Below are 54,266 nucleotides of genomic sequence, written 5' to 3' on the forward strand. Positions count from 1 at the left end.
CCGTCCATACCCCACTGCCGCACCTTAAATTGGCGGCGCGCGGTTGATCATTGGCGGCCTTATGGAAAAAGTTGCCGTTCCATAGAGATATTTGGCGAGCGGGTCAAGCACCCAGCGCCCCTGTTCGGACAATCTCCATGGCCCTTTTCCAAAGAAATGCCTTAATATTCCTCTTCACGCAAGGGGAAGGGACGCTGCCGGTTCGCCGGCCTGGCTGGAGGAGACCGCTCGTGATGCGGCCTGCTGGATATTGTCTTGTTGTTGCGATTGGCTTTTGCGCCGCTTCAGGAACCGCTCTGGCGGAGACCGAGACGCACCGCCTTCGCTATGATGCGTTTCTCTATGGCATCCCCATTGGAAAGGCCGATTTCACGAGCCGTCTGGACGAAAGCCGCTTCGAGGTTTCGGGGCGGTTCGCCAGCGCCGGCATTGCGCGCCTGTTCGACAAGACGGATGGCACGGTGATTTCGAAAGGCCGGCTCTCCGGCGATGCCGTGACGCCATCTTCCTATGAGCTTGCCTATCTGAGCGGCAAAAAGCGTGAGACGACCACGATCCGTTTTTCCAAGGGGCAGATCACGGAGACGGTGATAACGCCGAAGCCCAAGAAACGGGGCAAGGACTGGGTGGCCGTGTCGAAGAAGGATCTCGCCGGGGCGCTTGATCCGCTGTCGGCCCTGCTGTCGCCGGCGGCAAGTGCAGCCGACGTCTGCAACCGCCGCTTCAAGGTGTTCGATGGCGAAATGCGCGCAGACATCGTTTTCTCGCCGGCAGCCAGAGGAGAGTGGATCGGCACGGACCTGATCACCTGCAGGGCGAAGTTCATCCCGGTCTCGGGTTATCGCAAGGGACGCTCGACCATCGCTTTCCTGCGCGACAAGGCTCGTCTATTGGTAGCTTTCAGACCGCTTGGGGCGCGTGGCCATCACACGCCTGTCGAAGCGCGGATTGGAACCAAGGTCGGCACGGTGCACATTCGCGGCCGTCCGGTTGATTGAGGGGCGCATCTGCGCCGGGAGGGGATTTTGGCGCGCGCCACGCTGATCGGATTTACCGCTGTTGCCATGTGGGCGCTTCTGGCGCTTTTCACAGCCGGGTCGGGCGCTGTCCCGCCATTTCTTCTGTCGGCGCTGGCCTTTTCGGTGGCCGCGCTGATCGGTCTCGTCATGCGGGTGGCCGCGCCGTCCTCTGCGCCTGCCGCGCCCATTCCGCCCGTGGTCTGGCTGATCGGCATTGCCGGCCTGTTCGGCTACCACTTTTTCTATTTCACTGCCCTGCGCAATGCGCCGGCGGTGGAGGCGAGCCTGATCGCCTATCTCTGGCCGTTGCTCATCGTGCTCGGCTCCGCGCTCATGCCGGGCGAGCGGCTCGGCTGGCATCACATTGCCGGCGCGCTTCTGGGGCTTGTGGGCACCGCGCTCATCATCACCAAGGGCGGCGGCTTCACCTTCGAGAGCCGCTATGCGCTGGGCTATGCGGCGGCGGGGGCCTGCGCGTTTTTCTGGTCCGGTTATTCGCTCCTGTCGCGCCGTTTTCAGGCCGTGCCGACGAGCGTCGTGACCTGGTTCTGTGCGGCGACGGCGATCCTTTCCGCACTCTGCCATGTGTTGCTTGAAGAAACCGTCTGGCCGGTCTCCACGAGCGAGTGGCTGAACGTGCTCGGTCTCGGGCTGATGCCGGTGGGCGCTGCGTTCTACGCCTGGGATTACGGGGTCAAGCGCGGCAACATTCAGGTTCTGGGCGCGGCGAGCTATGCCGCGCCGCTTCTTTCGACGCTGATCCTGATTGGAGCCGGCGCGGCGGAACCCTCCACCAGCATCATCGCCGCCTGTTTGCTGATCACCTTCGGCGCGGTGCTCGCGGCAAAGAACATGATCCTGAAACCGTCGCGGAAGAAGGCCGGTGAGCCGGCCTGATCCCGTGACGTGAGGTCAGGGCCAGCGGCGTGAGGTCATGACCAATGATGTTAGGTCAGGAAATGTCCTTGCGCTTCCTGATTTCGGCGAAGACTTCCTCTTCGCTCGCGCCTTCCATGCCGAGATTGCGGCGGATCACCGGATCATGCGCGCGCAGGAACGGATTGGTGGCCATCTCTGCGCCGATGGTGGTTGGCAGGGTAGGCCTGCCCTCGCTGCGCAGACGCGCAATCTCTTTTGCACGCTCCTTGAGCACCGGGTTGGTGGGGTCCACCGTCAGGGCGAAGCGCGCATTGGTTTCCGTGTATTCGTGGCCGCAATAAACGATTGTCTCAAGCGGCAGGGCGGCGAGCTTCTGGAGCGAGGCGAGCATCACCGGCGGCTTGCACTCGAACAGCCGCCCGCAGCCAAGCGCAAACAGCGTGTCGGCGGTGAACACGACGCCGGAATCGGCGAAGTAATAGCTTACGTGCCCCGCCGTGTGCCCAGGCGTTTCGATCACCCGAACCGCCTGCTTGCCGACGCGTACCGTGTCGCCTTCCTTCACCGTGCTGTCGATGCCGGGAATGCGCCCGGCTTCTGCCGCCGGGCCGATGATGGTCAGGCCGAAACGCTCCTTGAGCGCGAGATTGGCTTCCACATGGTCGGGGTGATGGTGGGTTGTCAGGATCATCGTCGGACGCCAGCCGGTGCGTTCCACGGCTGACAGGATGGCGCGCTCTTCCGGCGCGTCGATCAGCGCCGTTTCGCCGGTTTCGCTGTCATGGGCCAGAATGCCGAAATTGTCGCTGCGACAGATGAATTGTTCGATTTCCAGGGCCATGAATCTCTCCGTTGTCGGCTGGACGATAGGGCGGGGGCGGCGGCTTGTCACGCCGGGTGCGACAATTCTTGCCGGTGTCGTGGAAGGGGGGTACCGTCCCTGCCATGATTTCGGACATTGTCGCGCTTCGCGCCTTCTATTCCTCCCTGCTCGGTCATCTGGCCGAGCGCTCCATCGCCATGGCGCTTTCCGCCATCTGGTCGAAAAGCACCAGCGAGCGGTTTGTCGGGCTTGGCTACACGCTGCCCTGGCTCGACCGTTTCGGCGCGGATGCGGAGCGCACCTTCGCCTTCATGCCGGCCATGCAGGGCGCGGTGCCGTGGCCCTCGGGCAAACCCTCGGCCACCGCTCTGGTGTTCGAGGAGGAACTGCCGCTGCCCGACGCCTCCGTCGACCGTGTGCTGATGGTGCATGCGCTGGAGCATGTGGAGAACCCGCAGCAGGCGCTTCTGGAAATCTGGCGTGTGCTGGCCCCGGGCGGGCGGCTGATCATTGCCGTGCCGAATCGGCGTGGCATGTGGGCGCGTTTCGAGCACACGCCGTTTGGCACCGGGCGGCCCTATTCGCGCGCCCAGCTTGCCGAGGCGCTGCGCGAGGCGAATTTCACCGCCACGGCCTGGGGGGACGCGCTGCACTTCCCGCCATCGGAGCGGCGCTTCGTGCTGCGGCTGCATCAGCTTCTGGAGCAGGCCGGGCGGCGTTTCTGGCCGATTTTCTCGGGCGTTCTGGTGGTCGAGGCGGAGAAGCGCCTTTATCAGGGGTTGCCGGTGGCGGCGCGGGCCTCGCGGCGCGTTTTCGTGCCGGTGCTTTCGCCGCAGGGCGCAACACGGGTTGGCGGCCTTCGTCGCGCTGGGGGGCGCAATGGGAGCCGAAACGGGGGAAAGGGATAACCATCATGGCAATGAGCACATCCGTTACGGAACTCTTCGGCATCGAACTGCCGATCCTTCTGGCGCCCATGGCGGGATCTGCCGGATCGGCGCTTGCGATTGCCGTGAGCAGCGCCGGCGGTCTCGGCTCGCTGCCCTGCGCCATGCTGACGCCGGAGAAGATACGCGCCGAGATGGAGGCGATCCGAAAAGGGACGGACGGACCGGTCAATCTGAACTTCTTCTGCCATGTGCCGCCTGAACCCGATCCCGCGCGCGAGGCGGCATGGCGCGAGCGTCTGCGGCCTTTTTATTCCGAATTCGGCATCGATCCCGATGCGGCCCCGCCCGGTGGCGGGCGCAATCCTTTCAACGAGGAAAGCTGCGTCATCGTCGAGGAGACGCGCCCGGAAGTGGTGAGCTTTCACTTCGGCCTGCCGGATGAGGCGCTGATGGCGCGCGTGCGCGAAGCGGGGGCGAAGATCATCGCTTCGGCGACCACCGTGGCCGAGGCGCGCTATCTGGAAGAAAACGGCTGCGACGCCATCATCGCGCAGGGCGCGGAAGCCGGCGGACATCGCGGCGTCTTTCTGGAGCCGGAGATTGCGACGCAGCCCGGCACGCTGGCGCTGGTGCCGCAGGTGGTGGACGCGGTTTCCGTTCCGGTCATTGCAGCCGGTGGCATCTGCGACGGGCGCGCCGTGGCGGCCTGTTTCATGCTTGGCGCTTCCGCCGTTCAGGTGGGGACGGCCTATCTGCAATCGCCCGAGGCGCTGACCGGCGCGGGCCATCGCGATGCGCTGGCGCTGGCGCGGGACGACCGCACGGTTCTGACCAATGTGTTCACCGGCAGGCCAGCCCGCGGGCTTTTGAACCGCTTCGTCAGCGAAGTGGGACCGATGAGCGATGATGCGCCGGAGTTTCCGCTGGCGACGGCTGCCATTGGCCCGCTGCGCGCTGCGGCGGAAAAGGCCGGGGTGAGCGATTTTTCGCCCTTATGGGCAGGGCAGGCGGCGGCTTTGGCCGCGCCCATGCCGGCGGGCGAACGCACGGTGAAGCTCGCCCGCGACGCTGCCGCGCTTCTACGCGGCTAGCAATTTCATTTCGTAGCCTGATGCCCTGCGCCGATCTCCGCCAGATCGTAGGGCGTCGACTGGTAGACCTGGTTGATCCAGTTGCCGAACAGAAGATGCGCGTGCGAGCGCCAGCGGTTTAAGGGCGGGCGGCTCGGATCATCATCGGGGTAATAGCCGTGCGGCACGGCGACCTCGGTTCCCGAAGCCACATCGCGATCATATTCCTCCTTCAGCGAGGTGGAATCATATTCGATGTGGTTGAACATGTAGAGCCGGTTGCCCGTCTCCTCCGTCAGCAGGCACGGCCCCGTGACATCCGATTCCATCAGCACCTGCAGGCCCGTTTCCGGCTTAATGTCGGCGGAACGCACTTCGGTCCAGCGCGACACCGGAATGGCGAAATCGTCGGAGAAACCGGCGAGGAAGGGTGAGGCGGGTGCGTTGTTGCGATGGCGGAAGACGCCGAACGCCTTCTTCTCCAGCGTGTATTTGGGAACGCGGTGAAAGTGCCATGCGGCGGCCATTGCGCCCCAGCAGATGAAGAAGGAGGAGTGGACGTTGGTCAGCGTCCAGTCGAAAATCTTCTCCAGTTCCTTCCAGTAGGTGACGTCTTCGAACGACAGAAGCTCGATGGGCGCACCCGTGATGATGAAGCCGTCGAACTTGCGGTCACGCACTTCTTCCCAGGTCTGGTAGAAGGAGATGAGGTGGTCTTCCGACGTGTTCTTGGCGCGGTGGTTGCCGATGCGCACAAGCGTCAGCTCCACCTGAAGCGGCGAAGCGCCGATGAGGCGGGCGAACTGCGTTTCGGTGCGGATCTTGTTCGGCATGAGGTTGAGCAGTCCGATCTGCAGCGGGCGGACGTCCTGCCGCAGCGCTGTTTCCTCGTCCATCACGGACACACCTTCACGCACGAGCACGTCGCGGGCGGGAAGCTGGTCGGGGATCTTGATCGGCATTGTTTTGCTCCAAACAAAAAGGACCGGGCTCCAAACAAAAAGACCGGCAGCGAAATCGCGGCCGGTCTCAGCAATATTCTTGCATCGCACGGCCTTTTAGCGAGTTGTTTTACGTGGCTGCAAGCCGACCGGCCAAATCACCACGAATGGAGATCATTATTTAAGGTGGCGTTTTCTTTGCGTCAATCGCCGTCATGGTCTAAAGCATCTGACGGATTTTCGCCTGAGACAGGCGTTCCCATCAACCGTTTCCCTAGAGCAGGACCATTCAATGAGCACGTCCGACCGTCCCGAACCGAAGCCCGGTGTCATGGATATCGCCGCTTATGTACCCGGTCGCGAAAGCGCGCCCGGCGCCATGAAGGTGTGGAAGCTCTCCTCCAACGAGTCCCCGCTTGGCCCTTCGCCAGCGGCCGTTGAGGCGATTTCCAAAACCATGGGACATCTGGAGCTCTATCCGGACGGTTCGGCGACGGCGTTGCGCGAGGCGATTGCCGAGACCTATGGCCTGAACCCGGCCAACATTCTCTGCTCCAATGGTTCTGACGAATTGCTCGGCCTGCTGGCCCAGACCTACATCAAGCCCGGTGATGAAGGCATCTTCACCGAGCATGGCTTCCTCGTTTACCGCATCCAGATCCTGGCCGCCGGCGGCAAGCCGGTGGTGGTGAAGGAAGACAATGAGCGCACCGACGTGGATGCGATCCTTGCGGCGGTGACGCCGAAGACGCGCATCGTTTTCCTGGCCAACCCGAACAATCCGACCGGCACCTATATTCCGGTTGAAGAGGTGCGCCGCCTGCAGGCCGGCCTGCCGAAGGATGTGCTTCTGGTGCTGGACGCCGCCTATGCGGAATATGTGCGCCGCAACGACTATGAAGCCGGCATCGAGCTGGTGTCGTCGAGCGAGAATGTCGTCATGACGCGCACCTTCTCGAAGATCCACGGCATGGCGGCGCTGCGCATCGGCTGGATGTATGCGCCGGCTCACGTGGTGGACGCGGTGAACCGCGTGCGCGGCCCCTTCAACGTCAATGCGCTGGCCATTGAGGCCGGTGCTGCGGCGATCCGCGACAAGGCGCATCTGCAGCGCGCGCTTGAGCACAATGAGACCTGGAGCGCCTGGCTGGTTGAAGAGCTTGGCAAGCTTGGTCTGCGTGTGACGCCCAGTGTCTGCAACTTCCTGCTGATCCACTTCCCGGAGAATGGCGGCAAGACGGCTGCGGAGGCCGATGCCTTCCTTGGTTCGCGCGGTTATGTGCTGCGGCGTGTGGTGCCTTATGGTTTCCCCAACGCCCTGCGCCTGACCGTCGGCCCGGAAGAGGCCAACCGCGGCGTCGTCGCCGCTCTCAAGGAATTCATGGAAGGCTGAATCGTGCCTGACCCTCTTTTTAACAAGGTCGCGCTGATCGGCATCGGCCTGATTGGCTCGTCGCTTGCACGCGCCATCAGGCATGCCGGTCTGGCGTCGACCGTCGCCATCTCGACGCGCAGTGAACAGACGCTGGAAAAGGCCCGCGAGCTGGAACTGGGCGATGTCTACGAGCAGGACGCGGCTGCGGCGGTGCGCGATGCCGATCTGGTGATCATTTCGGTGCCCGTTGGCGCTTCGGGTGCGGTGGCGCAGGCGATTGCGCCGGCGCTGAAGCCGGGCGCGATCGTGACCGACGTTGGCTCCACCAAGGCATCTGTTGTCGCGCAGATGCAGCCGCATCTGCCGGACACTGTGCATTTCATCCCCGGCCACCCAATTGCCGGTACGGAGGATTCCGGACCTGCCGCCGGTTTTGCCGATCTGTTCGAGGGGCGCTGGTGCATTCTGACGCCGCTGCCGGACACGGATGCGGATGCGCTTGCGCGTCTGTCAGCCTTCTGGGAAGGCTGTGGCGCGATGGTCGACAGCATGGACCCGGAGCACCACGACATGGTGCTGGCCATCGTTTCGCACCTGCCGCACATCATCGCTTACAACATTGTCGGTACGGCGGACGATCTGGAAGCGGTGACCAAATCCGAGGTCATCAAATACTCGGCCTCAGGTTTCCGCGATTTCACGCGTCTGGCAGCGTCAGACCCGACCATGTGGCGTGATGTGTGCCTGCACAACAGTGATGCCATTCTGGAGATGCTGGCGCGTTTTTCAGAAGACCTTTCCGCGCTTCAGCGCGCGATCCGCTGGGGCGATGGCGACAAGCTGTTCGAGATGTTCACGCGCACCCGCGCCATCCGTCGCTCCATCATCGAGGCGGGCCAGGACATCGACGTTCCGGACTTCGGACGTCACGCGCTGGCCCATCCTGAAAAGCCGTAAGGCTTATCTGACGGGCGGTACGCGCCCGAGCGGAATGAAACCGACAAAGACACGGCCCTGGCGGATATTGACCGGCAGGGTCGGCGCCTTGCCGAGATTGGCAAGCCCCGATGTGATGCTTTGGATCTGATCGCGCTGTGCGGGGAAAAGATCGCCGGCAAGACGCGCAATGGTCTGCGGCTCGTTGACCGTGACGCGCAGCTCGGCGTCAATCAGACCGTTCTCCGCAATACGTATCGGCCCCTGAAGGCTGAGCCCGGCCTCGGTGCCGGCCACGCTGAGGCGCAGGTTCTGCACATTGCCGGAGCGTCCACGCAGCCCGTTTCGTGCATTGGCCAACAGCGCCACGCCATCATCCAGCGACAAAAGCACTTCACCATCAAGCGCCGGAATGGTCGCGCCGCTGGTGAGAGCCGGGTCGAGCGAGAGCTTCTGCGCGATGAAGGCGAAATCCACATTCGCGCCGTTCTGGCGCGTGTGGGTCTGAATGCTGTCTGCGCGCGCGATGGGCTGACGCGTATCGTCGTCCAGCGTCAGGACCACATTGGTGGCCTCGCTCGAAACGCGCTCCGGCAGGCGGGTGGTGAGACGCGCGCTGAGGCGCATATTGTCCCAATTCGCTTCAACCGGCGGGAAATGGGGGGCGGTAATTTTCGCGGGCGAATCCAGTTCACCCACGGTGCGCATCGGCTGATAGACCTGCGCTGCGGAACGGAACGCGCCAGCATTCACGGAGACGCCGGTCTCGGCGTTTTCGAAGGAAACGCTGCGGCAGAACAGGCCGATGCGGAAGGGATAACCCCGGGCCGTCGGTTCCTCGCAATTGACGTTCTGCTGGCCGAGATTGATGTCCTCGATGGCCGTGATGGTGCGGCGCTCCAGCGTGTCGGCAGCATAGAACCAGCCGCCGGTGTAAACGAGAATGGCCAGCACAATGAACAGCGCGAACAGCAGGAAGCGGCGGCTGGTATTGCGTTTGGTGCGTTTTCTTGACGGCATGAAGTCCTCCGGTTAACCCGTTCGCCACCAGTGATGACGACACAGCAACACCCTTTCAAGCATTGGGCAGGCGATATGGACGATTTTTGGGTCTTTGGCTACGGATCGCTGATGTGGCGGCCGGGTTTCGCCCACACGGAGACCCGCAAGGCCAGACTGCACGGCTATCGCCGGGCGCTCTGCATCCATTCGCATGTGCATCGCGGCACGCCGGACCGGCCGGGGCTGGTGCTCGGGCTGGACCGTGGCGGTTCATGCCTTGGGCTCGCTTTTCGCGTGCCGGGAGAATTGCAGCGCGAAGTGGTGGACTATCTGCGCGAGCGCGAACTGGTCACCAATGTCTATCTGGAGCGCCGGGTGGGCATTCGGCTTGAGGATGGTTCGGCGGTCGAGGCTTTGACCTATGTGGTCGACCGCGCCCACGGGCAATATGCCGGCAGCATGGACATCGACCACGCGGCGCAGCAGGTGAGCGCATCCGTCGGGCAATCCGGGCCCAATGTCGATTATGTGCGCAACACGGTCGAGCACTTGCAGGCGCTGGGCATTCGCGATCACTGGCTTGAAGCGGTGGCTGCCCGCACCGGCAATGCGGGCAAGGGCGTTATCTAGGGTCCTGACCCTGGGGTCGGGTCTGGCTTCAGGAGGCGGCGGTGACGCCCAGCTGCTGAAGGCGTTTGCGGGCTGTCTCCGGCAGCGGCGGCGGATTGGCCGAAGTGGCTGCTTCAACCAGCATTTCATCGCAGGCCGCTTCCGTTTCGCCGACAAGGCGCTTCTGAAACTCCTCGCGCGACAGGCCGGGCTCGATGGGCGGCAGGAAGCGCGCGCGAATGACGCCCGGATGGCGCAGGAACTTGCGCCGGGGCCAGAACAGGCCGGCCGCATGGGCAACCGGCACCACCGGGACGCCAAGCTGTGAGTAGAGCTCGACAATGCCGTATTTATAGGCCGGTTCCGCGCCCGGCGGACGGCGCGTGCCTTCGGGATAGATGATGAGCTGGCGATTTTCCTTCATCAGCTCATGGGCCTGCTTCACCGCCTGCTTGAGCGCCTTGGTGCGGCTGCCGCGATTGATCGGGATCATGCGCATCTTGGCCACGTACCAGCCGAAGAAGGGGATCCACATCAGTTCGCGCTTCAGGATGTAGAGCGCATCGGGAATGTGCGGCAGAAAGGCAATCGTGTCCCAGAAAGACTGATGCTTGGGCGCGATGATGCAGGGACCGTCCGGGAGGTTCTCCAGCCCCGAAATCTCCGAGCGCCCGCCGGTCATCGCCTGTTGCAGCCACAGGCTCGAGGAAGCCCAGAACTTCGGCACGAACCACGCCTTCTTGCGTGGCAGCAGGAAGAAGATGGGCGTCCAGAACAGCATCTGCACGATGAGGTTCAGGTAGAAGACGGCATTGAAGGTGGCTGATCGGATGAGGAGCATGATAGGGCCCGTTAGAGCAATTCCAGGAAAAACGGGAGCCGGTTTTCCGTCCGGAATTGCACGAAAACATTGAATTGGAGCGTTTTCACGATTCAGCGAAAAGCGGAAACGCTCCAGGTTCTTGTGAGGCTCTTACAGCAACCGGGGAGCGAGGCAAAGCGCCCATGCCGGAGCGTCGTGCGGGGAGTGCGGCTGGATTTCAGTTCCCCTGCAGATCGGCCTGGGTGGTTTCTGCCGTCTTTTTCAGGAATGTCATGCGGGGAAGGGGGACGACCTCGCGCACCAATGCGCCGACATATTTCGTGTATTCCGTGGCGAGCACGCGCAGCGCGTTGGGTTTCGCCAGCCATGCGCCATTGTCGAGCGGCGTGTTGACCACGGGATAGGGGTGCACCTGCGCATCGGGCAGCAGGCGGCGCATTTCCAGAAGGCTGCGCGGCATGTGGTAGTTGTTGGTCACCAGAATGATGCTGTCATAGGCGTTGGCCTGCACCCATTTGGCGCTTTCCTCGGCATTGCCGATCGTGTCGAGCGCGGCATGGTCGATGTCGACGCAGCATTCGAAGAGTTCTGTTTCGCTGCCGGTGGCGATCCGCAGATCGTCTGCCCGGGCGATCGGGTTGACGCCGCTGATGAGAAGGCGTTTTCCCTTGCCGTTTTTCAGGAGTTCGACAGCGGCGTCGATGCGCGACTGGCCGCCGGTGAGGACGACGATGCCGTCTGCATCGTCAATGTCGCGGGGGACGGAGAGATGGCCGATGTGGTCGGCAAATAAACCGAAGCCTGCGATGAAAATGAACACACCGATGGTGCACACCAGCAAAAGCACCCTGAACACGCGACGCGCGCCGGATCGCCGGCTGCGGCGTGATGCGTGACCCTGGCCTTTCAGGCCATGCTGGGGCTCCTGTGTCATGCGGTGATCGTTAACTGCAAATTGCGGCGATGGATAGTCGACACGCATCCGGTGAACAGGTCAATTGGGACATCATCGCGGCTACATCGTGTCGGGATGGGCGGTGTCGACATTCTTCAGATAGGAGAGCACCGTCACATGGGTGGTTGCCGCCGTGAGGACGGCAATGACGATCACGATTGCGCCGACGCCGATATAGCCGGATGGGCCGATGGCGAAATTGCCGAACAGGGCCGTGGCCTGATCTGCCTCGGGCGTGGCCATGTTGCGCGATGACCACCAGTAGAAGCCGATGAAAACGAGGATGGCGGCAAGGCCGCCGGCGGCAGCCCCCTTCATGCCGGCGAACAGGAAGTGCCGGCGGAACTGCGAGGCGATGAAGGGTGCTTCCGCTCCCACGAAATGCAGCACCTCGATGATGTGTCCATTGCCGGCCATCGCGCCGCGCGTGGCGAAGATGACGGTGAGCGCCGTGGCCGAAAGCATCAGCGCCAGCGCGGACATGCCGATGGTGACCGTGGTGCGCGCCATGGCGACGAGCCGGTCGACCCAGGTGCGGTGATCGTCCAGCGTCGCATTGGCGACGTTTTGCGACAGTTCTGCGCGCATGGCCGCGAAATCGGGCCGTGCTGTCGGGTCGATGGTGACGATCACGAGCCGGGGGACGGGCAGGCTCTCAATGTCGAGACCGGTTCCGAGCCACGGTTCGAGCAGGCGTGCGGTGGCTTCGGCGTCGACGATGTTTGCGTTGAGAACGCCATTGTAACCGGCGGCGATGTCGCGGGCCTGGGCGAGGGCGGCGTCCATGTCCAGCCCCTCATCGGGTTTGATCTGGATGGTCGCTTCGCGGGATATCTGCGTCTGCCAGGTGGAGGCGGTGTCGCGCACCAGCGTCACCGCGCCCAGGGTGAGGCACGAAAGAAAGGTCATGATCGCGATCACGAGCACCATGGCGCGGCCGGCAATGTTGTCCGACGGCACGATGGGCGTCTGCTTGCGCGACACCGCGCCGCGCGCGCCCGAACTCAGGCGTGCGCCGACATTCTTCAGGAGGCGGGTCGTCTCAGTCATAGATTTCCAGCCTTCCGCCCGAAAGCACCATGCGGCGCGCATCCACCTGATCCATCAGGCCGAGGTCGTGGGTGGCGATGACGACGGCGGTGCCGAGCCGGTTGAGCTCCAAAAGAAGCCGCAGCAGGCGGCGGGCGAGCTGCGGGTCCACATTGCCGGTCGGTTCGTCGGCGAGCAGGATGCGGGGCTGCTCGATGAGGGCGCGGGCGATGGCGGCGCGCTGCTTTTCACCGCCGGACAGGATGGGCGGCAGCACATGCATGCGCTCACCTAAACCCACCCATTTCAGGAGTTCGATCACGTCGCTGCGATAGGTGGATTCATCGCGCCCGCGAACGCGCAGCGGCAATGCTACATTCTCATAGGTGGTGAGATGATCCAGCAGACGGAAATCCTGAAAGACCACGCCGATATTGCGGCGCAGGAGCGGCAGCTCCGTGCGGGTGATCTTGGAGCGGTCCTTGCCGAAAATCGTGATCAGGCCGCGCGTCGGCTTCAGCGACATGAAAAGCAGGCGCAGGAGCGTTGTCTTGCCGGCGCCGGAAGGGCCGCTCAGAAACTGGAAGGATCGCTCCGGCAAATGAAACGAGACATCGCGGAGGATCTCCGGACCCATCCCGTATCTATGGCCGACATTTTCAAATCGAATCACGAGGAACCTGCGTTCGTTGGGTGGCGGGTGTTGCCGGGACGCATTCTGTCAGACCATCAATGCGCATGGTTAATAGCAAGTTAACTCCTGCTTGATATGCGGGAGGTCGAAGCATTAACCATTTCCATTTAGCCCGGAAAGGCGGATCACGAAAGGATAGTCTGCCGGCTATGAGGCACTCCGACAGCGCACGCCCTCTTTCGGGCGAAATCATGATGCCCGACCGGGCGCGCGGATCGCAGCGTCAAAGCGTTGCCGGGCGCGATGCCGGGCGCGATGTGGTCGATGTGGGCTTCGAAACGCTTGCGCCCGGCGAGAACACCGAAGCGCGCAAGCCGCGCGCGGCGCTGCCGTCGGGTGAAACCGTCTCCGGCCTCGATATGCTGAAACCGGGTGCAGCACACCGGCGCGTGAAGCGCGGGCCGGCAGGCCCGCTGTTCTGGGCGGTGGGCGCGCTGCTCATCGCCGGCGCGTTCTGGGTGTCGGGCGGGCACAGCCTGGTGCAGGCGATGGATTTCGGTCAGCGGGAGACGCCGTCGCAGGCCCTGCGTCTGGTGGAGGTGACATCCCGCGTCGAGCGGCAGGGATCGCAGGCGCTTCTCATCGTTGATGGCGCAGCCTTTAACGGCGGCAGCAAGATTGTCGCCATTCCATCAATCTCCATCAACGTTACCTCCGAAAACGGCTCGACAACGCGTTATTTTTTGGGGACAAACGAACAACACCTCGGACCGGGCGCGCGCTTTCCCTTCTCCAGTCGGCTGGTCGCGCCTAGTGAAGGTGTAAAGTCCGTTTCTGTGACGTTTCGTTCGTCGTAGATCATCTGCTGAATACCCGGTTCCGGACCAGATCGTTTCGGGACCGCCCTTACAGGAGTTCGCCGCCCCATGCCTGTTGTACGCGGCAAGGAAATCGAGGTTTTGTTCTCGGCCTCGACCATCGCAAGGCGCAATCTGGAACTCGCCAAGGACATCGCTTCGCGCGAGTATGACGACCTTCTGGTGATTTCCGTTCTCAAGGGATCGTTTATTTTCGCAGCCGATCTGATCCGCGCGATGCACGATGTGGGCATCTCGCCGGAAGTGGAGTTCATCATGATCTCCAGCTACGGGGCGGGCACGGAAAGCGGCAAGATCAAGGTGTTGCGCGACATCGACAACGATGTGAAAGGGCGCGACATCCTTCTGGTCGATGACATTCTGGAATCCGGCAAGACACTGAAGCACACGAGCGAACTGATGATGTCGCGCGGCGCAAAATCGGTGTCCGTTGCGGTGCTGCTCGACAAGCATTCGCGGCGGCAGACGGAAATCAACGCCGATTTTGTCGGTTTTGAATGCCCCGACTATTTTGTCGTGGGCTATGGAATGGACGTGGCGCACGCGTTTCGCGAGCTGCCTTTCGTCGGCATCGTCAAGGGCGATGCCTGAACGGAGTGATTTTTAGAAAAGTGGGGGCTGGCGTATTTACCGAAGGGTAATCGGATCGGGTGAAAACAGGTCATGGCTAAGCTTCTTATTGTCGAAGACGACGACTCCGTACGTAATTTTACCGCCCGCGCGCTGAGCGCTGCCGGTCACACCGTGGAAACCGCGGGTGACGGGCTGGAAGGGCTTGAGCGAATCAATGAAACGGCCGGCGATTACGATCTGGTCCTGTCGGACATTCGTATGCCGGCCATGGACGGCATCGAGATGGCGCGGGCCGTGGCAAACGCCTTTCCGGGCCTGCGTCTTCTCCTGATGACCGGCTATGCGGATCAGCGCGAACGTGCCGTGGAGCTTGAAGGCACCGTCAAGGGCGTCGTGAACAAGCCCTTCACGCTGAGCGAACTGCGCCAGCGGGTTGGCGAGGTTCTCGCCGCCTGACCGGCGCTTCTGCAATGGTTCAGATTGCCCGCCATGCCTCCGGATGGGGCGGGGGCGGGCGATCAGATGACCGTGCGTTTCGCAGCCGTGGCTGCGTCGCCGGTGTTCGGTGTGCCCGTTGGCTCGATCAAGAGGAGATGCGCTTCCTTGTGGGCCACCGGGCAATGCTCGACATCTTTCGGCACGACGAACATTTCACCCGGTTTCAGCGTGACGGTGCGGTCGCGCAGTTGAATGTCGATTTCGCCCTTTAGCACGAGAAAGAAGTCGTCGGTGTCGGGGTGAGAATGCCATTTGAATTCGCCCTCGACCTTTACGACCATCACGTCATGGCCGTTGAAGGTGGCCACGGTTCGCGGTGACCATTTCTCGTCAAAGGCAGACAGTTTTTCCGCCAGATTTATCGCATCACTCATCGCACCCCTCCGCTTCATGAAATGAAAATACGCAAAATGCCGAAACGTGACGGGGCCGGGTTGTTCTGTGGGCGAAGGCCCCGGCAGTCGGTTACTGCATGTTGAGTAGCCGTTCGAGATATTCCTTTTCGAGGGCAGGGCTCAGCGCATCGCCGAGGCGCTTGCGGATGGCGTCCAGAATGCGGCGTGCGCGCTGAGTGTCGATCTCGTCGGGAACGTCGACCGAATCGCCGAAATCCGGCCCCGTGGTCGCCTGCGGACGCCCAAGCGGATCGCGGCCATTATTGCCCTGCCGATAGCCCTGTTCGCCGCCGCCCTGCTCACCCTGCATGGCCTGCTGCATCTGGTTCATCATGTCCTGCGCGCCGCGCCGCAGCGCTTCGAGCGCACGGCCCTGTTCGCCAACGGCCTGCTCGCCTTCGCCCTCGCCAAGCGCGCCTTCGGCTTCGCCCATGGCCTCGCCGGCTTCGCCGAAACCTTCGCCGGGCTTGATGCCCAGCCCCTCAAGGCCCTCCATCAGGCTTTCCAGATCCTGCCGCAGCATGCCCTGACCCTGTTGCAGGCCGCGCATGGCGTCGGCGAATTCTTCAGGCGTCATGCCCTGACCCTGTCCGGGCTGCTGGCCCTGACCGGGCTGGTTCTGCCCTTCATGCCCCTGTTGACCGCGCTCGCCCTGCTGGCCTTCCTGACCGGGCTGCCCGCGCTGCCCGCGTTCCATCTGGTCCATGCGGAAGGTCTCGTTCATCAGCTCCTGCTGCTTGCGCATCAGATTGCCGAGCTCGTCCATCTGCTGGCGCATTTCTGATTGCTGGCCACCCTGCTGCCCCTGCTGGGAGCGGCCGGCCTGCAGATTGTTCATCATGTTCTCAAGCTGGGAGAGCAGTTCCTGCGCCTGATCGCGCGCGCCGGATTTGGCCAGTTCCTCGATCTGGTCGAGCATGCGCTCCAGATCGCTCTGGTTCAGCATCTGGCTGTTCTCCGGCATCTGCTGGGCCAGATCGGGGTTCTGCTGCGCGCGCTCGGCGAGTTCGCGCATGAACTCCTGCATGGCGCTGCGCAATTCGTCCATCAGCTGGGCGATTTCCTCGTCGCTCGCGCCGTCTTCAAGCGCCTGCCTCAGGGCTTCCTGGGCCTGCCGCAGACGCTTCTCGGCAGCGGTGAGGTCGCCATCCTCGATGATGAGTGCGATCTCCCAGAGATAATCGACCACGCTGCGCAACTGGTCGTCCGACTGCGCCGTTGCAAGCCGCGAGCGGGCCGCCGAAACACCGAGGAAATGGGCGAGATCGCTCAGCGTTCTTTCCGGCCATGTCATGACCGCGTCCATCAGGTCGAGAACGCGCTGCTTGCCATTGGCGTCCAGCGCCAGAATGCGTCGCTGCTCCACCAGCGCCTTGGCCAGCGGATTGGTGAAGATGCGCTCCGGCAGGGTAACGACTTTCGCTTCGCTCAGCGCTTCCTGCCCTGCATCGTCGACCGCGCGCAGCGTAATCACCACCGAACTGCCGGCCCACGGGTGCTCGGTGAGGTCGCGTGAGGTCTTCGCGGCGATGCTCTTGCCATCGCGGCGCGGCAGGGTGAGCGCCAGGTCGGGCGCTTCATAGAGTGGCCGTGCATCGATCGCCTGCCAGGCCTGCCTGAACAGCGCCTGGGCTTCGGCAGCCCCGTAATCATCCTCGATTTCGTAGACGAGTTCCAGCGCGCCATTGACGGCGCGTCTGGGGTCTTCGGCAAAGCGGATTGCCGGGGGATTGTCCGGCGTCACCGAAAAGAGCCAGCTTTCGATCTCCTGACCGTCGCGCTTCAGGATGAGCTTGCCATCGCCGGCAAGCGTGCTGGCGAAACGGCGGGCGGTGGCGGCAGAGGAGAGCGTTTCGCTCTGCGACGCGCCTTCCGGCTCGATCAGGGTTTCCGCGTCATCGACGCCAAGGAAGGAAAGCGTCTCCGTGCCCGATCCGCCAGTGACCCGCAGCGCGAGCATGCTGCCCTGCGGCACGGTGAAGTGGTCGGTTTCGCGATTGGCCTCTGCAGTCAGATAGAGCGGTGCGCGGCGGGTGTAGTTGGGCGGCGTCACCCAGGCGTCGATGCGCGGGGGAACCACTTCCGCCCCGCCATTGGCCCGAAAACCGTCCAGAATGCTGCCGCCATAGGGGCCGGTGGAGAAGGCTGCCGCAATGACCAGAAGCAATGCAGCGGCTGCGCGCAGGCCCCAGGGATCTTTTTCCGGCACGCCGGTTTCCGGCAGGTCGCCGCGCAGATTGTTCAGCCTTCCGGCCATGCGCTTCTGGTGTTCGCGCCATAAGGCGTCGGCAAATTCGTTCTGGCTACCGGCGAGCCGGTCCGATTGCGTTGCGACGGGCTCATGCTCAAGCTGATTGACCCGCTCGATGCGCCGGTCGATTTCAGCCGGTTGCGGGCGGCGGAAGCCGCGCAGACGCCAGAGTGCGGCGAGGCTTGCGAGGCCGAGCAGGCCGAGAACGGCGGTCCGCACCATGTCGGGCATGAGCCTGAAGAGGCCAAGCCAGGAAATGCTCAGGAAAAGGCTGACAAGGACAATGAGCGGCAGGACAAGCGGCCAGAGACGTTCCACCACCATGACGGAACGGATGGCAAACCGGGTGCGCGCGAGGCGCGCGAACCGGCTCCTGTGCGTTTGCCCTGTCGGTGTTTCAGCCATAGGCGCTCTCTGCACATTGCCGCAGCGCGCGTGAATCGCACGCCCTGTCATCATGAAGGATAGCAGTAAACGCGGCGAAGGCGAGGCGGCGCGCGAAATTGTGATCCGCGCGCTGCAGGTGGTTTTACTCGGCGAGCCAGTCCGGCATCGAATCGAGCGCGATCAGCTCTTCAAGGCTCAGCCGGGGCCGAATCACGTGGAAACGGTCGCCATTCACCAGAACTTCCGGTACAAGCGGGCGCGAATTGTAGGTGCAGGCCTGCACCGCGCCATAGGCGCCGGCAGAGCCGACGGCGATCAGGTCACCGGCCTTGAGCGCAGGCAGCTCGCGGTCGAGCGCCAGATAGTCGCCCGTCTCGCAGACCGGACCGACAACATCGGCGACGAGCGTGCCGGCATTCTCGTCCGGTTCGGCGACCGGGCGAATGGCGTGGAACGCCTCGTAAAGCGTGGGGCGGATGAGGTCGTTCATCGCTGCGTCCACGATGACGAAGTTCTTCGCTTCGCCTTCCTTCACATAAACCACTTCCGACACGAGGATGCCGGCATTGGCGGCGATCAGGCGACCGGGTTCGAGCATGACCTTCAGACCGAGCTTCTTCATGTGCTTGCGCACGACTTCGGCATAGGCGTCGGGCAGGGGCGGCTGATCGCCATCCTCCGCGTAGGGAACGCCAAGCCCGCCGCCGAGATCCACATGCTCGATGGCGTGGCCGTCGGCGCGCAGGGTTTCGGTCAGCTCCGTCAGCAATGCGAAAGCATCGTCAAAGGGCTGCAGTTCGGTGATCTGGCTGCCGATATGCATGTCGATGCCGGACACTTTCAGGCCCGGAAGCCCGGCGGCGCGCGCATAGGCGGCGCGGGCGTCCTTCCAGCTGATGCCGAACTTGTTCTCCGCCTTGCCGGTGGAGATTTTCTTGTGCGTTTTCGCGTCGACATCGGGATTGATGCGCAGCGACACATTGGCCGTCAGCCCCAGCGCGGTGGCGCGGGCGGAGAGCTGTTCAAGCTCGGGCATCGATTCGACGTTGAAGCAGAGAATGCCGGCCTGGAGCGCGAAGTCCATTTCGCGTGCGGTCTTGCCGACACCGGAAAACAGGATCTTGTTCGCAGGCACGCCGGCGGCCAGCGCACGGCGCAGCTCGCCTTCCGAGACCACATCCATGCCGGCGCCGAGGCGGGCAAGCGTGGTCAGAACGGCCTGGTTGGAGTTTGCCTTCATGGCGTAGCAGACGAGCGCGTCCAGCCCCTCGAAAGCTTCCGAGAAGACACGGTAATGGCGCGTCAGCGTTGCCGTGGAATAGCAGTAGAACGGGGTGCCGACGGCTTCCGCAATGGCGGGCACCGGCACGTCTTCGGCGTGCAGCACGCCGTCACGATATTCGAAATGATTCACGGCAGCAGGCTTTCGGCTGAGCGTTTGGTTGTCTGGCTCGCGCCGTCATGCGGCGCAAGCCTTTTCGGTCCGATGCTCTAGAGCAGACCGTCGAGGATGAACGGACGATCTTCGACCGGTTTTTCCGGCGCCGGCGGGACGGGCTGGTCGTTGCGTTCAGCTTCCTTGCGCGCATCCACTGCCGCCTCATAGGGCGAATCAAGTGGCGCCTTGCGCCCGCAGGCGGCAAGGCCGAGCGCGAGGCCGAGCATGACAAGGGTGAGCGTGCGGCGGGCCGTCATGAGCGTTCCATTCCTCGAAAGTGCGTGGGCTGCGTTTTAGCGCTTTTTGGCGGGCGTTGCATCCCGTTTCAGGCGTTTCTTCCATGCGCTGATCTGGCGGGTCACTTCGGAGGGCGCGGTGCCGCCATAGGAGGTGCGGCTTTTCACGGAATTGCTGACCGACAGCACCGAGAAAACGCCATCGTGAATGGCCGGGTTGATCGCCTGGAGGTCTTCCAGCGCAAGCTTTTCAAGCCCGCACTTCTTTTCCTCGGCAAGCGCCACGGCGCGGCCCGTCACGTGATGCGCCTCGCGGAACGGCAGGCCCGCTTCACGCACCAGCCAGTCGGCCAGGTCGGTTGCGGTGGAGAAACCGGCTCCGGCGGCCTCCTTCATGGCGGTCGTGTTGACCTCCATGTCGCCGACCATGCCGGTCATCGCGGCAAGCATCAGGTCGAGCGTCTCGGCAGCGTCGAAGACGGCTTCCTTGTCTTCCTGCATGTCCTTTGAATAGGCGAGCGGCAGGCCTTTCATCACCGTCAGCAGCGCGATCAGGTCGCCATTGATGCGGCCGGTCTTGGCGCGGATCAGTTCAGCGGCGTCCGGGTTCTTCTTCTGCGGCATGATCGAGGAGCCGGTGGAGAAGGAATCGGACAGGCGCACAAAGCCGAACTGCGGCGTCGACCAGATGACGATTTCCTCGGCCAGACGCGAAAGGTGAATGGCGCAGATGGCCGAAAGCGACAGGAACTCCAGCGCGAAATCGCGGTCCGACACGGTGTCGATGGAGTTGCGGGTGGGCTCACGGAAACCGAGCGCCTCTGCCGTCATGTGACGGTCGACGGGGAAACCCGTGCCGGCAAGGGCGGCCACGCCGATCGGGCTTTCGTCCAGCCGCTCGATGGCGTCGCGGACGCGCGAACGGTCGCGGCCGAACATTTCGACATAGGCCATCAGATGGTGGCCGAACGTGACCGGCTGCGCCGACTGCAGATGCGTGAAGCCCGGCATGACGCTCGCAGCGTGTTCCTCGGCGCGGGTGAGAAAGGCTTCGATGAGGCCGCCAAGCGCGGCATCGACGCGCTGCAGCTCTTCCTTGACCCAGAGGCGGAAATCGAGCGCCACCTGATCATTGCGCGAACGCGCCGTGTGCAGGCGTCCTGCGGCCGGTCCGATCAGCTCGGCCAGACGCGCCTCGACATTCATGTGAATGTCTTCGAGCCTGGTGGAAAAGGTGAAGGAGCCAGCCTCGATCTCTGACAGGATCGTGTTCAGGCCCTCAACGATTTTTTTCTCGTCGTCAGCCGAAATTATGCCAGTCTTTGCCAGCATGGCGGCGTGGGCCAGGCTGCCGCGAATGTCCTGGGCGTAAAGCTTCTTGTCGAAACCGATGGATGCGTTGATCGCTTCCATGACGGCATCGGGTCCTGAGGCAAAACGTCCGCCCCACATGCGGTTGCTGGCTTGGTCTTCGCTCATCATGATAACCGGGCGCTAGTGTGGAAAGAAGAATGTCGAAGCAGAAACAAAAATTCCCGGCACTTCGCTTGGTCGTCCTGGCTGTTGCCGCGGGCGCTATAGCGGGTGCGATTGCGGTATACGTGAAGGGTGGGCTGGATGGCAACAAGCCGGCGACCCAGATTGCCGTCGATGCAGACAATGCGGTCTGTGAGGCGAAGCAGGAGCAGGCGCGCGCCATTGGCGCTGCGGCAACCGGTCACGTGGCGGCCATGCTGGCTGCCGATCCGCCGCGCTCACTGAAAACACTGGCCTTTGCCGGTCCCGACGGCGAGGCGATGTCGGTCGGAGATTTTTCGGGCCGTGCGATCCTGATCAATCTCTGGGCCACCTGGTGCACTCCCTGCCGTGAGGAAATGCCGGCGCTTGATGCGCTGCAATCTGCCAAAGGCGGCGACGATTTCGAGGTTGTTGCGGTCAATGTGGATCGCGGCGACGATGAAAAGCCGACCGCGTTCCTGGAAGAAACGGGCATTGAGGCCCTGGGCTATTACCGCGACAGTTCGATGAAGATTTTCAACGATCTGAAAAGTCAGGGGCTGGCGCTTGGCCTGCCGGTGACGCTGCTTCTCGATGGGGAAGGCTGCCTCATGGCGCATATGAACGGACCCGCCGAATGGGCGAGCCCGGATGCCGGGCGTCTGATCGACGCGGTGGTTGCGAACCAGAAATGATCCTGTCGGGGAGCTTCATGCTCCCCGAAATCGCTCCGGCAGCGGAAAGCCTTTTCAGGCAGCCGCGCGCGGGCTGTAGACGCAGCCTTCGGCCTGCCCGTCAGGGCCGCGCTTGACCTCAACACGATCAACCGTGAGCGTTGTCTCCGAAAGCTTGTCGAAAATCCATTTGGCAAGATTTTCGAGCGAAGGGACCGACAGGCCGTCGATCTCGTTCAGATAGGTGTGGTCGAGGGTCTTGTGGACGACGGCTATCTGTTGTTCGACTTCATAGAGATTAGCCGCCCAGCCATAAACCGGGTCAGGTTCGCCGACGAGATGGACGGAGACCTTGAAGGAATGCCCGTGCAGACCGGAATAAGGCTCCAGCTTGTGCGCGGCCTCGAATGTAAATTCCTTGTACGTTTCCACTTCCTAATCCCCTGACTTTAAATGGATTTTCGGACTCGCGATCGTTTCTTCCGGAGGAAGCTTTACCTTTCCTCAAGGCTGAGCGACGCCTGCCGTAGGTCGATCGGACGATCTGTTGTATAATCCTTTTAGCTTAAAGGTTTGGCACCCGCTTTGATGCCTGTCAATCTACCGGGACGAGTGTGCCAAAAGAGGCCTGCCGTTAACCTGTTGTTTGGTTAGCCGGCATTATCCTTGGCTGCGTTTTAATTTACGCCAGCAAAGAGGCTCAAGAATGACCAATAAAAATAACCGCGGAGGCTGGTTTGCGGCACTGGCGGTGCTGCTTTTCTCGTTTGTGGCTCCGGCCGCTGCGCAGAATGCCGAACTGCCAAAGCCCGAGGGCAATGTCATCCTGACGATTGACGGCAATATCGGTGCGACCAATGGGGAAGGCGTCGCCGATTTCGATATCGCCATGCTCGAGAAGCTGAAATCCGCAAAGATCAAGACGAGCACACCCTGGTTCGACAATGAGGTCGAGTTCGAAGGGGCGCTGATGACCGAGCTGATGAAGCTCGTTCAGGCAGATGGCAAGGAAGTGGTTGTCACGGCGCTGAACGACTATCAGGCGCCGGTGCCGATTGCCGATTTTGCCGAACATGGCACGATCCTCGCCTACAAGCGCGACGGAGAGTACATGCCGGTCAGCGACAAGGGGCCGCTTTTCATCGTCTATCCTTACGATTCCTCACCTGAACTGAACACGCAGAAATACTACTCTCGTTCTGTTTGGCAGATTCGACGCTTTACCGTTCGCTAGGCGTCTGACAAGCTCTGTTCATGGCGGAACCGGAAACAATACATATGAAGCGTCGCACGGCCTCTCGTGTAGTGCAGGTGGTTCTTTCCATCGGCATGATCGCATTGGCCGTTGCGGCGCTTTATATTTCTGTTCTGGTGTTCCAGCGTCAGGAAGCACTGACGCAGATCTTCCGCTACAACATCGCCTATAGCGCCAGCCAGGGCATGAACGAGCTCCTGCGCTTCAGGCGGACCCTGACGGCGGCTCTCATCGATCCGCCGCAGGTTACCAAGCAGGATGTGGAGCTGCGCTACCAGATCCTGCTCAGCAGGCTGAGCCTGTTCGAGCAGGGCGAATTCATGAACTTCGTCACTGCATTGCCGGAAAACCGGGAAACGGTCGACGAACTGGCAAGCGCGCTGGACGAAATCGGCGGATTTATCGGCGAAATCGACGATCCGGAAGTGGCCCAGCAGGCGCTCGACCTGACAGCGCCGCTTGAACGCAAGATGGTCGCGCTCGCTTCCAAGGCGAATGAATATGGAGCGACGGCGCAGGCGGAGGATCAGAGGCAGCTTCTCACGCTGCACTGGATATTCTCATCCCTTGCGCTTTCGCTCGTCGTGTCGGGCTTCATCTTCATCGCCATGCTGCGATGGCAGCACCGGCTGCAGATCAGTGTGCAGCAGCGGCTGAAAGCGACCAATGAGGATCTGTTGCGAACGAGCGCGGAGCTCAGCGAAAGCGCTGCCGCCGCACGTCGCGCCAATGAAGAGCTGATTACCCAGAACCTGCTCTTCAACACGGCGCTGAACAACATGTCCCACGGCCTTTGCATGTTCGATGCAGAGGGCAAGCTCATCGTCAGCAATCAGAAGATGGAGAACATCTACGGTCTGAGCCAGGAGCAGCTCCGGCTGGGCACGTCGCTCGACATGCTGATCCAGCACATGGTCGAGACCGGCGCCTGCGCGGAGTATGAGGCCGAACAGCTCTCTCAGATGCAATGCAAGCTGATCGAAGAGGATCGGTCCGATACGCTGATACAGGAACTGCGCGATGGGCGCACCATTCTGATTTCCCACCAGCCGATGCGCGGCGGCGGCTGGGTTGCGACTTATGAAGACATAACCGAGCGGCACAAGGCGCAGGCGCAGGTTGCCTATATGGCCCGCCATGACACGCTGACCGATCTTCCCAATCGCATTTTGATGCGTGAGCAGCTGGAGGACATTCTTGCCTCCAGCAGCGACCAGGGCCTCGCCACGGCGGTGATGTGCGTCGACCTCGACAATTTCAAAAGCATCAACGACACGCTCGGCCACCCGGTTGGCGACGCCCTTCTGCGCGCTGTTGCCGGGCGCATTCGCAACACGGTGCGCGAGACGGATGCGGTGGCGCGTCTTGGCGGCGACGAATTTGTGGTTGTTCAGGGCAATGTCGAAAAGCCGGAGCAGGCGAGCAGCCTGGCCAAGCGGCTGATCGAGGCGCTGGACGAACCCTATATCATCGAGGGGCATCAGGTGCTGACCGGCGCAAGCGTCGGCATCGCCATTGCCGAAGCCGACGAACAGGGCGGCGACCTTCTCATGCAGGCGGACGTAGCGCTCTATCAGGCCAAGGGCGATGGACGCGGTGTGTTCCGCTTCTATGAGGCAGGCATGAACAAGCGCCTGCAGCGCCGTCGCTCACTGGAGGCGGAGTTGCGCGCGGCCAATCTGGACGAGCAGTTCCATCTCGTCTTCCAGCCGATCATCGGGCTTGGAACCAACCGGGTCACCACTTTCGAGGCGCTGCTGCGCTGGACGCACCCGGTGCACGGACCGATCTCGCCGGACGAGTTTATCCGCATTGCCGAGGAAACGGGCGCGATCGTGCCCATCGGCGAATGGGTGCTGCGCCGTGTCTGCCTTGAGATGAAGTCGTTGCCGGACAATATCAGCATCGCAGCGAACCTCTCGCCGATGCAGTTCAAGCGGGATGACATCGTGGAGACGGTCGCGCGTGTTCTCTCCGAGACCGACACGCCAGCAAACCGCCTCGAACTCGAGATCACCGAAACGCTGCTTCTGGAAGACAGCCGCAAGCTGCACACGGATCTGCGTCGCCTGCGCAAGCTGGGCACCCGCATCTCGCTCGACGATTTCGGCACCGGCTATTCATCGCTCAGCTATCTGCAGAAATTCGCCTTCGACAAGGTGAAGATCGATCGCCTTTTCATCAAGGAAATCACCAAGAGCGCGGATCAGGCGGCGATTGTTCAGACCATCGTGAACCTGGCCTTCACGCTGGGCATGACCACGGTGGTGGAAGGTGTCGAGATGGAAGAGCAGTTGCGCATCATTCGCGCCATGGGTTGCGATGAAGCGCAGGGCAATCTGTTCAGCAAGCCGATCCCTGCCTCCGACATTCCCGACTTCCTGGCTGCGCACAAGCTTCGCCGCTATGCGGCCTGATCCCGAAAGCCTTTAATCTTCTGCACGTTCGTTTCGCGCGCGCTCGCGGAAAATGCGCCGTATGACCTTGCCGGTCGTCGTGAGGGGCATGGATTCCACGAAAGCGATTTCGCGCGGATATTCGTGGGCTGAAAGGCGTTCACGCACCCATAATCGAATGTCCTCGGCAAGCGCATCGCTGGGGTCGGCTCCCTCGCGCAGGACGATATAGGCCTTCACGATTTCGGTGCGCACGGGATCGGGCTTGCCCACGGCGGCGGCGAGCGCCACGTCGGGATGGCCCGTCAGGCAATCCTCGATCTCCGTTGGCCCGATGCGATAGCCGGCCGAGGTGATGACGTCATCGTCGCGTCCGACGAAATGGATGTACCCGTCTTCATCGCAAACGCCCTGATCGCCGGTCGTCATCCAGTCGCCGACGAATTTTTCGGCGGTCGCGGCTTCGTTCTCCCAGTAACCCAGAAACATCACCGGGTCGGGCCTCAGAATGGCGATGTCGCCAGCCTCATGGGCGGGCAGGCGGCGACCCTCCCTGTCGATGACGGCAACCCGGTGTCCGGGAACCGGCAGGCCGATCGCGCCGGGCCGCCCCACATTGAGCGCATGGCAGGATGAAAGGACGAGGTTGCATTCGGTCTGTCCGTAGAACTCGTTGATCTCCAGACCAAGCGCATTGCGCGCCCACTCGAATGTTTCGCGCCCGAGCGCTTCGCCGCCGGAGCCGATGGTGCGCAGGGAAAGGTCGAAACGCTTCCGGATATCGGGAACGGCTTTCAGCATGCGCAGCGCCGTGGGCGGGATGAAGGCGTTGCGCACCTTCATCTTCTCCATCAGGCCAAGCGCCGTTTCGGGGTCGAATTTCTCAAACCGGCCCGCGACGACGGGTGTGCCGAGATAAAGGCCGGGCAGGAGCACGTTGAGCAGTCCGCCCGCCCACGCCCAGTCGGCCGGGGTCCACAGGAGATCGCCGTCCTGCGGCAGGAATTCATGGTGGAATTGAACGCCCGGCAGATGGCCCAGCAAGACCCGGTGCCCGTGCAGCGCGCCCTTGGGCGGTCCGGTGGTGCCGGATGTGAAAATCATCATGGCCGGATCGTCCGGCCCCGTGGCGGCTGCTTCGAAGGGGCCGGCATTCTCGGCGATGATGCGGTGAAAATCCTGCGTGTCGCCGCTTGCCCCGTCCACACAGACCGAAAGCCTCAGTGCGGGGAGCCTGTCCCGGATGCGCGCAATCTTGGAGAGCCCGGTATCATTGGTGATCACCGCTGCAGCGCCCGACGTGAACAGCCGGTATTCGAGCGCTTCGGCCCCGAAGAGGAGGGCGAGCGGCACTGCGATTGCGCCGAGCTTGTAGATTGCAGCATGCGCAATCGCGGTCTCGAAGGATTGCGGCAGGAGCAGCGCAACCCGGTCGCCCCGCCTGATGCCGGCTCGGGCAAGGCCTGCGGCCAGCGCATCGGAGTGCGCGGCAAACATGCCGTAGGTCAGCGTGGCCGGTGTCTCTCCGGGCCTGTATTCGAAAAGGGCGATGCGTTCGGGCGCGCGTTTCGCCCAGTCATTGGAGATGGCTGTACCGATATTGAACGTCTGCGGGATGTTCCAGCGGAACCCGTCATAAAGCTCTTCGTAGCTTTCGCGCCGTTCAAGCATCGTCGTGACATGTCCTCCCCTGTCCGTCGCCTTGATGCTCTCGGGAGCCAGCGTCCCTTGGGGAAATGGTGCCCTTGGCCGGACTCGCAATGTTTCCATAGCGCATTGAAATCACGAAGGAAATCTCAATGCGCTGTGTCTCCGTTACCGTGGTTTGGAAATTTCATCCATAGCCTTGATAGCATGGATAACTGAATCTCCGACGTGAAGCTTTCCTTGATGAACCGAACATTCGACTTCGATTGCCGTGGATTTTGCTTCGCCGACGCTCTCGACGGCATCCGACGGAATGGAGAACATAAGGACTTCTACAGGGGGAAACCTTAGCCACTGCGACGACGGTATGCTTCGCATGGGATTTGGAAACCAGAAGTTTTCCCTTGCCAGACACAATGTTGATGAAGGGGGCTTCGAGCTTGATCTGCCTGCCGCCAAGGATTGCAATGAGGTCAACATCGGTCTGATCCTCATCCGGGAGAGCCACATTGCCGCCAGACAGTGCAATAAAGCCGGCGACGATGTTTGCAGCCCCGTTCGCATTGATGCTCCTCCTGCGGCGCTCGCTCTCCGAGATCTCAGGATTGATGCCGAGGGAGAGCCATTCGACGCTGACCGACAGGATCGCCGCGAGGTTCGTCAGCGTGTCGGGGCGAGGCTTGGTCTCACCGGTCATCCATCTCCGAACGCTCTCATGGCTGACCTTCGCACCGTAATTTCGTCCAAGGCGCTCGACGATCCAACCCAGGCGACCGTGGTTTGGTGCCGGAACCATCGGGCTATCATCACAAGCCTGTTTCAATCGCTTGGCGAACTCGGGAGCGCGGATCTTCTTTACGTAAGCTGTCACATCATTTTCTTTTTATAGCGTTATTCGTATTGGTTGATATTATAAATCGATCTCTTTAATTGGTGTGTTAAAGATTAATTTTTGAGAATTTGAAATTCAAGGAGTTTGTGTTGAAGAGCGTGTTTGTTGTTATTGCTTTGATTTTTCTATCAGCATGCCAGACAGGTCCCGGTGTTTATAGTGATAAACATACGGGTAGAAAAATTATAAAATCATCATCTAAAATGCTTGATTCGAGCTTGCTTGTAACCGCATTCGGGGAGGCGGCGTACCTAGATCAAGATGGATATGTCGTGGCTGTTTCTTATATGGCGCCCGCCTGGGCGCATTTTCGAGAGGCTTGGTCATTTGGTAAAAAATACGATTATAAACGGGTAAGGGCCAACGTTATAGGTTGTGATGTTGGTGGATGTATGATTCAGGAAGACGGGTATATTAAAATCCAAGAAAGAGATTTTTATAGATTCTCAAAGAAAGGTTTTGAATTTAAGCTTGTAGGATCTTCTAGGTCTTTTGAATCTAAGATTCCTGCAAGGCTTTTTATTGAGGTTTTACAGATAAAAAAATGATTTTATCAATTATATTTTTTTTGATTGTGGTGGTATTGTGGATTTATATTTAATTAATTTCTAATTAATATTAGAATTACAAGGTGAATTCTATATTCTCATTCAATTGTGCGGCGGCGAGCAGTGGGTGCGTGGCGGGATCACTGCCGTACTTGATCATATATTGAAGGAATGAAAGATGCCTAAGATTGAGACGGCTCCATGGGATGGTTCTAAGTATCTGGACACGCCTGAAGCGGTTGAGGAGTACCTTATTGCCGCGTTTGAGACGGGTGATCCCGAGTTAATCGTAGCGAGCTTGGGAGATATTGCTCGTCTCCGAAGCATCAGCGAATTGGCAGAGCGATGCGGAATGCCGTCTGCGGCACTCAGCCGGGTGCTCAGCGGAAAGGCCGAGCCCGAGTTCGCGACGATTATGAAGCTTCTTGGCGCACTCAACTTCACCATTGTTCCCAAGTTCGGTAAGGCCGAGGAGGAAGGGGAGCGGTAATTCTGTTCTGCCTCGGCCCGGCGGCGTCTCGGGAGCTGGCAATTTTTGTCCGGGCAGCTTCCGTGCACTCGTTGGCTCCCAGATGCGAGACGTACTAGCCAGCCTAGCTGACACCAGTCCGCATGCAGACTGAGAAAGCCTCCAGAGCTGTGATTGCCAGAGTTTCGAGCCGTTCGGGCGGACGAGAAGGTAGAGGCCGTGAGCGTCGGTCAACTTGTACTGACGGTCTTTTGGCTTGGCGTTTTTGATTCTTACTGCGGTCAACATTCGCTCTCTCCGACCCGCGATCCAAACCACGGTAACGGGAGGCATAGCCGCCATCATTCCAAGAAACCGTTACCGTGGTTGTTACCGTGGTTTGCTCTGTTATGTGGGGTTGCGGGCTGTTACAGGGAGATACAGGCCAGAGCGAAAAAACCTTATATTTCAAGGATTTTGTTACGGGGAGTTACAGGGGGTAAAAGGTTGTTGGTGCCCCTGGCCGGACTCGAACCAGCACTCCTTGCGGAACTCGATTTTGAGTCGAGCGCGTCTACCAATTCCGCCACAGGGGCCCGCCGCGAACGGCCGGACAGGCAGCGGACTATACGGGGAAGCGGGGCTCCGTCAACACTTTGCGAGACAAAACGCCCCGCGTTTCGCGTCTTTTGTCGCCAGCGTTGCACATGGCCGCCGCAGCGGCTAGACAAAGCGCCTCATCGAGGGCCATCCATGCTTCGCAAACTCTACGACTGGACCATGTCGCTGGCAGCCACACGGCATGCCGAAAAAGCGCTGGCCTCCGTGTCTTTCATCGAAAGCTCCGTGTTTCCCATCCCGCCGGATGTGCTGCTGATTCCGATGGTGTTATCGGAGCGCGCCAAATGGCTGCGCTACGCGCTCATCTGCACCGTCAGCTCCGTTCTCGGCGCGCTTCTGGGCTATTTCATCGGCGCGTTTCTCTACGAAGCGGTCGGGCAGCCGATTCTCGCCTTCTATGGCAAGGAAGACGCCTTCGATCAGGTCGCCGGCTGGTACAACACCTGGGGCGGCTGGGGCGTGCTGTTCGCGGCGGTAACGCCGTTCCCCTACAAGGTGCTCACCATCTTTTCGGGCGCGACGGGGCTCAACCTCGTCACCTTCGTGGTGGTGTCGATCATCGGCCGCGGCCTGCGCTTCTTTCTGGTGTCGTGGCTGCTCTACAAGTTCGGCCCGCCGATCCGCGTCTTCATCGAAAAGAACCTTGGCCTTCTTTTCACCCTTTTCATGGTTTTGCTGGTCGGTGGTTTTGTCGCCATCCGCTACGTTTTCTAGAGGCCTTCCATGTCCCTTACCGCTCCCACCGGCGCTACCCAGAAATTGAGCGCTGCGTTGCTGGCCGTCGGCATGGCGGCGACCGTCGGCATTGCCCTCGGCTTCGAGCATATTGGCGGCTACATTCCCTGCATGCTGTGCCTCGAACAGCGCACGCCCTATTACATCGGCGCGCCGTTGATGCTTCTGGCGCTGCTGGCGTCATGGTTGAAAGCGCCCGCCATTGTCACGCGCGGCCTGCTTCTGGCCGGTGGCGCGCTCATGCTCTACGGCATGGGGCTCGGTGCGTATCATTCGGGCGTGGAATGGGGCTGGTGGGAAGGCCCTGCCGATTGCGGAGCCGGTGCCGCAAACCAGGATTTCGGCGGCAATCTGCTCGATCAGCTGAATGCCGTGATCCCGCCGTCTTGTAGCGAGGCGGCCGGTCGTTTCCTCGGCCTGTCATTTGCTGGCTGGAACGTTCTGGCAAGCGCGCTCTGGGCGGTCATCGCCCTTCGCGCCGCCTTCAAGCGGTAGGAAAGCCGCTAGCGAACAGGCTAGGGCTGCAGTTCAACATCCCAGTAAAGGTAATCCATCCAGCTTTCGTGCAGATAGTTGGGTGGGAAGAGCCGCCCGTTGTTGTGCAGATCCTGCACGGTGGGGCGGTAGGGTTTTTGCTGCGGCCACATCTTTGCCCGTGAAGGCATGACGCCGCCCTTCTTCAGATTGCAGGGCGAACAGGCCGCGACCACGTTTTCCCAGGATGTGACACCGCCAAGGCGGCGGGGAACGACATGATCGAAGGTGAGGTCTTCATGGGTGCCGCAATACTGGCACCGGAAGCGGTCGCGCAGGAACACGTTGAAACGTGTGAAGGCTGGATAGCGCGACGGCTTTACGTAGGTTTTGAGGCAGATCACGCTCGGCAGCTTCATCGCGAAGGATGGCGAGGAAACCTGCTGGTCGTACTCGGCAACGATGTTCACCCGGTCGAGGAAGACTGCCTTGATGGCATCCTGCCACGACCACAGTGACAAAGGATAATAACTGAGCGGTCTGTAGTCCGCATTCAGCACCAGAGCAGGCATGCTGTCTGGCGAGGCCGCGATCGTCACGTCTTTGAAGCTCCTTCAACTGACCAAGTCGATCGATGCAAATACTGTAAGCCCGCCGTGACAGGATTGTGAAGCGCATATTTTGCTTTATGACATTTCAAACAGCTGGTTTTTCGCTGTTTTTTGCGTCGATCAGGGCAAAGGAGCGGCTTCGTGCCCTTTTCTCTCCCGATAATAGGCCCAGAACAGGCGTGCGGCGACGGCGCGAAGCGGCGTCCATGATTCGGCCAGCAAGGCCAGATCGCGGGGATTGGGGCGCTCGGACAGGGCCAGGGCATCGGCAACGGCAGCCTGAAGCGCGACATCGCCGGCCGGAAAAACATCCGGGTGTCCGGCGGCGACAAGCAGATAGACCTGCGCGGTCCATGGGCCGATGCCGGGCAGCGCGGTGAGCCGGGCGATGGCCTGATCGGCGTCAAGCGCACACAGCGCCTCAAGGTCGAGCCCGTCATCCCGGATCGCGCAGGAGAGCGCCAGAACGGTGCGCTGCTTGGCGCGTGAGAGGCCGGCAGCGATCAGCGGTTCTTCGCCGCCCGAAAGCACTGCGTCCGGTGTCAGCGGATTCACCAACCTGACAAGCCGCCCTTCAATGGCGTCGGCGCTGGCGCGGGAAACCTGCTGGGATACGATGATGGAAACGAGGCTCGCAAATCCGGGTGCGGTGCGCCGGAGCGGAACCTCGCCCGCCCGCGCGCGCACGGCTTCAAGGCGGGGATCGATCCCGACAAGCGCGTCCAGCGCCTCCAGAATGTGCGCATCCGTGTCTATGCGGTGCATGGCGGCGCTGTGTCCTCTTCTTGCCGAGCACGAAAGAAAGCCGTAGCAATCGACGAATGCCGACCGCAACCCGATTCACGATTTACCCATGACACGCCCGGTTTTCCGGTTCGCGCCGAGCCCGAACGGCCAGCTTCATCTTGGCCACGCCTATTCCGCGCTTTTGAACCATCAGATGGCGCGCGAGGCCGATGGCCGGTTTCTCCTGCGGATGGAAGACATCGACGTGACGCGCTGCACGCCCGAGCTGGAGCGTGGCGTGCTGCATGATCTGGCCTGGCTGGGGCTTAACTGGGAGCAGCCGGTGCGCCGTCAGTCGGAGCATTTCGACGATTATCGTGCGGCTCTGGAACAGCTTGTCGAGGCGGAGCTTGTCTATCCCGCCTTCATGAGCCGGGGCGAGGTGCGGGCGAGCATTGCCTGTTACGAGGCTGATGGCGCGTCATGGCCGCGTGATCCGGATGGTGCGCCGGTTTATCCGGGCGACGACAGGTACCTCACGCCGGAAGAGCGCGAAGCGCGCATTGCCGAGGGGGCGGCCTTTGCGTGGCGTCTCGACATGCGAGCGGCGATAGCGCATGTGGGCAAACCGCCTTTCTGGGACGAGACAGGGCAGGGACCGAAGGGCGAGACGGGAAGCGTTGCCGCCGATCCAGAAGCCTGGGGTGACGTGGTGATTGCGCGCAAGGAAATCCCCGCAAGCTATCACCTGTCAGTCGTCGTCGATGATGCGCTTCAGGGCGTCAGCCATGTGGTGCGTGGGCGTGACCTGTTTTACGCGACGGCAGTTCATCGCCTGCTTCAGGAGCTTCTGGGCCTGCCGGTCCCGCAGTACCACCATCACGATCTGATCCTCGATGATGATGGTCGCAAGCTTTCCAAGAGCCGGGGTGACACCAGCCTCGACGCCCTCAGGGCAAGCGGCGCAACGCCGGAGGACATCAGGCGCATGATCGGCTTTCCGGTATCCTGACCCTGGATCGCCATGGGTCTGCACCGACGCACAAAGGGTGCTCCAAGCTATTCCTGGAGCATCGGAACAACCCGAAAACCGGATTCCATTTTTCGGGCCGAGGTTCTAGCCGATCCTTTTGATGATGGCCTTGATGATGACGAGGAGGAGCAGCGCGCCAAACGCGCCGCCGAGGCCCGCCAACGCCGCGTCGAGCAGGCTCCCAAAGCGCGTGCCACGTTCGTTGAAAACATAAATGGTGCCGAAAAAGGCGAGCGTGATGATCGTGGCGTTGCCGAGTGTGCCGAATCCATCATCGCCCAGCGCGGCGCTGAGGCCGAGCGAGAGGATATAGGAGATCATTGTCACGGCAACGAGCGCGAACAACAGCCAGCTCGTGTCCAGTTTCATCAGCATTCGCGCATCCCCCCGGTGGCGCAACAGATCATCTTTCTTGATCGTATGATGGAAATGTTTCGCTTTCCTTGCGGGGTGCGTCGCTGATAAAGCCGCGCTCAGACCGCCAGCCAATGGATTGCCGTGCGTCCATGGGGACGAACAAAGGGCAATCCGGCCTTCCGATGCTCCAGACGCAGGGACAAGAGACCGATGCAAGACCTTACGCGGGCCATCCCGGCCCTCTTCGTCCTCCTCTGGGCGACGGGCTTCATCGGCGCGCGTTACGCCATGCCCTGGGCCGAGCCCTTCACCTTTCTGTGGGTGCGTTTTGCCATCACCTTCGGCGTCCTGCTTCTGATCATCCCTCTGGTGAAAGCGAAGGCGATTGGCCCGTTGAACGCCATGCACGCGGCAATCGCCGGCGTGCTGATGCATGGTGTTTATCTGGGAGGCGTGTTCTGGGCTGTCCGTCAGGGGCTTCCGGCGGGCTTTGCCGGCCTGATCGTCGGGCTCCAGCCCATGCTGACCGCCGTGATTGCCGGGCTTTTCCTGGGCGAGACGGTTACGCGCAAGCACTGGCTCGGCCTTGTGGTCGGGCTTGTCGGCGTCGCCACCGTGCTGTCGCCGAAATTCGGCTCGGCCACGGATGGCGTCACGGTTGCAACGCTTGGCGCGGCCATCGTCGCGGTGATCGCCATGAGCGTTGGCACGGTGTGGCAGAAGCGTTTCGTGGCGACGGCCGATCTGGTCACGGTGACGCTTTGGCAATATGTCGGCGGCTGGGCGGTGGCCTTCCTGATCGCCACGCTGCTCGAGACCGGGGATTTCGTGCTGAACGGCGAACTGGTGTTCGCCATGGTCTGGCTGGTCTTCGTCCTGTCGCTGGGCGCGATCTTCCTTCTGATGATCCTCATCCGCGAAGGGGAGGTGGCCCGCGTGGCTTCGCTCTTCTATCTCGTGCCGGGCGTGACCGCCCTGATGGCGTGGGTGCTGTTTGACGAAACGCTGAGCCCGATCCAGCTTGTCGGCATGGCCATCACCACATTCGGGGTGGCGCTGGCGACGCGGCGCGGCCCGCGTCAGTCGGCTCCGGCCACGATGCGCGCCTCGCGATAACGCTTGATCGAGGCGTTCAGCTCACCGCCGAGAATGAACATCGCCGAGATGATGTAGAGAAACACCACCGCGATCATGATCGAGGCGAGGCCGGCATAGGTGCTGGCATAGCTGCTGAAACGCCCGAGATAGGCCGCGAAGACGCTCGAGCCGACGAAGGAGCCGAGCAGGGTGAAGGCAATGCCCGGCAACACATCCAGAAGGCTGCGACGCCCCGCCGGCAGCCACAGATGCACGGTGATCAGCGCCAGGATGAGAACCGTCAGCGCGATGACGTAGCGCCAGAATGTGATGGTGCCCACATAAGGCGCGATCCACTCGAAATTGCTTTCGGCGATGTTCAGCGCCACGGGCGCGATGACGAGAAGCAGGCTGATCGCCAGAAAGCCGATGGTCGCCACCAGCACGAAGATCAGGCTCTGCGCGCGCAGCCGAAAGATCGAACGCTGTTCGCTGACCCGGTAGGCGCGGTTGAGCGAGAGGCGCAGCGCCTCCACGCCATTGGACGCGAAAACGCCCGCAAGCACGACACCGAAGGTCAGGACGTCGCTGCGGCGCACGCCAAGCACATTGTGCACTTCCTGCGCGATCGGCTCTGCAACCTCTTTGGGCCATGTGTCGAAGATAAGGTCCACCGCCTGCTGCGAAAAGGCGTCGGCTCCCAGAAAGCTGGCGAGAGCCGTTGCGAAGATCAGGAACGGAAACAGCGCCATCAGCGCAGAGATCGCCACGTGACTGGCCATTGCCCAGCCGTCATCGGTGTTGAAGTGGCCGAGCGCATCGCCGAGGATGCGTCTTGTGGCGTTCAGTCCGCGCACGGCTGTTCCTTTCAGTTCGATTCCAAGACTGCTTTTTATTGTTTCGCACCGGTCAATATGTGAAACCGAGGCACTTATAAACAAGTGCAGACGGGAATTTCATGGGCCAGGGCCGGACAATTCTGATCACCGGAGCATCATCGGGCATCGGGGCCTGGTGCGCCAGTGCCCTGCAAAAAGATGGCTGGCGGGTCTTCGCAACGGTGCGCCGCCCGGAGGATCGCGCGTCGCTGGAAGCGCAGGGGATCGAGCCGCTTTATCTGGATTACGCCGAGCCCGAATCAATTGCCGCCCTTGTGGAAGAGGTGCTGCAACGCACCGGCGGCACGCTCGATGCGCTTTTCAACAATGGCGCTTATGCGCAGGCCGGCGCGGTCGAGGACCTGCCGGTGGAGGCGCTGCGTCATCAGTTCGAGGTGAATGTCTTCGGCTGGCACGATCTCACCCGGCGCATCGTGCCCGTCATGCGCCGGCAGGGGCATGGCCGCATCGTGCACTGCTCGTCGATCCTCGGTCTCGTGCCGATCAGGTTTCGCGGGGCCTACGCCGCGTCCAAACATGCGCTGGAAGGGCTGATGCTCTGCCAGCGGGCGGAACTGGAAGGATCGGGCATTCATGTTTCGCTGATCGAGCCGGGGCCGATTGCCTCGAAGATGGCCAGCAATGGCCTGCCCTGGTTCGAGCGTTTCATCGACCATGAAAACTCCGTTCACCGCGAGGCCTATGAGGCGCAGCTGGCGCGGTTGCGGCAGGGCGGCGTGAAATCACGCTTCAAGCTTGAGCCGGATGCCGTCTATGTTCAGCTCGCCCACGCGCTTCTTTCCCCACGCCCGAAGCCGCACTATGTGGTAACCACACCGGCGCGCATCGGTGTCGCATTGAAACGTCTCCTGCCTGCGCGCATGCTCTACAGCTTCCTGTCGAATCAGGGTTGAATCCGAGAAGAAAACCGCCATGGAAACACTCTTCAATATCCTCTCCATCCTCGTGATGATGGCGGTCGTGATCGTCCTCATTCGCGGCCTCATGAACATGATGCGCGGCGGGTCCGCCAACACGTCCAACAAACTGATGCAGGCGCGCGTCATCCTTCAGGCAATCGCCATCGTCTTCGTCGTTCTCGCGCTCTATTACGCGCGCTCGAAGGGCGGCTGAGGCGCTTCATGGTCAAGCTGAACAAGATCTACACCCGCACGGGCGATGACGGGACGACGGGGCTCGGCTCGCGCGAGCGCCGCCTGAAGAGCGATTTGCGGGTCGCCTCCTACGGCACGGTGGACGAGGCCAATGCCTGCATCGGCATGGCCCGCATTCATCTGGCCGAGACCGCGCCGGCTATCGACGCGATGCTCATGCGCATCCAGAACGATCTTTTCGACCTGGGGGCAGATCTTGCCACGCCAGACACGGGCGAGGTGCTGGAATATGAGCCCCTGCGCATCGTCCAGAGCCAGGTGGACCGGCTGGAGGCGGATATAGATGCGCTGAACGCCGAGCTTGCGCCGCTGCGCTCCTTCGTTCTGCCCGGTGGCAAACCGGCGGCGGCGGCGCTGCACCTTGCCCGCACGGTCTCGCGCCGGGCCGAGCGCCTCATGGTGGAACTCAGAACCATTGAGGGCGAAATCGTCAGTGACGAGGCCATGCGCTACATCAACCGCGTGTCGGATTTCCTCTTCGTCGCCTCCCGGGCCGTCAATGACAATGGCGCGCTCGACGTGCTATGGGTGCCTGGGCAAAATCGCTGACGAAAGTCGGGCCGGGATCGGGGCCCGCGAAGAGGGCTCCGATGTTCATACCGCTGCACGACGCAAACAGCCTGCGGCATATCAATCGCCAATATGTCACGCTGACCATCATTGCGGTCAACGTGATCGCCTATCTGATAACGACGGTCGGCGGCACTGATTTCGCTTTCGCCGCCGCGATTGGCCTGGGTTACATTCCCTCCGTCTCCTACGATCTCGCCGTGCTTCCGCCCGAGCTTGATCTCGTGCCGGAACCGCTGACCTACATCACTTACACTTTCCTGCATGGCGACCTGATGCATCTGGGCGGCAACATGCTGTTTTTGTGGGTGTTCGGCGACAATGTGGAAGATGCGCTCGGCCATTTCCGCTTTCTGGTCTTCTATCTGCTCTGCGGCGTGGCCGGCGCCTATATGCATGGCTTCATTGCGCCGGCTTCCAATGCGCCGCTGATCGGCGCTTCTGGCTCTATTGCCGGCATTGTCGCCGCCTATCTGATCCTGCATCCCCGGGTGAAAGTGTGGGTGCTGGCCTTTGCCCGCATTCCGCTTCGCATTCCGGCCTTCGTTCTTCTGGCGCTGTGGATCGGCTTTCAGTTCCTGATGCTGGTGATCGACACGGAAAACCAGATCTCCTGGGCGGCCCATGCCGGCGGCATTCTGGCTGGCGCCGTGCTGGTGTTTATCCTCAAGCGCCGGGATGTGCCGCTGTTCGACCGCAGCATCGAAAAACCGCGGGCGGTGGAGCTGGAGAAACCCGACATGGCGCGGCCGCTCGAAAGCAGCCAGCCCCGCTGGGGACGACAATAGGGCGTTTCGACATATTGACGTGAACGTTAGGCCTCTCTACGGTCCCGCCAACTCCGGCGGCGAGCCGCATGAAGGGGGGAGGAGGCGTGTTCTGAATTTCCCCGCACATGTCGGCATTCGGCTAACCGGCTAATCCGTCTGCTGTTATTCAGCATCAGAACCCTGCTGTTATTCAGCATCAGAACCGAAGTCCACCATGGAAGGTGAATGCGCATGAAAGTCCTTGTTCCGGTAAAGCGGGTCATCGACGCCAATGTGAAGCCCCGCGTGAAGGCGGATGGCTCGGGTGTCGAGCTGACGAACGTCAAGATGGCGATGAACCCGTTCTGTGAAATCGCGGTCGAAGAAGCGATCCGCATGAAGGAAGCCGGCAAGGTCGAAGAAATCGTCGCCGTTTCGATTGGCCCGGACAAGGCCCAGGAAACGCTGCGCACCGCGCTCGCCATGGGCGCTGACCGCGCAATCCTGGTGAAGACCGACGATGCGGTCGAGCCGCTCGACGTCGCCAAGATCCTCAAGGGCGTGGCCGATGAAGAGAAGCCGGAGATCGTGATCCTCGGCAAGCAGGCCATCGACGATGATTCCAACCAGACCGGCCAGATGCTTGCAGCGCTGCTCGGCTGGAGCCAGGGCACGTTCGCATCGGATGTGGAGCTTGCCGACGGCAAGGCCAAGGTCACCCGTGAGGTGGATGGTGGTCTGCAGGTGGTCGAGCTCAAGCTGCCGGCCATCGTGACCACGGATCTGCGCCTGAACGAGCCGCGCTACGCGTCTCTGCCCAACATCATGAAGGCCAAGAAGAAGCCGCTCGACGCCAAGACGCCGGGCGATTACGGGGTCGAGGTCAAGGCGCGTCTCAACGTGCTGAAGACCGAGGAACCGGCTGGCCGCAAGGCAGGCATCAAGGTGGGCTCCGTCGCCGAACTGGTCGACAAGCTCAAGAACGAAGCCGGCGTGCTTTAAGGGGAAGGGAAAAAAGATGGCTATTCTTCTGGTTGCCGAACACGACAACGAAACCCTTTCCGACCAGACGGCCAAGGCGCTGTCCGCCGCGAGCCAGATCGGCTCCGACGTTGATGTGCTGGTTGCCGGCAAGGGCGCAAAGGCTGCCGCCGATGCCGCAGCGAAGCTTGCCGGCGTGCGCAAGGTTCTGCTCGCCGAGAGCGACGCGCTTGCCGAGCGTCTCGCCGAGCCGCTGGCCGATCTGGTCGTCTCGCTGGCTGGCGATTACGACACCTTCGTCGCGCCCGCCACCACCACCGGCAAGAACGTCATGCCGCGCGTTGCAGCGCTGCTCGACGTGATGCAGGTGTCCGACATCGTCGAAGTGGTCGACGCCAAGACCTTCAAGCGCCCGATCTACGCCGGCAACGCGATCCAGACGGTCGAATCGACCGACGACAAGCGTGTCATCACCGTTCGCACGGCCACTTTCCAGGCTGCCGCCGAGGGTGGTTCGGCCACTGTCGAGACCATTGACGCGCCTGCCGCTTCCGATCTGTCGAGCTTCGTTGAGAACCGCATCGCCGAGAGCGACCGTCCCGAACTGACGTCGGCACGGGTCATCATCTCCGGTGGCCGCGCGCTCGGTTCGGAAGAGAAGTTCAACGAGGTCATCCTGCCGGTGGCCGACAAGCTGGGCGCTGCCGTTGGCGCTTCGCGCGCTGCCGTTGATGCGGGTTATGCCCCGAACGACTGGCAGGTGGGTCAGACCGGCAAGGTCGTTGCACCCGAACTCTACATTGCCTGCGGCATTTCCGGCGCGATTCAGCACCTGGCGGGCATGAAGGATTCCAAGGTGATCGTCGCGATCAACAAAGACGAGGAAGCCCCGATCTTCCAGGTCGCCGATTACGGCCTGGTTGCAGACCTTTTCGACGTGCTGCCGGAGCTCGAAAAGGCGCTTTAAGCCAATAATCAGAACACCGGAATCTCAGGCAACAGCCCCGCTTTCGAGCGGGGCTTTTTTTATGCGGCGTTCACGGCTCCGCCAGCGCCACCGTTCGCGGCAGAGCTGGCCAAGGATTTTGTAAGCGGGGGTAGACGCCATTGCGCGGCCCATCTAGTTTGCACTGCAACAACAGCGACGAAGGGTGCGGACCGCACTTCACGGGGTTTTCGACATGACTGGAAAGATTGAAAAAGTGGGTGTGATCGGTGCGGGTCAGATGGGCAGCGGCATCGCCCATGTGGCTGCACTGGCAGGTTTCGACGTGAAACTCTACGACCTTTCCTCGGAGCGGATCGAGGCCGGCATCGCAACCATCTCCGGCAACATGGCGCGCCAGGTCTCTTCGGGCAAGCTGGAAGACAAGGTGCGCCAGGATGCGCTGGCCCGCATCGCGCCCGCGACCACCATGGAAGCGCTGGCCGACATGGACCTGGTCATCGAGGCGGCCACCGAGGATGAGACGGTCAAGCGCAAGATCTTCGCCCAGCTCTGCCCGGTCCTGAACCCCGAGGCCATCGTCGCCACCAACACCTCGTCCATCTCGATCACGCGCCTTGCCGCACAGACGGATCGCCCCGAGCGCTTCATCGGCATTCACTTCATGAACCCGGTTCCGGTGATGAAGCTGGTCGAGCTGGTGCGCGGCATCGCCACGGAAGACGACACGTTCGAGAAGGCGCGCGGTTTCGTCGACAGCCTTGATAAGACCATCACGGTTGCCGAAGACTTCCCGGCCTTCATCGTCAACCGCATCCTGCTGCCGATGATCAACGAGGCGATCTACACGCTTTATGAGGGCGTCGGCACGGTCGAGGCCATCGACACCGCCATGAAGCTTGGCGCGAACCATCCGATGGGCCCGCTGCAGCTTGCCGACTTCATCGGCCTCGACACCTGCCTGTCGATCATGCAGGTGCTCTATGAGGGCTTAGCAGACTCCAAGTACCGCCCATGTCCGCTTCTCGTGAAATATGTCGAGGCAGGCTGGCTTGGCCGCAAGACCGGTCGCGGCTTCTACGATTATCGCGGCGAAACGCCGGTGCCGACGCGCTAGAATAATCGCGGTCAGGTGTATGAACCTGACTGCTTTTGCCGGTCCCGACCGGCGCTATTCGGCAGCCTGTCGTCGCGGTGTCTTTCGCCGCGCGGCAGGCTTCTTCTTTTTGTGCTGGCCGGCGGTCGCCGAGATGTCCTCCATCGGAAAGGCATCCACCGCGATCACCCGCGCGACCGCCTCCTGCGCTTCGCGAAGCTGCGTGAACTCGCCATCGGTGATGAGGTCCATGTCGTGTGCTTCCTGCGGGTCGCTGACCTTGCTGGCGCGCATCTTCTTCTCGATGGGCGCTGCATCGATAACGAGCCGGAAGGCGCGTTCCAGATCCTTCAGCGGATGGTGGTCATGCCCCTGACCCAGATAGAGATCCGGCGTCAGCCGGTCCCGCTGCTCTGACGGTTTCATGAGGATTTCGGCAAGCTGCGAGGAAAGCCTGTCGGACGGCGCCGGTTTGGGCACGCCAAGGGGGAAGGCGATCAGGCGCACCAGCCAGGCGGCGGGCCGTGCCGGCAGATTGTCCAGAACGCCACGGAAGGCAACGCCGAGGCGTGCTTCGCCCTCAAGCATCAGATAGTCGACGACGGGCTTGTCTTCGGCAAACCGCCCCTCGCTCTCATAGCGTTTGAGCACTGCACCGAGGAGGTAGAGTTCGGCCAGAATGTCGCCCAGCCGCGCGGAGATCATCTCCCTGCGCTTGAGGGAGCCGCCAAGCGTCAGCAGGGCGAAATCCGAGAGCAGGGCGAAGGCCGCCGAATAGCGCGACAGCTTCTTCCAGTGATGCGGCATCGCCGCACTTTCGGGCGCGGGCCCGAGGAAGCCGCCGCTCCAGCCGCGAACGAATGCGCGTCCCGCAGTCTTGAGGGCGTGGCCGACATGCTTCCAGAACGTGTCGTCGAAATGATCGAGCCCTTCTTCCCTGTTGTCGCTCGAAAGCGCCAGAAGCTCTTCCAGCATATAAGGGTGGGAGCGGATTGCACCCTGTCCGTAGATCATCAGATTGCGGGTGAGGATGTTCGCGCCTTCGACCGTGATGCCGACGGGAACGGCGCGATACATCGCGCCCATATAGTTGTTCGGCCCGTCGATGACGGCCTTGCCGCCATGAATGTCCATGGCGTGCTCCACGGAGCGGCGCATGCGCTCGGTGGCGTGGTATTTCATGATTGCCGAGACAACCGAGGGCTTGTGCCCTTCATCCAGCGCCGCCAGCGTGACGCGCCGCGCGGCATCGATCAGATAGGCGTTGCCGCACAGTTCGGCGAGCGGCTCCTGAATGCCCTCGAACATGCCGATGGGCACGTTGAACTGCGTGCGCACCCGCGCATAGGCCCCGGTGGCGCGCGCACACATGGCGGCGGATGCGGCCGACTGAGAGGGAAGCGAAATGCTGCGACCGGCGGCGAGCGCCGTCATCAGCATGGTCCAGCCCTGGCCGATCTGTTCCTCGCCGCCGAGAATGTGATCAAGCGGCACAAACACGTCCTCGCCGTAGAGCGGTCCGTTCTGGAAGAAAGTGTATTGCGGAATGTGCTGGTCGCCGTGGCGCACGCCCTTCGTGTCGGTGGGCAAAAGCGCGACGGTGATGCCCAGATCCTCGCCCCGGCCAAGATGGTTTTCCGGGTCGTGCATCTTGAAGGCGAGGCCCATCACCGTGGCGATGGGGCCAAGCGTGATGTAGCGCTTGTGGAAGTTGAGACGCAGGCCGAGCACCTTCTTGCCCTTCCACGTGCCGTATTCCACCACGCCCGTGTCGGTCATGGCGGCGGCGTCGGAGCCCGCATGGGGCGAGGTGAGGCCGAAACAGGGCACTTCGCGCCCGTCGGCCAGCCGCGGCAGCCAGTATTTGCGCTGCGCCTCTGTGCCGAAATGCATGAGCAGTTCGCCGGGGCCGAGCGAATTGGGCACCATCACCGTGACGCCCGCCACGATGCTGGCGGAAGAGAGCGTGCGCACCACTTCCGAATGCGCGGTGTTGGAAAAGCCGAGCCCGCCGAATTCCTTCGGGATGATCATGCCGAAGAACTTGTTCCTGCGCATGAAGTCCCAGACGGCGGGCGACAGGTCGCGGTCACGCCAGTTCAGCGTCCAGTCGTCGACCATGGCGCAGAGTTCGCGCACCGGCCCGTCCATGAAGGCCTGTTCCTCGTCCGAAAGGCGCGCCGGCGGCATTGCCACAAGCTGCTCCCAATCGGGATCGCCTGTGAACAGCTCGCCATCCCACCAGACCGTGCCTGCGTCGATCGCCTCGCGTTCCGTTTCCGAAATCGGCGGCATGATCTTTCGCGCCCAGTTGAAGATGGGCTTCGAAACATGGTCGCGGCGGAAAGTCTTCAAACGCATGGCCAGCCTCCGATGTTGCGCCAATATATCAGGCTTGCACGTTATAGGCGAACGACGGACGGCCCGGGTTTGTTCCCGAACGTGGAAGCTTTACCCGAGTGCGCTGCGCAGGCGGTTTCGGGCAATCCGGAGCCGGTTTCGCACACGCCGCGTCAGGCTGAGCTGCGCCGCCGCCTTGCGGACATGCCGGTCCGAATCGGGCGTGAGCCCCACAACCATGGTGCCGAGCGGCCTCCGCTCGCTCCACAGGCGGCTCATCACGGGATGATCCGGCACCGCGCAGGAATCCGTCATGATGATGTTGGGATCGTCCAGATGCGTCTTGGTGACCTCGATCATGAGAAGCGTGCCGGGCGAATAGGCGGCGAAGCCCTCGTCATAGGCCGTCTTCCACGTATAGGCGGTGCCGTTTTCGATGAACACGATGAGGCACGCGATCACCGCATCATCGAGCGTCAACATGTGAATGCGGCACATGTCGCGCTCGCACAGCCGGTGCACGGCTTCGCGGGCGAAGGCGGCGCGGTAGCGGTCGATGGCCATGGCCGAGCGTTCGCGACCCTTCCAGCCCGAAGCCTCGAGCGTCAGAAACGCTTCGATGCCGTGGCGCACTTCGTCGGGGTGGCGGGCGATCCTGTAGTCCAGCTTGCCCATTTCGCCCAGCCGGCGCTTGAGGCGGCGGAACTCGCGATAGTGATGGGCGCGCAGCGAATCGCGCAGATAGGTGTCGCCATCAAGCGCGCTTTCGAGCATCGGGCGCTCGATGCGGTTGGTGATCTGGAAGGGCAGGTTCCGGGCATCCACCACCGTGCGCAGGATCGCCGCAAATGCGCCGTCCAGTCCCACATCCGGCAGAACGAACACTTTCGGGTGGTCGAGATGGGGCCGCGCCAGCATGGCGAAGAAATCCTCGATCACGCCGGCCGGATCGTCATAGTCGACCAGTGGCGTGCCCAGAGGGCCAAACGGGTTCGACCAGGTGCGCAGAACCGGTACGCTGAACGGCAAAAGCGGGCGCTCGATGGTGAAGGGAACGAGAAGCCGCAGGCGGCTCCGCTCCTCCGTACCGTCGCGGATGACCGCAAGCCGCACTTCGCGGTCTTCAAGGCGCGGCATGGCCGGCGCCAGAAAACGCGGATTGAAGAAGATGTTGGTCTCGATGGAACGCGCGGCCAGATAGTCGAGCTCGTCCACCAGCTCGAAGCCGGCGGACGCCGGATAGATGGCGAGCTTGCGTTCGCTCTGCTCGGCTGCAAGCAGCGCCAGATGTCTGGTGTCGGTTTTCTGCGCGATATCGGTCAGGTGATCGCTTGCCGCGCCCGATGCGCCGCTGCTCGATTCTTCGAGGAGAGGGGGGATGCTCAAGAGGAAGCCTCCTTTCTGGCGCGCGGGAGGAACACCAGCATGCGGATTCCAAGCTTCCGCCAGGCGGTGAATGAGAGGGATGCTGCTTCGAACAGAATGGCGAGCCCGGTGGCGATGGCTGCGCCCCACAGGCCGTAGATCGGGATCAGAACCATGTTGAGCCCGATATTGATGCCGAGCGTGATGGCGTAGATGCCGGCGCACACTTTCTGGTAGCCGCTCATGGTGAGAAGGCTCTCCGCAGGCCCCACGGCCGCGCGGGCAACCACGCAGGAAACCAGAAGGAAGAGAAGCGGATAGCCGGCCGTGAAGCCGCTGCCGAACAGCATGAGCATGGGCCTGCCGATGATGAGCACGACAACGCCCATGGCGAGCGACGGCCAGAAGGTCCAGGTGACCGTCTCCGCCGCAAAGGCTGCAAGGCCTTCCCTGTCGCCGCCATGCATGTAGGCCGAATAGCGCTGCGCAACGCTGGCCTTCACCGCGAAATAGACGAAATGCACCAGCGCCAGCGTTTTCACGGTGGCGAAGTAGATGGCCACATCCGTGGGCGTCATGTAGCGACCGACCATCAGCACATCGGCATTGGTGAGCAGGAAATAGAAGCTCTCGACCAGAAAGATCGGCAGCGAAATGCCGACCCAGTGCTTCATCAGGAAGCGGGGTTTGCCGGGCGGCGTGCTGCGCTTCACCCGCGTCGTGATGCTGACGAATTGCAGGAGCGTGGTGGCATAGGTGGCCAGAATGGCCGTGATGATGGCCGTCTTTGCGTCGGGCGCATAGCCGGAAAGAACCGCCCCCGCCATGAAGAGCAGGATCAGTATGGGGCGGATGAAATAGGCGGGAAGCAGGGCCCAGACCATCCATGCATTTGCCCGCGAGACGCCCTGCAGAAGGTCGCTCAGCGCCAGCATGGGCAGGCAGATGAGCCCCAGATAGAACGGAACCACGTAATAGGATTCGATATAGGGTTCCAGAAACCGCAGGCCCGCAAGGCCCGCGAGCATGAACAGTGTCGAGGTGCCCAGCACGAAGAACCGGCCGGCAATGTTGACGCCACGCAGCTCCGCAAAAGCGCCCTTGGTGCGGTATTCGGGAATGAAACGGATGATCGCCGTGTGAAAGCCGAGGCACGAAATGTTGCCGAGGATGATCATCGTCACCCAGACCAGCACATAGATGCCGTATTCGAAACTGCCCATCCAGCGGGCCAGAAAGACCTGGCTGAAAAACGCGATGACCGCGTTGACGATGCGGATCGCGAAGGCAAGCAGTGCGTTGCGACCGGCCTCGCCGCGCGCATCGCGTGCAGAAATGAGGGTGTCGAGCTTCGCAAGCCAGGGACGCGCGCGCGCGGCCAGCTGCTCCGGCAGCAAGCGTTCACCGGTCCCCGTCGCTGAAAAGCGCACCCGCCCCACTCCTCTCAAGTCACTCGACCTGCGGTTTAGCGCAAACTGCTTAAGAAAAAGAAAGGGCGGGCCGGGCGGTCGCTTCTTTGTTCCGGCAAAGAAAAAGGCCGGATGAAAACCCGGCCTTTTCGTTATCTGTTGAGAGACGCGCGCGCGCCGGACCGCTTAGGCGAAAGCGCCGTGGCAGTGCTTGTATTTCTTGCCCGAGCCGCAGGGGCAGGCTTCGTTGCGCCCGACCTTGCCCCAGGTTGCGGGGTCGTTCGGGTCGCGGTCCTCTGCGGCGACCACGCCGCCTTCGGCGCGGGCGAGCGTCATCGTCTCGCCGTCCGCGAACTCGTCTTCGCCCGTCGAACCGTCGATATGATGCGCCTGCATTTCCGGTGCTTCCGGCGGCGGTGCGTCGGCGGCCTCGCGCACAAGCTCGACGCGCATGAGCTGCGACGTCACCACCTGGCGCAGATTGCTGAGCATCGACTGGAAGAGCTCGAATGCCTCGGTCTTGTACTCGTTCAGCGGATCGCGCTGGGCGTAGCCGCGGAAGCCGACGACGGAGCGCAGATGGTCGAGATTGACCAGATGCTCGCGCCACAGATGATCGAGCGTCTGCAGCAGGATCGACTTCTCGACATAGTTCATGATGTCGGGGCCGAAACGCTCGGCGCGGTCCTTGGCGGCAGCCTCGGCGGCCTCGCTGATGCGCTCGCGGATATCGTCTTCGGCGATGCCTTCTTCCTGCGCCCATTCCTCGATGGGAAGGTCCAGGTTCAGCGAATTCTGCACCGCTTCGCGCAGTTCCTTGGTCTGCCACTGCTCGGCATAGGCCTTTTCGGGGATGTGGCGTGCGACCAGATCGTCGACCGTGTCCTGACGCATCTCGGCGACGGTCTCGGAGAGGTTCTCACCGTCCATCAGCTCGATGCGCTGCTCGAAGACCACCTTGCGCTGGTCGTTCATCACGTCGTCGAACTTGAGCAGGTTCTTGCGGATGTCGAAGTTGCGCGCCTCGACCTTCTTCTGCGCCTTTTCAAGCGCCTTGTTGATCCAGGGATGGACGATGGCCTCGTCTTCCTTGAGGCCGAGCTTTTGCAGCATGCTGTCCATTCGGTCGGAACCGAAGATGCGCATCAGGTCGTCCTGGAGCGACAGATAGAACTTGGAGCGGCCCGGATCTCCCTGACGGCCGGAACGGCCACGGAGCTGGTTGTCGATGCGGCGGCTTTCATGGCGCTCGGTGGCCAGAACGAAAAGGCCGCCGGCGGCCAGCGCCTGCTCCTTGAGGCGCTTCACGTCCTCGCGGATGGCCTGTTCCTTCGCATCGCGCTCGGGGCCGGCTTCCATGTCGCCAAGCTCTTCGGCAATCCGCATTTCCGGGTTGCCGCCGAGCTGAATGTCGGTGCCGCGGCCGGCCATGTTGGTGGCGATGGTGACAGCGCCCGGCTTGCCGGCCTGCGCCACGATGAAGGCCTCGCGCTCGTGATGGCGCGCGTTCAGGACCTCAAAGCCCTGCAAGCCTTCCTGACGAAGACGCTCGGCCAGGAATTCCGATTTCTCGATGGACGTCGTGCCGACAAGGATCGGCTGCCCCTTGGCGGCGGCTTCCTTGATCTCGCGGACAATCGCCTTGAACTTCTCTTCGACGGTCCGGTAGACCTCGTCGTCCTCATCCAGGCGCTGGATCGGCAGGTTGGTCGGGATCTCGATGACTTCGAGCCCGTAAATGTTGCCGAATTCTTCCGCTTCCGTCGAAGCCGTACCGGTCATGCCGCCCAGCTTGTCGTACATGCGGAAGTAATTCTGGAAGGTGATCGAGGCGAGCGTCTGGTTCTCCGGCTGGATCGCCACGTGCTCCTTGGCCTCAAGCGACTGGTGCAGGCCTTCCGAGAAGCGGCGGCCCGGCATCATGCGGCCGGTGAACTCGTCAATGATGACGATTTCGCCATTGCGGACGATATAATCCTTGTCGCGCTGGAACAGTTTGTGCGCCTTCAGCGCATTGTTCAGGTGGTGCACGATGGCGACATTCTCGATGTCGTAAAGCGAATCGCCTTTGAACAGATCCGCTTCGCGGAGCATGTTCTCCATCTTCTCCGTGCCTTCTTCCGTGAAGGTCGCGGTGCGCTGCTTCTCGTCGATTTCGTAATCGTCTTCCACGAGATGCGGAATGAAGGTGTCGATCTTGTTGTAAAGCTCGGAGCGGTCGTCCAGCGGGCCGGAAATGATGAGCGGCGTGCGCGCCTCATCGATCAGGATGGAGTCCACCTCATCGACGATGGCGTAGAAGTGTCCGCGCTGGACCATCTGGTCGCGCTCATACTTCATGTTGTCGCGCAGATAGTCGAAGCCGAGCTCGTTGTTGGTGGCGTAGGTCACGTCGCAGGCATAGGCCGCGCGGCGCTCGTCATCCGACATGCCATGCACGATGACGCCGGTCGAAAGACCGAGGAAGCCGTAGAGGTGGGCCATCCACTCGGAGTCGCGCTTGGCCAGGTAGTCATTGACCGTGACCACGTGCACGCCCTTGCCGGACAAGGCGTTGAGGTAAACGGGAAGCGTCGCAACCAGCGTCTTGCCTTCACCCGTCTTCATCTCGGCGATGGAGCCTTCGTGAAGAACCATGCCGCCGATCAGCTGCACGTCAAAGGGGCGCATGCCCAGCGCGCGGCGGGATGCCTCGCGCGCCACGGCGAAGGCGGGAACGAGAATGTCGTCGAGCGACTTTCCGTTCGCGAGCTCCTTGCGGAACTCTTCTGTTTTTCCGCGCAATGCCTCGTCGGACAGCGCCTTCATTTCGTCTTCAAGCGCGTTGATCGCGGCGACGCGCGGGCGGAAACCCTTCACGCGACGATCGTTCGAGGAGCCGAAAACTTTGCGGGCGAGACCGCCGAGACTGACCATCCAGTGGTCCTTTCACTTTCTGACAGACGGCATTCAAGAGCGGGGTAAACACCCTGCTCGCGCCGAGCGAGAGCAATTATATAACAATTCGTGTCCTGAAATGCGTTCTGGACGCAGGACATCAGGACAGATAAGAGGGGCCAAGAGTGATGTCAACGCCGCGTTAAACATGCGCTCTTGCGCAAAATTCCGCCATATTGATAAGCGGTTTGGGCTAAAACGGAATCACCAACGGAGAGTTTCATGCTGAAATCGTTTCGCCGTTTCCTGGCCATTCAGGTTGGGGCCGGTCTGACGCTGGCCGCTGTAGGCTTCATGCCTGCTCATGCTGCCGATGCCGATGTCGTCGCCACTGTGAATGGCATGGAGATCACGGAGGGCGATTTGGCTATCGCCAGCGCGGAGTATGGCGCGCAGTTCGGTAATCTGCCCGATCCGCAGCGCCGCGCAGCGCTTCTTTCGGCGCTGATCGAGATCCGCCTGCTGGCCTCCGAGGCCGAAGAAAAGGGCCTCGCCGAGGGTGAAGCCTTTGAAAAGCGCCTGGCATTCCTGCGCAATCAGGCGCTTCATGCGGCCTTCATCGAGAAGATCGTCAACGACGCCGTGACCGAGGAAGATGTCCGCGCCAGCTACGACAAGCAGATCGCTGATGCGCCTGCCGTCAACGAGGTGCGCGCCCGTCACATTCTGGTGAAGACCAAGGAAGAAGCCGAAGCGATCATCAAGCAGCTCGAAGAGGGCGGCAATTTTGAAGAGATCGCCAAGGAGAAATCCACTGACGGTGCGGCAGCCAATGGCGGCGACCTCGGCTATTTCGCTTCCGGCCAGATGGTGCCCGAATTCGAAAAGGCTGCATTTGCGATCAATCCGGGCGAATTCTCCAAGGAGCCCGTCGAAACCCAGTTCGGTTTCCATGTGATCAAGGTTGAAGACAAGCGCGCCAAGCAGCCCCCGGCATTCGACGCCGTGAAGGATCGCGTACGCTCCCTTCTGGTGCGTGAGCGCTATGTCGAACAGGTTTCGGCGCTGCGTGACACCGCTGAAGTCGACGTCAAGGACCCGGCTCTCAAGGAATTCATCGACGCAGCCGAGAAGCAGCAGGAAGAAGCCGCTTCCGGGGCTGAAGCAGCCGGTGAAGGCGAAGAGACCAAAAGCGAATAGCGCTGAAGCGCAGGTTCAAATGGAAACGGCGGGCGCCTGGCGTCCGCCGTTTTTGTTTTGTCAGACGGTGCTGTGTGCACTGCCGGTCGGCTGACGCGCCGCCGGGTATCCGAGCTGTTTCAGCTTGCGTCGGAAAAAAAACTCGGGCAGACCGGCAGGAATCCAAAGCTTCCAACCCGAGTAAGTTTGCCCCATGTCTGTTGCAGTCTCTCCTCTTGCTCCCAAGACCTATCCCGATATGCCCGCCATTGACGGTGTGCGCATCGCAACCGCTGAAGCCGGTGTGAAATACAAGGGGCGAACCGATCTCCTGACCATGGTGTTCGATGAGGGGACCACGGCTGCCGGCGTTTTCACGCAATCCAAGTGCCCATCGGCTCCGGTGGAACTCTGCCGCGAAAATCTGGCCGGCGGTGAGGCGCGCATTCTTGTGGTGAATTCCGGAAACGCCAACGCGTTCACCGGCAAGAAGGGACGCGCGACCACTTCTGCCGTGGGCGAAGCTGCTGCGGCTGCGGTCAAGGCGGACAAGAGCACGGTTTTCATGGCGTCCACCGGTGTGATCGGTGAGCCGCTTCCGGCGGAACGCATTACCGGTTTTCTGAAGGGCATGGCCGCAACGGCAGCGCTGGGCGGCTGGCTTGAGGCCGCCAGGGCCATCATGACCACCGACACCTATCCCAAGGTGGCGACGGCGACCGTGCGCCTTGGCGAACATGATGTGGTCATCAACGGCATTGCCAAGGGCGCAGGCATGATCGCGCCCGACATGGCCACCATGCTTTCCTTCGTGGCGACGGATGCGCCGATTGCCGCGCCCGTTCTGCAGGATCTTCTGTCGCGCGGAACCGGCAAGACCTTCAACGCGGTGACGGTCGACAGCGACACCTCCACCAGCGACACGCTGATGATGTTTGCAACGGGCGCTGCCGCAAAGCGCGGTGTCACGCCGATCAACGATCTGAAGGATCCCCGGCTTGCAGGCTTCCGCCGGGCGCTCAACCGCATCCTCAAGAACCTCGCGCTGCAGATCGTCCGCGATGGCGAAGGCGCGCGCAAACAGCTCGAAATCACGGTGACGGGCGCAAAGTCTTCCCGTTCGGCAAAAAAGATTGCGATGTCCATCGCCAATTCGCCGCTGGTGAAGACGGCGGTTGCCGGCGAAGACGCCAATTGGGGCCGCGTCGTCATGGCTGTCGGCAAGGCGGGGGAGCCGGCCGAGCGCGATCTTCTGTCGATCTGGTTTGGCGATATTCGCGTTGCCCATGAGGGGGAACGCGACCCGGCCTATTCCGAAGAAGAAACCTCCGCCTATATGAAGAAGGATGAGATCACGCTGCGCGTGGATCTCGGACTCGGGCGCGGCAAGGCCACGGTTTGGACCTGCGACCTGACCAAGGAATATGTCGCCATCAATGGCGACTACCGGAGCTAGGGTGTGCCAGGCCAAGTGAGGCAGGACGTAAAACAGGATTTCGCCATCATCCGCCGCTTTGAGGCGGCGGGGTTGCGCGCTTGGCCTGCCGAAACGGTGGCCTATGACGGCACCTGGGTGCTGCGGTTGACCGCCGGTCACCCTGCAAAGCGCCTGAATTCCATCAATCCGCTCGATCCGGGCGATCATCGAAACCTTGAAGAGCGCATCGCGCGCGCTGCCGAGCAGTTCAAGGCCTATGGGCGGCCGCTCACCTTCCGGCTGTCGCCGCTCGCCGCGCCTGAAATCTCCACCTATCTCGACGAGCAGGGCTGGTCGACGCTTGGCCGTTCGCTTGTCATGGCGCTCGATTTGCGCGAGGCGGATCTGACCGAGGCGATGGACCAGATACCGCTCAAGGACCGGCGACGCTTCGTCAATGCCACGCTCAAGGTGCATGGCTATGAGGAACTGCACCGTGCGGGTCTTTCGCGTGTCATTGGCGCGATTCGCCCGGAAACCGGCCTGTTCGTCCTCGAAGAGGGCGAAGAGCCGGTGGCGACCGCCATCTGCGTGCATGACAGCGATCTGGCGGGGCTCTTTGAAATCGCGACGCGCCCTTCATGGCGCGGCAAGGGCTATGGCCGCCGTGTTCTCCTGTCTGCGCTCAAATGGGCCCAGTCACACGGGGCGGAGCGGGCCTGGCTGCAGGTGGAGGCCGACAACGAGGTCGCCGTAGGCCTCTACAAGGCGATGGGCTTCCGCGAAATCTATTCCTATCATTATCGCCAGCCGCAGGAAGCGGTCGGCACGGAGCACGCCGAATGAACGATCTTTCCCAGCCGGCCAAGCCGATCCTGCTGGTCGCAGCCTGTGCGCTGGTTGATGCGGATGGGCGGGTGCTGCTCGCCAAACGCCCCGAAGGCAAGGCGCTGGCGGGGCTCTGGGAGTTTCCCGGGGGCAAGGTGGAGAACGGCGAGACGCCGGAAAACACCATTGTGCGCGAGCTTGTCGAGGAAATCGCCGTCGAGACGAAGACGGCGTGCCTTGCGCCGCTCACTTTCGCCAGCCACACCTATGATGATTTTCACCTGCTGATGCCGCTCTATGTCTGCCGTCGCTTCTGGGGCACGCCGCGCCCGCAGGAAGGCCAGGAACTCAAATGGGTGCGCCCGCGCGACATGCGCGATTACCCCATGCCGCCGGCCGATGCGCCGCTTATCCCGCACCTCATCGACCTGCTGTAAAGCGCCTGTCGGCACAAAGCCGGGCCGCTCGAACAGAGTTAATCCTTCGTTTACGCAACAGTGACAAGTTGATTGCGGGGACGGGCCGTTTTCGCGGCAGGGTTTAACCATCTGGCGAGAGGTTGGCATGGTTTCTGGCGAATTTGGGGATACGGAACGCGCGGGCTGGTCCACGCGGGCCGGCAATGTGGGCATCGGGGCGCTCAGGATCGCCCTGCTTTTTGGAACCGCAGCCGTCGCGCTCGCGCTGTTCCTGACGCCGGTTGTTGAAAAAAGCACCCGCTCGAAGATCGCGCAGGTTGGCGCGCCGTTCGGGATCGACCCCATCACCACGTCTTCCACGAAGCGGCAGGACCGCAGTTACACGATCCGGCGCAGTGTTTTGCAGCCCTCGCGCAACGCCACATGCATCATCCATCAGGATGGACGACGCAGCGGCGACTGCTGATCTCGTTAATCGGCTCTCAGCTTTTCTTAAGGCTTTTCGCCCAGAATTGCCTTCCAGACAGGGGGAGCCGGGCAAATGGGCAGGCATTTTCTCAAGGATCGGTGCGGCGCGACCGCAATCGAATATGCGTTAATTGCAGGCCTGATCGCGCTGGCGATCGTGGTCGGTGCGGCGCAGACGGGACAGCAGCTCAAAGCCAGTTATGGGAACGTCGCGAGCAAAGTGACCACGGCCAACCAGTAGGGCAGCCGCAGTCATTGCCATAGCCATTGCCTTAAGGGGCCTATTCGCCCCTGTTTTTCTCCAAAGCCTCTTTCAGTGACATCTTCGCGCTGCCCGGTGCGAGCGGCTTTTGCTGGGATTCGTGCGGGGCCCAGCCAGACATCCAGATAATGTTGAAACTTGCCCTGATACGCCCGTCCGGATCGGAGAAGCGCTCGGCATAGATCTGTGCTGCGCGCATGAAGAGCGCGCGTGTGGCCGGTTTGCGCGAGCGCGCGACAAGCGCGCTGGTCGCGCCCATGAAGCGCAGATCCCGCATCAGGTCGAACATGGTGTCGTAACGCACGGTCAGGTTCTCGAGATCGGTGACCGGCAGCGCAAAGCCCGCACGCTGGAGCAGTCCGCCCACATCGCGCACATCGGCAAAGGGGCTCACGCGCGGAGCCGCGCCCTCTGAAAGCTCGGTCTCTGCGGCAAGCAGGGATTCCCTGAGTTCCTGAAGCGTGCCGGCACCGGCCATCGCGCCGAGAAACAGGCCGTCGGGCTTCAGCGCGCGGCGGATCTGGGCGAGCATGCCCGGAACGTCATTTGCCTCATGCAGGCTGAGAAGCGAAACGATGAGATCGTGGCTGCCGGGTTCGGAAGGCAGGGTTTCCGTTGCCGCGACGATGCCGTCATCGCCAAGAAGGGCGGCGTCGGCCTCTATGCGGGTCACCT

General features: G+C 61.8%; 56 protein-coding genes, 1 tRNA gene, 1 pseudogene and 1 riboswitch (1 of these 59 only partly in view). Of the genes and pseudogenes, 32 read left to right on the top strand and 26 right to left on the bottom strand.

Going from position 1 to position 54,266, the window contains the following annotated elements:
* The first annotated feature begins 233 nt into the window (after window positions 1–233).
* Window positions 234–998, top strand: coding sequence for a DUF3108 domain-containing protein (locus AC4PTT_RS04090; protein WP_113153158.1), 765 nt, complete (start codon window positions 234–236; stop codon window positions 996–998).
* A gap of 27 nt (window positions 999–1,025) precedes the next feature.
* Window positions 1,026–1,916 (top strand): aromatic amino acid exporter YddG, encoded by an 891-nt coding sequence (yddG, locus tag AC4PTT_RS04095; protein ID WP_492162154.1) that lies wholly within the window; start codon window positions 1,026–1,028, stop codon window positions 1,914–1,916.
* Between the two features lie 55 nt (window positions 1,917–1,971).
* Here the strand turns inward: yddG and gloB are convergent, their stop codons facing one another.
* Entirely contained in the window at window positions 1,972–2,739 is a 768-nt protein-coding gene (gene gloB / locus AC4PTT_RS04100; RefSeq protein ID WP_206546191.1) for a hydroxyacylglutathione hydrolase, read from the bottom strand.
* A gap of 104 nt (window positions 2,740–2,843) precedes the next feature.
* Between gloB and AC4PTT_RS04105 the strand changes: the two genes are divergently transcribed.
* A complete protein-coding gene (locus AC4PTT_RS04105; protein WP_206553855.1) occupies window positions 2,844–3,629 on the top strand; it encodes a class I SAM-dependent methyltransferase in 786 nt (261 codons plus the stop codon).
* Between the two features lie 5 nt (window positions 3,630–3,634).
* Window positions 3,635–4,702 carry an NAD(P)H-dependent flavin oxidoreductase gene (locus tag AC4PTT_RS04110; protein ID WP_113153154.1) on the top strand — a complete coding sequence of 356 codons (1,068 nt, stop codon included), beginning with the start codon at window positions 3,635–3,637 and terminating at the stop codon, window positions 4,700–4,702.
* A 5-nt stretch (window positions 4,703–4,707) separates the two neighbouring features.
* Here the strand turns inward: AC4PTT_RS04110 and metA are convergent, their stop codons facing one another.
* On the bottom strand, window positions 4,708–5,643 hold the full coding sequence (gene metA, locus AC4PTT_RS04115; RefSeq protein ID WP_297562188.1) for a homoserine O-acetyltransferase MetA: 936 nt from the start codon (window positions 5,641–5,643) through the stop codon (window positions 4,708–4,710).
* Window positions 5,644–5,719: 76 nt separating this feature from the next.
* Window positions 5,720–5,797, bottom strand: a riboswitch (SAM riboswitch).
* Between the two features lie 117 nt (window positions 5,798–5,914).
* Here metA and hisC point away from each other — a divergent pair.
* Together hisC and AC4PTT_RS04125 are read left to right on the top strand one after the other, a co-directional pair.
* Window positions 5,915–7,015 (top strand): histidinol-phosphate transaminase, encoded by a 1,101-nt coding sequence (gene hisC, locus AC4PTT_RS04120; protein WP_113153152.1) that lies wholly within the window; start codon window positions 5,915–5,917, stop codon window positions 7,013–7,015.
* A gap of 3 nt (window positions 7,016–7,018) precedes the next feature.
* Entirely contained in the window at window positions 7,019–7,954 is a 936-nt protein-coding gene (locus AC4PTT_RS04125; protein ID WP_206548332.1) for a prephenate/arogenate dehydrogenase family protein, read from the top strand.
* 3 nt (window positions 7,955–7,957) lie between these two features.
* Here AC4PTT_RS04125 and AC4PTT_RS04130 read toward each other — a convergent pair whose 3' ends face one another.
* Window positions 7,958–8,953, bottom strand: a complete 996-nt coding sequence (locus tag AC4PTT_RS04130; RefSeq protein WP_283800020.1) for a DUF2125 domain-containing protein — start codon at window positions 8,951–8,953, stop codon at window positions 7,958–7,960.
* Between the two features lie 75 nt (window positions 8,954–9,028).
* Here AC4PTT_RS04130 and AC4PTT_RS04135 point away from each other — a divergent pair, with 75 nt between their 5' ends.
* Window positions 9,029–9,565 (top strand): gamma-glutamylcyclotransferase, encoded by a 537-nt coding sequence (locus AC4PTT_RS04135; protein ID WP_492162155.1) that lies wholly within the window; start codon window positions 9,029–9,031, stop codon window positions 9,563–9,565.
* A gap of 28 nt (window positions 9,566–9,593) precedes the next feature.
* Here the strand turns inward: AC4PTT_RS04135 and AC4PTT_RS04140 are convergent, their stop codons facing one another.
* The 4 genes from AC4PTT_RS04140 to ftsE form a co-directional block, all read right to left on the bottom strand.
* The gene (locus AC4PTT_RS04140) at window positions 9,594–10,385 is read right to left on the bottom strand and encodes a lysophospholipid acyltransferase family protein (protein WP_492162156.1); all 792 of its coding nucleotides are present in this window, start codon (window positions 10,383–10,385) and stop codon (window positions 9,594–9,596) included.
* Window positions 10,386–10,584: 199 nt separating this feature from the next.
* Complete coding sequence (locus AC4PTT_RS04145) at window positions 10,585–11,301, bottom strand: YdcF family protein (protein WP_492162157.1); 717 nt, start codon at window positions 11,299–11,301, stop codon at window positions 10,585–10,587.
* A gap of 81 nt (window positions 11,302–11,382) precedes the next feature.
* A complete protein-coding gene (locus tag AC4PTT_RS04150) occupies window positions 11,383–12,372 on the bottom strand; it encodes a cell division protein FtsX (protein ID WP_206546199.1) in 990 nt (329 codons plus the stop codon).
* Window positions 12,365–13,024 carry a cell division ATP-binding protein FtsE gene (gene ftsE, locus AC4PTT_RS04155; protein WP_113153146.1) on the bottom strand — a complete coding sequence of 220 codons (660 nt, stop codon included), beginning with the start codon at window positions 13,022–13,024 and terminating at the stop codon, window positions 12,365–12,367. Before ftsE ends, AC4PTT_RS04150 begins: the two co-directional genes overlap by 8 nt.
* Before the next feature lie 170 nt (window positions 13,025–13,194).
* Between ftsE and AC4PTT_RS04160 the strand changes: the two genes are divergently transcribed.
* From AC4PTT_RS04160 to AC4PTT_RS04170, 3 genes are all read left to right on the top strand, one after another.
* Window positions 13,195–13,842 carry a hypothetical protein gene (locus tag AC4PTT_RS04160; protein ID WP_492162158.1) on the top strand — a complete coding sequence of 216 codons (648 nt, stop codon included), beginning with the start codon at window positions 13,195–13,197 and terminating at the stop codon, window positions 13,840–13,842.
* A 69-nt stretch (window positions 13,843–13,911) separates the two neighbouring features.
* On the top strand, window positions 13,912–14,454 hold the full coding sequence (gene hpt, locus AC4PTT_RS04165) for a hypoxanthine phosphoribosyltransferase (RefSeq protein ID WP_206546201.1): 543 nt from the start codon (window positions 13,912–13,914) through the stop codon (window positions 14,452–14,454).
* A 72-nt stretch (window positions 14,455–14,526) separates the two neighbouring features.
* Complete coding sequence (locus tag AC4PTT_RS04170; RefSeq protein WP_113153143.1) at window positions 14,527–14,892, top strand: response regulator; 366 nt, start codon at window positions 14,527–14,529, stop codon at window positions 14,890–14,892.
* A 62-nt stretch (window positions 14,893–14,954) separates the two neighbouring features.
* Here the strand turns inward: AC4PTT_RS04170 and AC4PTT_RS04175 are convergent, their stop codons facing one another.
* From AC4PTT_RS04175 to argH, 5 genes are all read right to left on the bottom strand, one after another.
* On the bottom strand, window positions 14,955–15,308 hold the full coding sequence (locus AC4PTT_RS04175) for a cupin domain-containing protein (protein WP_492162159.1): 354 nt from the start codon (window positions 15,306–15,308) through the stop codon (window positions 14,955–14,957).
* A gap of 91 nt (window positions 15,309–15,399) precedes the next feature.
* The gene (locus tag AC4PTT_RS04180; protein WP_492162160.1) at window positions 15,400–17,985 is read right to left on the bottom strand and encodes a TIGR02302 family protein; all 2,586 of its coding nucleotides are present in this window, start codon (window positions 17,983–17,985) and stop codon (window positions 15,400–15,402) included.
* A 124-nt stretch (window positions 17,986–18,109) separates the two neighbouring features.
* Window positions 18,110–19,381 carry a diaminopimelate decarboxylase gene (gene lysA, locus AC4PTT_RS04185; protein WP_492162161.1) on the bottom strand — a complete coding sequence of 424 codons (1,272 nt, stop codon included), beginning with the start codon at window positions 19,379–19,381 and terminating at the stop codon, window positions 18,110–18,112.
* A 77-nt stretch (window positions 19,382–19,458) separates the two neighbouring features.
* Window positions 19,459–19,662, bottom strand: a complete 204-nt coding sequence (gene lptM / locus AC4PTT_RS04190) for an LPS translocon maturation chaperone LptM (RefSeq protein ID WP_113153139.1) — start codon at window positions 19,660–19,662, stop codon at window positions 19,459–19,461.
* A gap of 36 nt (window positions 19,663–19,698) precedes the next feature.
* Entirely contained in the window at window positions 19,699–21,120 is a 1,422-nt protein-coding gene (argH, locus tag AC4PTT_RS04195) for an argininosuccinate lyase (RefSeq protein ID WP_206553847.1), read from the bottom strand.
* Window positions 21,121–21,152: 32 nt separating this feature from the next.
* Here argH and tlpA point away from each other — a divergent pair, with 32 nt between their 5' ends.
* Window positions 21,153–21,833: a thiol:disulfide interchange protein TlpA gene (tlpA, locus tag AC4PTT_RS04200; protein WP_206546206.1), complete on the top strand. Its 681-nt coding sequence runs from the start codon at window positions 21,153–21,155 to the stop codon at window positions 21,831–21,833.
* A 54-nt stretch (window positions 21,834–21,887) separates the two neighbouring features.
* Here the strand turns inward: tlpA and AC4PTT_RS04205 are convergent, their stop codons facing one another.
* Entirely contained in the window at window positions 21,888–22,244 is a 357-nt protein-coding gene (locus tag AC4PTT_RS04205) for a 6-pyruvoyl trahydropterin synthase family protein (RefSeq protein WP_113153137.1), read from the bottom strand.
* 274 nt (window positions 22,245–22,518) lie between these two features.
* On the opposite strand from AC4PTT_RS04205, the gene AC4PTT_RS04210 reads away from it, so the two are divergent.
* Window positions 22,519–23,046 (top strand): putative pterin-binding protein, encoded by a 528-nt coding sequence (locus AC4PTT_RS04210; RefSeq protein WP_206546207.1) that lies wholly within the window; start codon window positions 22,519–22,521, stop codon window positions 23,044–23,046.
* Window positions 23,047–23,090: 44 nt separating this feature from the next.
* On the top strand, window positions 23,091–25,484 hold the full coding sequence (locus AC4PTT_RS04215) for a putative bifunctional diguanylate cyclase/phosphodiesterase (RefSeq protein WP_492162162.1): 2,394 nt from the start codon (window positions 23,091–23,093) through the stop codon (window positions 25,482–25,484).
* Window positions 25,485–25,496: 12 nt separating this feature from the next.
* Here AC4PTT_RS04215 and AC4PTT_RS04220 read toward each other — a convergent pair whose 3' ends face one another.
* On the bottom strand, window positions 25,497–27,134 hold the full coding sequence (locus AC4PTT_RS04220; protein ID WP_492162163.1) for an AMP-binding protein: 1,638 nt from the start codon (window positions 27,132–27,134) through the stop codon (window positions 25,497–25,499).
* Window positions 27,135–27,297: 163 nt separating this feature from the next.
* A complete protein-coding gene (locus AC4PTT_RS04225) occupies window positions 27,298–27,981 on the bottom strand; it encodes a helix-turn-helix domain-containing protein (RefSeq protein WP_492162164.1) in 684 nt (227 codons plus the stop codon).
* A gap of 110 nt (window positions 27,982–28,091) precedes the next feature.
* Between AC4PTT_RS04225 and AC4PTT_RS04230 the strand changes: the two genes are divergently transcribed.
* Both AC4PTT_RS04230 and AC4PTT_RS04235 read left to right on the top strand, forming a co-directional pair.
* Complete coding sequence (locus tag AC4PTT_RS04230) at window positions 28,092–28,550, top strand: hypothetical protein (RefSeq protein ID WP_492162165.1); 459 nt, start codon at window positions 28,092–28,094, stop codon at window positions 28,548–28,550.
* 178 nt (window positions 28,551–28,728) lie between these two features.
* Entirely contained in the window at window positions 28,729–29,040 is a 312-nt protein-coding gene (locus AC4PTT_RS04235; protein WP_492162166.1) for an addiction module antidote protein, read from the top strand.
* A gap of 198 nt (window positions 29,041–29,238) precedes the next feature.
* Here the strand turns inward: AC4PTT_RS04235 and AC4PTT_RS04240 are convergent.
* Both AC4PTT_RS04240 and AC4PTT_RS04245 read right to left on the bottom strand, forming a co-directional pair.
* Window positions 29,239–29,364 (bottom strand): annotated as a pseudogene (locus AC4PTT_RS04240) (hypothetical protein); the annotation flags it as partial.
* A gap of 145 nt (window positions 29,365–29,509) precedes the next feature.
* A tRNA-Leu gene (locus AC4PTT_RS04245) sits at window positions 29,510–29,594 on the bottom strand.
* Between the two features lie 157 nt (window positions 29,595–29,751).
* On the opposite strand from AC4PTT_RS04245, the gene AC4PTT_RS04250 reads away from it, so the two are divergent.
* Both AC4PTT_RS04250 and AC4PTT_RS04255 read left to right on the top strand, forming a co-directional pair.
* The gene (locus AC4PTT_RS04250; RefSeq protein ID WP_206546210.1) at window positions 29,752–30,333 is read left to right on the top strand and encodes a YqaA family protein; all 582 of its coding nucleotides are present in this window, start codon (window positions 29,752–29,754) and stop codon (window positions 30,331–30,333) included.
* Between the two features lie 9 nt (window positions 30,334–30,342).
* Window positions 30,343–30,849 (top strand): disulfide bond formation protein B, encoded by a 507-nt coding sequence (locus AC4PTT_RS04255; protein WP_113153133.1) that lies wholly within the window; start codon window positions 30,343–30,345, stop codon window positions 30,847–30,849.
* A gap of 20 nt (window positions 30,850–30,869) precedes the next feature.
* Here AC4PTT_RS04255 and AC4PTT_RS04260 read toward each other — a convergent pair whose 3' ends face one another.
* Window positions 30,870–31,427 (bottom strand): HNH endonuclease, encoded by a 558-nt coding sequence (locus AC4PTT_RS04260; protein WP_113153132.1) that lies wholly within the window; start codon window positions 31,425–31,427, stop codon window positions 30,870–30,872.
* Window positions 31,428–31,559: 132 nt separating this feature from the next.
* The gene (locus tag AC4PTT_RS04265) at window positions 31,560–32,204 is read right to left on the bottom strand and encodes a DNA-3-methyladenine glycosylase family protein (RefSeq protein ID WP_206548323.1); all 645 of its coding nucleotides are present in this window, start codon (window positions 32,202–32,204) and stop codon (window positions 31,560–31,562) included.
* Window positions 32,205–32,292: 88 nt separating this feature from the next.
* Here AC4PTT_RS04265 and gluQRS point away from each other — a divergent pair, with 88 nt between their 5' ends.
* Complete coding sequence (gluQRS, locus tag AC4PTT_RS04270) at window positions 32,293–33,177, top strand: tRNA glutamyl-Q(34) synthetase GluQRS (RefSeq protein ID WP_492162167.1); 885 nt, start codon at window positions 32,293–32,295, stop codon at window positions 33,175–33,177.
* Between the two features lie 105 nt (window positions 33,178–33,282).
* Here the strand turns inward: gluQRS and AC4PTT_RS04275 are convergent, their stop codons facing one another.
* Complete coding sequence (locus AC4PTT_RS04275) at window positions 33,283–33,687, bottom strand: hypothetical protein (protein ID WP_222474109.1); 405 nt, start codon at window positions 33,685–33,687, stop codon at window positions 33,283–33,285.
* A gap of 78 nt (window positions 33,688–33,765) precedes the next feature.
* Between AC4PTT_RS04275 and AC4PTT_RS04280 the strand changes: the two genes are divergently transcribed.
* Window positions 33,766–34,671 carry a DMT family transporter gene (locus tag AC4PTT_RS04280; protein ID WP_206546214.1) on the top strand — a complete coding sequence of 302 codons (906 nt, stop codon included), beginning with the start codon at window positions 33,766–33,768 and terminating at the stop codon, window positions 34,669–34,671.
* Here AC4PTT_RS04280 and AC4PTT_RS04285 read toward each other — a convergent pair.
* Entirely contained in the window at window positions 34,635–35,489 is an 855-nt protein-coding gene (locus AC4PTT_RS04285; RefSeq protein WP_162742204.1) for a YihY/virulence factor BrkB family protein, read from the bottom strand. The genes AC4PTT_RS04280 and AC4PTT_RS04285 overlap by 37 nt on opposite strands.
* A 101-nt stretch (window positions 35,490–35,590) precedes the next feature.
* On the opposite strand from AC4PTT_RS04285, the gene AC4PTT_RS04290 reads away from it, so the two are divergent.
* The 7 genes from AC4PTT_RS04290 to AC4PTT_RS04320 all read left to right on the top strand — a co-directional run bounded on the left by AC4PTT_RS04290 (window position 35,591) and on the right by AC4PTT_RS04320 (window position 41,048).
* Window positions 35,591–36,424 carry an SDR family oxidoreductase gene (locus AC4PTT_RS04290; protein WP_492162168.1) on the top strand — a complete coding sequence of 278 codons (834 nt, stop codon included), beginning with the start codon at window positions 35,591–35,593 and terminating at the stop codon, window positions 36,422–36,424.
* 19 nt (window positions 36,425–36,443) lie between these two features.
* A complete protein-coding gene (locus tag AC4PTT_RS04295; RefSeq protein ID WP_113153126.1) occupies window positions 36,444–36,644 on the top strand; it encodes a twin transmembrane helix small protein in 201 nt (66 codons plus the stop codon).
* Between the two features lie 8 nt (window positions 36,645–36,652).
* On the top strand, window positions 36,653–37,234 hold the full coding sequence (locus AC4PTT_RS04300; RefSeq protein ID WP_297562162.1) for a cob(I)yrinic acid a,c-diamide adenosyltransferase: 582 nt from the start codon (window positions 36,653–36,655) through the stop codon (window positions 37,232–37,234).
* A gap of 41 nt (window positions 37,235–37,275) precedes the next feature.
* On the top strand, window positions 37,276–38,043 hold the full coding sequence (locus tag AC4PTT_RS04305; protein ID WP_492162169.1) for a rhomboid family intramembrane serine protease: 768 nt from the start codon (window positions 37,276–37,278) through the stop codon (window positions 38,041–38,043).
* Window positions 38,044–38,256: 213 nt separating this feature from the next.
* Complete coding sequence (locus AC4PTT_RS04310) at window positions 38,257–39,006, top strand: electron transfer flavoprotein subunit beta/FixA family protein (RefSeq protein WP_113156027.1); 750 nt, start codon at window positions 38,257–38,259, stop codon at window positions 39,004–39,006.
* 16 nt (window positions 39,007–39,022) lie between these two features.
* On the top strand, window positions 39,023–39,952 hold the full coding sequence (locus tag AC4PTT_RS04315; protein ID WP_297564752.1) for an electron transfer flavoprotein subunit alpha/FixB family protein: 930 nt from the start codon (window positions 39,023–39,025) through the stop codon (window positions 39,950–39,952).
* A 214-nt stretch (window positions 39,953–40,166) separates the two neighbouring features.
* On the top strand, window positions 40,167–41,048 hold the full coding sequence (locus tag AC4PTT_RS04320; protein WP_113153122.1) for a 3-hydroxybutyryl-CoA dehydrogenase: 882 nt from the start codon (window positions 40,167–40,169) through the stop codon (window positions 41,046–41,048).
* A 54-nt stretch (window positions 41,049–41,102) separates the two neighbouring features.
* Here AC4PTT_RS04320 and AC4PTT_RS04325 read toward each other — a convergent pair whose 3' ends face one another.
* From AC4PTT_RS04325 to secA, 4 genes are all read right to left on the bottom strand, one after another.
* The gene (locus AC4PTT_RS04325) at window positions 41,103–43,388 is read right to left on the bottom strand and encodes an acyl-CoA dehydrogenase (protein WP_492162170.1); all 2,286 of its coding nucleotides are present in this window, start codon (window positions 43,386–43,388) and stop codon (window positions 41,103–41,105) included.
* Between the two features lie 90 nt (window positions 43,389–43,478).
* Window positions 43,479–44,681 carry a GNAT family N-acetyltransferase gene (locus tag AC4PTT_RS04330; protein WP_492162585.1) on the bottom strand — a complete coding sequence of 401 codons (1,203 nt, stop codon included), beginning with the start codon at window positions 44,679–44,681 and terminating at the stop codon, window positions 43,479–43,481.
* Window positions 44,682–44,749: 68 nt separating this feature from the next.
* Window positions 44,750–46,162, bottom strand: a complete 1,413-nt coding sequence (locus AC4PTT_RS04335; RefSeq protein WP_492162171.1) for a lipopolysaccharide biosynthesis protein — start codon at window positions 46,160–46,162, stop codon at window positions 44,750–44,752.
* A gap of 165 nt (window positions 46,163–46,327) precedes the next feature.
* Window positions 46,328–49,057, bottom strand: a complete 2,730-nt coding sequence (secA, locus tag AC4PTT_RS04340) for a preprotein translocase subunit SecA (RefSeq protein WP_492162172.1) — start codon at window positions 49,055–49,057, stop codon at window positions 46,328–46,330.
* A 243-nt stretch (window positions 49,058–49,300) separates the two neighbouring features.
* Between secA and AC4PTT_RS04345 the strand changes: the two genes are divergently transcribed.
* The 6 genes from AC4PTT_RS04345 to AC4PTT_RS04370 all read left to right on the top strand — a co-directional run bounded on the left by AC4PTT_RS04345 (window position 49,301) and on the right by AC4PTT_RS04370 (window position 53,570).
* Window positions 49,301–50,218 carry a peptidylprolyl isomerase gene (locus tag AC4PTT_RS04345; protein ID WP_113153117.1) on the top strand — a complete coding sequence of 306 codons (918 nt, stop codon included), beginning with the start codon at window positions 49,301–49,303 and terminating at the stop codon, window positions 50,216–50,218.
* Between the two features lie 193 nt (window positions 50,219–50,411).
* A complete protein-coding gene (argJ, locus tag AC4PTT_RS04350) occupies window positions 50,412–51,653 on the top strand; it encodes a bifunctional glutamate N-acetyltransferase/amino-acid acetyltransferase ArgJ (protein WP_492162173.1) in 1,242 nt (413 codons plus the stop codon).
* Between the two features lie 3 nt (window positions 51,654–51,656).
* Window positions 51,657–52,460, top strand: a complete 804-nt coding sequence (locus tag AC4PTT_RS04355) for a GNAT family N-acetyltransferase (RefSeq protein WP_113153115.1) — start codon at window positions 51,657–51,659, stop codon at window positions 52,458–52,460.
* A complete protein-coding gene (locus tag AC4PTT_RS04360; RefSeq protein ID WP_113153114.1) occupies window positions 52,457–52,879 on the top strand; it encodes a (deoxy)nucleoside triphosphate pyrophosphohydrolase in 423 nt (140 codons plus the stop codon). The genes AC4PTT_RS04355 and AC4PTT_RS04360 overlap by 4 nt, the downstream gene beginning before the upstream one ends.
* 127 nt (window positions 52,880–53,006) lie before the next feature.
* Window positions 53,007–53,327 carry a hypothetical protein gene (locus AC4PTT_RS04365; RefSeq protein WP_113153113.1) on the top strand — a complete coding sequence of 107 codons (321 nt, stop codon included), beginning with the start codon at window positions 53,007–53,009 and terminating at the stop codon, window positions 53,325–53,327.
* 75 nt (window positions 53,328–53,402) lie between these two features.
* On the top strand, window positions 53,403–53,570 hold the full coding sequence (locus AC4PTT_RS04370) for a Flp family type IVb pilin (RefSeq protein WP_206548314.1): 168 nt from the start codon (window positions 53,403–53,405) through the stop codon (window positions 53,568–53,570).
* 40 nt (window positions 53,571–53,610) lie between these two features.
* On the opposite strand, the gene AC4PTT_RS04375 is transcribed toward AC4PTT_RS04370, so the two are convergent.
* On the bottom strand, window positions 53,611–54,266 hold the 3' portion of the coding sequence (locus AC4PTT_RS04375; RefSeq protein WP_206546221.1) for a methyltransferase domain-containing protein. Its footprint extends 214 nt past the window's final position; the window shows 656 of its 870 coding nt (coding positions 215–870); its start codon lies off the right edge, out of view — the gene reads right to left on this strand; it ends in the stop codon at window positions 53,611–53,613.

It is taken from the genome of Nitratireductor sp. WH36-1, from assembly GCF_058725515.1.

Excerpts from the sequence above, each read along its gene's own strand:
- AC4PTT_RS04215 (WP_492162162.1), top strand. The coding sequence starts at position 23,091 with ATGAAGCGTCGCACGGCCTCTCGTGTAGTGCAGGTGGTTCTTTCCATC.
- AC4PTT_RS04140 (WP_492162156.1), bottom strand. The coding sequence starts at position 10,385 with ATGCTCCTCATCCGATCAGCCACCTTCAATGCCGTCTTCTACCTGAAC.
- AC4PTT_RS04160 (WP_492162158.1), top strand. The coding sequence starts at position 13,195 with ATGAGGCACTCCGACAGCGCACGCCCTCTTTCGGGCGAAATCATGATG.
- AC4PTT_RS04310 (WP_113156027.1), top strand. The coding sequence starts at position 38,257 with ATGAAAGTCCTTGTTCCGGTAAAGCGGGTCATCGACGCCAATGTGAAG.
- AC4PTT_RS04250 (WP_206546210.1), top strand. The coding sequence starts at position 29,752 with ATGCTTCGCAAACTCTACGACTGGACCATGTCGCTGGCAGCCACACGG.
- AC4PTT_RS04315 (WP_297564752.1), top strand. The coding sequence starts at position 39,023 with ATGGCTATTCTTCTGGTTGCCGAACACGACAACGAAACCCTTTCCGAC.
- AC4PTT_RS04345 (WP_113153117.1), top strand. The coding sequence starts at position 49,301 with ATGCTGAAATCGTTTCGCCGTTTCCTGGCCATTCAGGTTGGGGCCGGT.
- AC4PTT_RS04370 (WP_206548314.1), top strand. The coding sequence starts at position 53,403 with ATGGGCAGGCATTTTCTCAAGGATCGGTGCGGCGCGACCGCAATCGAA.
- AC4PTT_RS04090 (WP_113153158.1), top strand. The coding sequence starts at position 234 with ATGCGGCCTGCTGGATATTGTCTTGTTGTTGCGATTGGCTTTTGCGCC.
- AC4PTT_RS04280 (WP_206546214.1), top strand. The coding sequence starts at position 33,766 with ATGCAAGACCTTACGCGGGCCATCCCGGCCCTCTTCGTCCTCCTCTGG.
- AC4PTT_RS04305 (WP_492162169.1), top strand. The coding sequence starts at position 37,276 with ATGTTCATACCGCTGCACGACGCAAACAGCCTGCGGCATATCAATCGC.
- AC4PTT_RS04220 (WP_492162163.1), bottom strand. The coding sequence starts at position 27,134 with ATGCTTGAACGGCGCGAAAGCTACGAAGAGCTTTATGACGGGTTCCGC.
- gloB (WP_206546191.1), bottom strand. The coding sequence starts at position 2,739 with ATGGCCCTGGAAATCGAACAATTCATCTGTCGCAGCGACAATTTCGGC.
- lptM (WP_113153139.1), bottom strand. The coding sequence starts at position 19,662 with ATGACGGCCCGCCGCACGCTCACCCTTGTCATGCTCGGCCTCGCGCTC.
- AC4PTT_RS04325 (WP_492162170.1), bottom strand. The coding sequence starts at position 43,388 with ATGCGTTTGAAGACTTTCCGCCGCGACCATGTTTCGAAGCCCATCTTC.
- hpt (WP_206546201.1), top strand. The coding sequence starts at position 13,912 with ATGCCTGTTGTACGCGGCAAGGAAATCGAGGTTTTGTTCTCGGCCTCG.
- AC4PTT_RS04135 (WP_492162155.1), top strand. The coding sequence starts at position 9,029 with ATGGACGATTTTTGGGTCTTTGGCTACGGATCGCTGATGTGGCGGCCG.
- AC4PTT_RS04180 (WP_492162160.1), bottom strand. The coding sequence starts at position 17,985 with ATGGCTGAAACACCGACAGGGCAAACGCACAGGAGCCGGTTCGCGCGC.
- AC4PTT_RS04295 (WP_113153126.1), top strand. The coding sequence starts at position 36,444 with ATGGAAACACTCTTCAATATCCTCTCCATCCTCGTGATGATGGCGGTC.
- AC4PTT_RS04265 (WP_206548323.1), bottom strand. The coding sequence starts at position 32,204 with ATGCACCGCATAGACACGGATGCGCACATTCTGGAGGCGCTGGACGCG.
- AC4PTT_RS04105 (WP_206553855.1), top strand. The coding sequence starts at position 2,844 with ATGATTTCGGACATTGTCGCGCTTCGCGCCTTCTATTCCTCCCTGCTC.
- AC4PTT_RS04170 (WP_113153143.1), top strand. The coding sequence starts at position 14,527 with ATGGCTAAGCTTCTTATTGTCGAAGACGACGACTCCGTACGTAATTTT.
- gluQRS (WP_492162167.1), top strand. The coding sequence starts at position 32,293 with ATGACACGCCCGGTTTTCCGGTTCGCGCCGAGCCCGAACGGCCAGCTT.
- AC4PTT_RS04360 (WP_113153114.1), top strand. The coding sequence starts at position 52,457 with ATGAACGATCTTTCCCAGCCGGCCAAGCCGATCCTGCTGGTCGCAGCC.
- AC4PTT_RS04235 (WP_492162166.1), top strand. The coding sequence starts at position 28,729 with ATGCCTAAGATTGAGACGGCTCCATGGGATGGTTCTAAGTATCTGGAC.
- tlpA (WP_206546206.1), top strand. The coding sequence starts at position 21,153 with ATGTCGAAGCAGAAACAAAAATTCCCGGCACTTCGCTTGGTCGTCCTG.
- AC4PTT_RS04175 (WP_492162159.1), bottom strand. The coding sequence starts at position 15,308 with ATGAGTGATGCGATAAATCTGGCGGAAAAACTGTCTGCCTTTGACGAG.
- secA (WP_492162172.1), bottom strand. The coding sequence starts at position 49,057 with ATGGTCAGTCTCGGCGGTCTCGCCCGCAAAGTTTTCGGCTCCTCGAAC.
- AC4PTT_RS04130 (WP_283800020.1), bottom strand. The coding sequence starts at position 8,953 with ATGCCGTCAAGAAAACGCACCAAACGCAATACCAGCCGCCGCTTCCTG.
- metA (WP_297562188.1), bottom strand. The coding sequence starts at position 5,643 with ATGCCGATCAAGATCCCCGACCAGCTTCCCGCCCGCGACGTGCTCGTG.
- AC4PTT_RS04150 (WP_206546199.1), bottom strand. The coding sequence starts at position 12,372 with ATGACTGAGACGACCCGCCTCCTGAAGAATGTCGGCGCACGCCTGAGT.
- AC4PTT_RS04210 (WP_206546207.1), top strand. The coding sequence starts at position 22,519 with ATGACCAATAAAAATAACCGCGGAGGCTGGTTTGCGGCACTGGCGGTG.
- AC4PTT_RS04110 (WP_113153154.1), top strand. The coding sequence starts at position 3,635 with ATGGCAATGAGCACATCCGTTACGGAACTCTTCGGCATCGAACTGCCG.
- AC4PTT_RS04320 (WP_113153122.1), top strand. The coding sequence starts at position 40,167 with ATGACTGGAAAGATTGAAAAAGTGGGTGTGATCGGTGCGGGTCAGATG.
- argJ (WP_492162173.1), top strand. The coding sequence starts at position 50,412 with ATGTCTGTTGCAGTCTCTCCTCTTGCTCCCAAGACCTATCCCGATATG.
- AC4PTT_RS04290 (WP_492162168.1), top strand. The coding sequence starts at position 35,591 with ATGGGCCAGGGCCGGACAATTCTGATCACCGGAGCATCATCGGGCATC.
- AC4PTT_RS04365 (WP_113153113.1), top strand. The coding sequence starts at position 53,007 with ATGGTTTCTGGCGAATTTGGGGATACGGAACGCGCGGGCTGGTCCACG.
- argH (WP_206553847.1), bottom strand. The coding sequence starts at position 21,120 with ATGAGCGAAGACCAAGCCAGCAACCGCATGTGGGGCGGACGTTTTGCC.
- AC4PTT_RS04145 (WP_492162157.1), bottom strand. The coding sequence starts at position 11,301 with ATGACACAGGAGCCCCAGCATGGCCTGAAAGGCCAGGGTCACGCATCA.
- AC4PTT_RS04300 (WP_297562162.1), top strand. The coding sequence starts at position 36,653 with ATGGTCAAGCTGAACAAGATCTACACCCGCACGGGCGATGACGGGACG.
- AC4PTT_RS04255 (WP_113153133.1), top strand. The coding sequence starts at position 30,343 with ATGTCCCTTACCGCTCCCACCGGCGCTACCCAGAAATTGAGCGCTGCG.
- hisC (WP_113153152.1), top strand. The coding sequence starts at position 5,915 with ATGAGCACGTCCGACCGTCCCGAACCGAAGCCCGGTGTCATGGATATC.